Genomic DNA, 49060 nt, shown 5'->3' with positions numbered 1-49060 from the left:
TGCTCGCCGAACTCGGCATCCTGTCGAAGGGGCACATGATCGAGGTGGCCCGCCAGGACCTGGTCGGCCAGTACATCGGGTCCACCGCGATCAAGACCACCGAGGTCGTGGAAAAGGCCGTCGGCGGGGTGCTGTTCATCGACGAGGCGTACACGCTGAGCGCGCCGACCGGCGGCTCCGGTCCGGACTTCGGGCAGGAAGCGATCGACGCGCTGATGAAGATCATGGAGGACCAGCGCGATTCGCTGGTGGTGATCGTCGCGGGCTATTCCGAGCAGATGGAACAGTTCCTGCAGTCGAACCCCGGCCTCGCCTCGCGGTTCACCCGCACCATCGAATTCCCGAACTACAGCGTCGACGAACTGGTCACCATCACGACCGGCCTGACCCGCAAGCACTACTACGAGATGACCGACGACGCGCTCGCCGCGCTGCGCGAGTATTTCGAACGGGTGCCGAAGACCTCGACGTTCGGCAACGGCCGGGTCGCGCGCAAGCTGTTCGAGGCGATGGTGAACAACCAGGCGTCGCGGCTGGCGCTTTATCCGCCGTCCAAAGACATCGAACTGAACCGCCTCACCGCCGATGACCTTCAGGCCGAGCTCGCGCAACTGCCGTCCGCCGCGAAGTCAACGGTCTCGGTCGCCGCCGATCCCGCCGCCGCTGTCAAGACCAGTGCGGGCTGGAAGCGTCTCAGCGGCCTGGCCGGCCAGAAATCGGTGCGAGAGAACGCCGAACGGCTGCTGCTCAAACTCGGCAGGCTCGCCCACGAACGCCAGCCGCTCGGCCACCAGGCCAATCTGGTGATCAGCGGCAAACGCGGCACCGGACGGTCGGAGTACGCGAAACTGTACGCGCAAATCCTCTCCGAATTCGGCATGGCCCCGATGGGACAGCTGGTGCGCCGCAACCTCGCCGAAGAGCTTTCCCCGCAATGGCCGGGCCAAGCCGAACACCTGGTCCGGGCCGCGGTGGAGGACGCTTCCGGCGGCACCCTGGTCGTCGACCTGGACGGCGACTGGGACACCTCGCCGCACACCCCCGGCATCGAAGCCCTGGAAGCACTGTCGGAAATGATCGCCCGCCGTCCCGCCGATCCGGTCGTGGTGTTCACCGGCGAAAGCGACCGCGTCGGCGAACTGCTCGCCCAACTGCCCACCCTGCGCGACGCCTTCCCCTACGGCTGGCAGCTCGGCGAGTACACAGTGGACGAACTCGCCGAGATCGCCGTACGCCTGCTGGTGCGGCGTGGTCACGAGGTTCCCGACGACGTCCGCGACGCCCTCGCCCATGAACTGTCCGCCGCGTCCGACCACACCGCGTACGCCGCGCACGAACTCGCCCGCACGCTCTCGGCCGCCGCCGCGTCCCGCACGCTCGCCGCCGCCGATCTGCGCGGCATCCGCCCGCCCGACACCGGCGCCATGGCCCTCGGGCCCGGACTGGCCTCGGTCGGCTGACCCTCGGGAGGAGATTGATGAGCACGCACTACGAAAAGATGCTTGAGGACGCGATGGCGGCTTACCAGCACCAACGCGACCATTTCGACCAAGCCCGCCAGGACGTCGAAACCGCCACCAGCACCGCCACTTCGGCTCGCCGCGAGGTCACGGCGACCGTAGGCCGTACCGGCGACCTGACCGAACTTTCCTTCCCCACCAGCGCGTACAAACGCATGGCCCCTGCCGAGCTGGCCTCGGTGATCGTGCAGACCGTGGCCGCCGCCCGGCAGAAATCCGTCGCCGCGGCCGCGGAAATGATGGCCCCCATGCTGCCGCCGGGCATCTCAGCGGAGGATTTGATGAGCGGAAAAGTGGACGTCAACGCCCTGTTCTCGGCGCGGGTGCCGGGATTCGACGAAGGGAACCTGCCGTGACCGACCAGTTTTTCGTCGACGCCGACGGTCTGGACGGCGGCCGCGACGGCTTCGACGGCAAGAGCGCCGAACTGCGCACGCTGGCCCAGCGGGTGCAGAGCCTGGCGAACCCCGGCCGGATCCAGGACGCGGCCGGGAACGACAAGAACGGCAACGAATTCTCGAAAACGCACATCCAGTCGGCGGCCGAGATCTACAACGGCATCAACGCCTGGGCACTGGCGGTGGAAGCGACGCGCGACGCGATCGGCGACATGGCGACGTCGTTCCGCGAGGCCGACCAGGGTGCTTACGACGGGTCGAACGCCCTGTTCAAGAACTTCACCGACCTGAACCACAAGGTCCGCAAGGCCGACCCCGGCGGCGGTTCGGACAACCCTCCGACCGAGTACCAGCGCGGCGTGCGGATCCAGGGCAAGCTGCTGCGCACCGAACCGGAAGCCGAAGACGGCGGCGGCTGGACCCCGGCCAAGAGCCTCCGGGCGCAGGTCCCGGATCGCGGCAAGGAACCCGTGACCGGCGACGCACCGCGCTTGAAGCGCCTCTCGGCCGAGCGCCCGGCCCAGCACAAGGTCGAGACCCCGCTGCAACCGACCGAATCGACGGTCTTCGTCCGCTCGGAGAAACCGGTGCACGCGGTCGAGGACCGGATGGAGACCCCCGAAGGCGAGGTCACCCTGCCGGAGCGGACCCCGGCCCGCCTGGAGCCGACGGAGTCCTGGGTGCCCGCGGTGAAGGGAGAACCCGCACCACGCGGCTGGGAACCGGCGAAGTCGATCCCCGCCCAGCCCGCGATCACCCCGGAAGACCCCGTTTCCTGACTGCTGTGCGCTAAGGAGGTGCCCCCGCGATGAGTCTCATGGTGGACCCCAGCCTGAACTGGGTGTTCTACATCATCGCGGGTGACGCCTGGCCGCAGGGCGACGAGGACAAAGCACGCGAACTGGCCGCCGAATGGGATCAGGTCGCACAGGAAATCTCCGCCGCCGGAACCGGTTTCAGCCAGCTGGCGGACCAGGTGATCTCCAACGTGGGCGGCGAGGTAGCGACCAACTTCGCCGACTACGCCAACAAACTCAGCACCATGGGCGCGGGTTTCTCCTACCGGGCCCAGCAGCAGGCCGCCGCGCTGCGCGAATACGCGCTGAATGTCGAGAACGCCAAATACGGCATTCTCATTTCCATCGCGGTCACCGCCGCGGACCTGATCTGGGCGATGACGAACCCGTTCACCGCCCCGTTGATCCCGGGAATCTGGGCGGCCGGGCGAACCGCGGTGATGCAGATCGAACGCTCGCTGATGTCGCGCCTGATGAGCCTGCTGTCGAGGGTCGCGCGCGAGGCCGCGCAGGAAGCCGCGGAAGAGGCGGCCGAGGAGATGCTGGCCGAGTTCATCCAGATCGCGCAGGGAAACCGGGACGGCTTCGACTGGAAACAGATCGGCCAGAACGCGGCCTTGGGCGCGATCGGCGGGGCATTCGCCGCGGGCGCGCACAGCGGCCTCGGCAAGTGGGGCCACAACGTCTTCGGCGCGGCCGGGGTGGAAGCGGCCACCGAGGTGGTCGTCGGCCTGTCCGGGGCCGGCCTGTTCGGCGGAGACCTCGACAGCCTGGGCTGGGGAGCCCTCAACGGCGGCCTCAGCGGCGCCGCCACCCACGGCGCCCACCACGCCGGGCAGAGCCTGCACGACAAACTCACCGGCGGCGGCAATGACGGCGGTGGTCAGGGGAAGGGCCCGAACGACCCCGGCGGGGAGAACGGTCCCGGGAACATCAAGGTGAACCCGATCAACGGCCCCACGGCGCCCGGCGGGTCCGGCGGCTCTGGCGGGTCCGGCGGGTCCGGCGGCTCCGGCGGCTCCGGCGGGTCCGGCGGCTCCGGCGGCTCCGGCGGCTCCGGCGGCTCTGGCGGCGTTGGTCCTGGCGGCGTTGGTCCTGGCGGCTCCGGCGATTCCCACCGCGCAGGTGGCTCCGGCGGAGTCGGCCCCGGCAGCTCCGGCAATTCCCACCGCGCAGGTGGCTCCGGCGAAGTCGGCCCCGGCAGCTCCGGCAACAACGCTCCGCACAACGACGGCCAGAACACCTCCTCCGCGCACGGCAACAACTCCACCGGCAATTCGACTTCCGGCGACCCCCGCTCGACGGGCGGCTCGAACTCCCCCGGCAGCACCTCACACTCCGGCACCGGACCGAACTCGGCCGGCAACCCCAATTCCGCAACCGGCTCGCACTCGGCGAACGGCAGCACGCCGAGCGGAGGCCCGAACTCCGCTGCCAACTCAAGTTCGGCGAACGGTTCCCACTCCGCGAACAACTCGCCCTCACCCGACGACGCCACTTCACCGGGCGGCCCCCGCTCCACGGGCAACTCGGACACGGCGAACAACCCCAACTCCCCAGGCAGCAACTCCACTTCACCGAGCGGCCCCGCCACCGCGGGCAACCCGGGCACGCCGAACAACCCCAACTCCACAAGCAACTCGACTACACCGAGCGGCCCCGGCTCAGCAGGCAACTCAGGCTCCGCGAACAACTCGAACGCGCCCACCGGCAACACCCCCGCGAACGGTCCGGCCGGCAATTCCGCGCCAGGCCCCCACTCGCCCGGCAGCAACCCCGCCGGAGGCACCGACTCGTCCGGCAGCGCGAACACTCCCGCCACCGGCTCGAATCCGCCCGGTGCCAACCCCGCCCCCGTAAACCCCGGCGGGCCCGCCACCACCGGCCCGAACCCCGCTCCCGGCACGAACGGCGACCAGAGCACCGGCCCCGGCACGACCGCCGGAAACCAGAGCACAAACCCCAGCCCGAGCCCGAATCCGGGCACGAACGCCAACCCCAGCCCCAACCCGTCCCCCGGCACAAACCCCAGCCCCAACCCGTCTCCCGGCACGAACCCCAACCCCAGCCCGTCCCCCGGCACAAACCCCAGCCCCAACCCGTCTCCCGGCACGAACCCCAACCCGTCCCCCGGCACGAACCCCAACCCGGACTCCGCCAACCACGGCACGAACGGCTCCGACCACCACACCGCCCCGCCCCCGTCGACGCCGGACTCGGTGCGGACCGGCAACCCGGCTCCGCCACCGTCCGCACCTGGCCACGCCGGGTCCCCAGAGGCAACTCCGTCAACGTCCACGCCGAACCCCAGCACGAACGGCACCCCCGCTCCGCCGTCGTCCGCGCCCCACACCACCGGGCCCCAAGACGCCACCCCACCAGCTTCCGCGCCTAACTCCGGCACGACGGGACACCCGCCCGCCGGCTCCACCAGCACGAACGGTCACCCCGCAGCGGGCAACCACCCCGTCTCACCGCCCGCGACCAGCGGCAACCACTCGCCCGCCGCGCCGCACGACGCCGGCCTACCCGGCTTCAGCGGTCACCCGAACGCGGCTCCGCATTCCGCGGGCGAGCCCAACGGCTCCCCGAACCCGACGACTCACCCCGGCCAGGAGACTGCCCCGAGCCCGTCCGGCCACGCCAACCCGGGTCCCGCGGCCAACGCTTCTCCGGGCTCGTCGCCCAGCCCGAACGGCACGGCCTCGCCACATCACCCCGCCGGGGCGAACCCGTCCCCCGACGCCGTCCGCACCCCGAACACCAGCCAGGGTTCGAGCGCCAGCACCAGCCCGAACTCCCCCGACCCGGCCGCCAGCCCGCAGCCCAAGCCGGTACCACCGCCGACTTCGAGCAGCGTCAAGGGCATCGACTCGACCCCCGGCCCCGCCCCCAAGACGACCGTCGACGGCTCGAACCCGCACGCCTCCCCCGCCCCGGATCCGAGCCCCGTACGGACCTCGGTCGCCAATCCCGGCCCGACGAGCGCCGATCCGGTCCCGAGCGCCCGTCCGAACCCCGTCGCCAACCTCACCTCGAACCCGGCTGCTTCTCCGGGCCCGGCCACCACGCCGAACCCCAACACCCATCCCAGCCCGAACCCGCCGACCACACCAGACCCAGCCGCCAAGCCGACCTCGAACACCCACCCCAGCCCAAACCCACCGACCACACCAGACTCAGCCGCGAAACCGACCTCGAACACCCACCCCAGCCCGGCCGCGGACCCTCACCCCACCTCGAACCCGGCCGCCGAGCCCGCCTCGACGCCGGCTCCCTCCGCCCAGCGCGGGCCAGCCGCCACCTCGGTCGTCACCCCGGGCACCGCCTCCTCGCCGACGCCGAATCCCGACCGGAACCCCGACAGTTCGACGAATCCGGCGACCAACGCGAAGCCCGCGGCCGAGCCGGCCCCGCGCGACCCCGCTCCCCAGCCAAAGGCCAGCCCAGCGCCGTCCCCGGCGAGGCCGATCAGCACCAAGCCCACCCCTGCGCCGAGCGAAAACACCGCTTCGCGCCAAGACACCCCGGGGAAACCAGCCCCAGCGACACCCCGCCAGGACACGCCGGCCGGGCCGGCCAAGAAGGCGACCACCGCGGCGAATCCGCCGCGCCGGGACCTCGACACCCCACCCTCGCCGCCCACGAAGCCGGCCCCCAACCTCCACACCCCGGTCGCCGCACCCAAAAAACCGGCCCCCAACCTCCACACCCCGGTCGCCGCGCCGAAAAAGCCGGCCCCCGCCACCAGCACCGGCCCTGGGCCGAATGTCGGCAAGCAGCCCCCGGTCACCGGCGGCAAGGCCGATTTCGCTCAGCACCTCAGGAACTTCAAGTTCACCGTCGTGCACGAAACCGGCATCATCGGCGACCTCGGCGCCCGCAACAGCCAGGAAGGCGTCGGCGTAGTGGCCACCGTCGCCGCCACTCCGGACGACAATCTCCAGGACCTCGCGGAAAAGTACTCCGCCGGGTTCACCGGGAATTCTTCGGACGGACGGTTCGGCCTGGTCATCGGACTCAACGGGACACCGGGCTCAGAACAAGCCATCAACCAGAAAATCCAGCAGTTCCAGAATACCTGGGACAACCGTTTCCCGGTGGCGATCGTCGGATTCACCTGGAAACACCCGAGCAACCCGGTCATCGACCAGAAAACCATCCCCTACGGCGGCATCCGCGAAACGATCGTCCGGAACCCGGTCACCGAGAAGCTCGCCCAGCAGATCCGCGAGGCGGGCGGCGACAACGAGGTCTACCTGCACACCGGCGACGCCGACATCCATTCCCTCGCCACCCGCGACGGGCCGCTGTTCGACGCGGTCAACACCGCCGTCCAGCAGAACCCCGAAGGCCCGCCAGAGGTGATCAGCGGCGGTTACCACGTCCGGCCCGAGGACGGGGACCTCGCCAACCGTGCCGCGCAGCTGGATCTCGACGTCCGGCAGGCGCTGGCCGGAGTCGACTCCCGGTCGGTTTATTTTCCGGAGCCGAACACTTTCGTCCGGATGCCGGGAAACAAGCTGGAGAACGACGCGACCTTCGGCACCAAAAACCCCAACACCGGCAATTTCGACTACGGGGCCAAAGAAGGCCAGGGCCTGGTGGATTCAGTCCTGTCCCAGCGCAACCCGAGCTGGCAATACAGCGACCATCCGAGCGCGATNGAGCGCGATCGCGAAATTCTCGTCCGATCTCGCCGTCCAGACCGACGGATCGCGGATCGCGGGCAAGGTCGGCACCGATCCGAATGGCATCACCGCGCTGACCCAAAGCCACGCCAACGAAACCACCTGGTCCGACCAGATCGGCCACTATCTCGGCAATCACACGACTCTCGATCCCAATCTGGCGAAGATCGCCGCGAAAGCCGCGTTCCACGAGATCACTCCGAGCGGGCCGACGCCGAACCGGCCGGAGGTGTTTTCCGAGGTTGTCGCGAATCTGCCCAAGAACGAGCGCACGTCGCTGGTCAAGGGCATGAAGGAGAACGTCGACGACGGCAAGAAGCTCGCCGAGCTGACCCTCGCCACCCGGCAGGCGCTGGTCGACAACCTCAGCGGCAACCGTCCGGCGACCACGCAGACTCCCGCTGCCGCGCCGAAGAACAACGGGCAGGCAACGGCGGCGCCGAAACCGAACCCGAAAACCCTGCCGGGGCCGAAGGACTGGAACGGCCGTCGCGACACCGCACCGGTCACCCGGTTTTCCGCGGAGCGGTTCGACCCGGTCAAGAAGATCGCCGGGCAGTTCACCGGCAACCGCGCGGGGCTCAAGGGCGGGCAGCTCGCCGGAGCGATGGCGCACATCCGGTTCGACGTGCGCCGGTTCGAGATCGCGCCGGGCCAGTGGGTGCGCGAGCACACCATCCCGATCGACCTGACCTCGCATTCCGGCTCGGTGTCGCCTGCGCAGCGGGAGCAGTTCATCCAGGAAATGCGGGCCCACCTCGACGACTGGGTCAACCAGTCCTCCCGGCTGCCCGGCGGCGACCAGCTGCACGTCCGCCTGGACGTCCGCGTCGCCGACGACATCCACCCGGAGGACACCGGCTGGCAGGCCGATCCCGGCCGCCGGATCCCGGTGAACCTGCACGATTCCACTGTGGACTCCGGCACCCCGGACACGAACCAGCTCAACTGGGACGTGCACGACTCGCCCTTCGGCGTCACCCACGAGCTGATGCACTTCCTCGGCCTCGGCGACGGCTACAAGAACGACGAAATGCTGTTCAACCGCCAGGACCAGCCGGGCGTGATGGGCCCGGACGCCTGGCACGATTCGCGGCTCAACCAGGGCAACCTGGCCCAGCTCGAGCAGGTGTCGAACACCGCGAACATCCGTGACCACCACCTCGGCGACTCCCCCGCGACGAACCCGCCACCGCGGCAGGACGACCTCCGTTCGCAGCCCGATCCGGACGGCAAGCCGAACCTGCACACGCCCATCAAGGCCCCGCCGGACCCGCACCCGTCGAGCGAACCCGCCCCGGGAACGCACGACCAGCAGACCGGTGTCCAGTTCGACTCCGAGCGCGGCGTCCAGGCGGTCCGGGAAAGCAATCCGAAAGCCAGCGAGACCGTCGCGAACCGCGTGAAACCCCGCGCGTTCACCCCGGACGAAAAGGCCGCCGTCGCCGACGCGCTCAAGCACTACGCCCCGATCATCGGCGACCAGCGGCAGAATTCCTCCCGCGCCGGGATCGAGCAGGAAGTCCAGCACGTCGGCGCGGCGAACTTCGGCATCGAGAACGGGCAGCTTTCCCCTGGCATGGCGGGCGAGTACATCGGCTCGCACCGGACGGTCAACGTCTACGCGATGGCCGGCTTCGACCGGGACTTCGGCGGCGGGCGCCGCGAGGTCGAGGGCATGCTCACCCACGAACTGTCCCACGGCCTGCTCAAATACGCCCTCGGCGACTACACCAAGCACGTCGGCGTCTGGAACGAGGACAACACGCCGAAGCGGGCGCCCGGCGCCGAACCGCCGACGGACCCGAAGTTCCGCAGCGATTTCGAGGACTTCGCCGGGTCGATCCGGACTCATCTGGCCGCGCCGGGCAAACTGGCCGCCGACGCGCCGCGGCGCTCGGAGTTCGTCAAACAGCTCGAACAGTCCCATCCCGAGGTGTTCGCGAAACGCGGCGAAACCGACCTGATCCGCGTGCGCGCCGCCCGGATCGCCAAGGAACTCCGCGAGGAGAACCTCTCGGCGTTCAACGAGCACACCGGATACTGGACCGCCGACGGCTTCCCGTCCTTCGACGGCGAACGCCCGATCACCCGCTACGGCGCGACGAACCCGAACGAGGACATGGCCGAAGCGGCCAAGTTCTATTTCCTCGACCCGGACCGGTTGCGGGCCGAAGCCCCCCAGCGCGCCGCGTTCTTCGACCAGCTGGTCGCGGACTGGACGCCGCGTCAGGACGAAGCCGTGCTCGTCGCCGACGAGCACACCGAAGAGGAGCCCGACACCCGTCCCCTCGCCGACCGGCTGCCCGAGTTCGCCCGCGACGGCACAGCGCTCGGCTCCGTGGTCCCGGTCGACGTCCGCGGCGCCGAGGAGGTCGGCACGAGCATCGAAAACCTGATCCACCGCCTCAACCCGAAACCGCGGAACCCGCCGCACATCCACGGCATCGAAGCGATTACCGATTCCCTGTCCGGCCCTGAGTTCGAGTCCTTCATGGGCGAGGGCCGCAAGCAGATGGTGCGGGCGGGCGAGAAGTGGTACGAGGTGCACGTCACCGCGGAGCCGGACTTCGGCTCCGTCAACGCCGGCCAGATCACGAAACTCCCGCAGCCGACCATCGGCGACGTCAAGAACGAGGTCAAGACCACCCACGCGAGCCCGAACACCGACACCACCGCGAAGGTCGTCGGCTCCTCGTACTTCGCGATGTTCCCGGCCGGTCCGTACGCCTCCGTCGGCGGCACCGCGCAGCTCGCCAGCCCGTCCGCGGAGCACACCGGCACCACGACCGGAACCGAGCAACGGGTGATCCGCACCGCGGGCGATATGCAGCGGGCCGACGCTCCGGTCACCTATCGGATCACGGTGCGCAACGAAACCGGCGGACTGGTCGGATCCACAGTGGAGGGCCAAGTCGGAGTGGTCCTCTCCACGGACTTGGCCAATCTGAAGCAGGAACAGCCTGCCGGGCCCGCGGAGCCGAAGCCGGACTGGGCCAGGAAGATCGAATTCCTTTCGCCGGAAGCGGTCGACTTCGACGAGAACGCGCTCTTCGATCAGGTGAGCAAAAACCTGCATCCGTCGGTGACGAAATTCGGCGCCCCGGGCCGTACCTCGCTGCGGGAATTCCTCAGCCGCGGCGGGGTGCGCAGTATGCTCGGCACCGCGATGCAGGGCAGTCCGGTGGTGTCGAACGACCTGCTCAGTCCGCACGGTGCCCACCGCGACGCCGTGCAGTTGGCGGCGCGGCCGACGAACGTCGAATACCTCGGCACCATCCCGGGCGACAGCGAACTGCGGTTCAACGATTCCTCGGTAAACGGCGGAAGCACCACCGTCTCGTCGAAATACGGCGGGGAGGTCAATGCGATCTTCGGCGGCGGTTCCTATGTGCCCGGGGCGGTCGGCGGCGTCGGCGGGGTCAGCGGCAGCTATTCCCGGAAGGTCAACCAGCAGTCCACAAGCGGCACCAGCTTCACCACCAAGTCCACAGTGAACGCGAAGGGCGACATCGGCCTGTACAAGGTCACCGTCGACCTCGACGTCACCACTTCCGCCGGGGAAAAGACCACCGTCCAGGCCACTTCGTACACGCGGATGGGCTTGCCCGAGGCGAAAGCACAGGGACTTCCGGTACCGAAGAACACCGCGGCGAAGTTCAAAGACGTCGGTGCGCGCTACGAACCGCCCTATCTCGCGGCGGCCATGGCGGCGGGCACCGCGCGGCCCGGGTCGTTCGAACCGGCGACGCGTGTCCAGCCGCAGATCGAAAACGCGCTGCGGAACCTGCCGGGGGCGGACAAGTTCCTGCCCCGCTGGGACAAGTTCCAAGGCGACGACCAAGGCTCCGGCCGGGACGTCTCCGAGCGGTTCGCGAACCTGCGGAAAATCACGTCCACGTTCTCCCTCGCCTCGCTCCGGGGCAAAATGGACAGTCTGTTCACGCAAGGCGTTTCAGCCCAGTTGAAGCGGCGCGGGCTGTTCACCGACGAGTACATCAACGTCACCGTGAAGGCGAAGCCCGGGCCTGGCCGTCACCTCGGTCAGGCGGACGGCCGTGCGGTCAAGAACAGCAACGAAACGAGCCCCTCGCTGACCAGCGCGACCACCACCGAACGAGGCTGGACGGTCGGCCTCGAAGGCCGCGTGATCATTCCGGGCGCCACGACGGTGGCGAGCCTCGGCGTCAGCCCGACCGTCAGCCCGCTGCAGTACTCGGACAACCGGACGTGGAAGAACTCCGGCGGCCCGACGGTGACCACCACGACCGGCAAGGGCGGCAGCCCGGATTCGCAGGTCTTCGAGCACGACATCGAGTTCGAGGTCGAGATCACCAGTTACACGCGCCACCGGCCGTGGGTGCGGCGGCTGACGCCCGGATCGCCCTTCCGGGTCACGCCGAAGGTGGCCACAGTGGCCAAAACCGGCGATCCCGGCCTGCCGAAGATCGACGGCAAGGTCGATTTGTGGATCAACGACGGGGCCGCGCTCACGAAGGACCCGGCTGCATTCAAGCCGGGCAAACCGGGCGTGGTCTCGATGACGCCGAACGAAACCCCGAGCATCGACGACTTGCTGACCCAGCAGCAGAACCACACGACGCCGAAATTCCTGCACGTGGAGGCGTTTGCGAACACCGAGGCGCTGCGGGACGAGGCGCTGCGCCAGCTCCAGCGCGCGGCCGGCGGCGACGCGGTCCTCGGCCTGCCGGGCAGCGAAGCGCGGGCCCGCGTGGACCGGATGTTCTCCCCGGAAAACTTCCGCGGCCTCACGCCGAAGCTGCTCAAACAGGGCGGTACCGCGAACGGATTCCGCTACGACCGCCGCGTCGCGGACCGAGTCGGCGGTCTCGGCATGGGCATTTCGCTGAGCAATCCGAAGCTCGTCGCGGTCTCGGAAACCGGCGGCGGCGACCGGACGTATTCCGGCGGTTCGAAGGCCGGCTACGAAGGCACGCACAAGCAATCCGTCGAAGCCAACGTGCAACTCGGCCTCACCGTCCGGCCGCCTGGCAGCGACACCCACGGCCAGGGCCAGTTCTTCGGTACCGCGAAGTGGAGCCCGTGGCAGCGCAGCTCCGGTTCGTCCCACGAGATCACCGCGAGCATCGACCACACCAACCGGTCCTCTTCGGACAGTCGCACGGTGCTGGTGCAGTACGACACGAACGTCCGGCTGATCGCGGAAAGCCGCCAGGAAGGCTTGGTCAACGGGTCGATTTCGCGAGCAGGCGCGGACGTCCAGCTGCCGGGTTCGGTCTTCGTGGCGATGGCCGAGGACGAGGCACGCGCGGAAGGATTGCTGCCGCCGGTCGAGCCGCGCACCCCGGCGCCGGGCAAGCTTTCCGCTCCGCCGCTGGTGGGCGGCAAGTCCAGCTCGCTCGGCTCGGCGGTGCTGGAAGACGCTCCCAACCTGACGAAGCTGGTGCAGGACGCCCGGCAGCAGCTCGGCGGACTCGGCGACAGACTGCTGCCGAAATCAGTGCTGAACGATTCGATGAACAACCTCCAGCGCACCCTCGACACGGCTTCTCCGGAAGCAGTTACGTCCCTTGTGGACGGTGCACTGGACGGCGGCGTGTCCTTGCTGGCGCACGACGCGGGCGTGCTCTGGACCGACAACTACCAGCTGCTGCTCAAAGCGAAGATCCTCGACACCCAGTTCCTCGACGTGAAGCACGACGGCAGCGAGGTCGACCACGTCGTCAACTCGACCCGGACAGGCAAAAAGAATTCCGGCCACGGCTCGTCCTACGGCGGCCAGGTCCGCGGTGCCGGCCGCGGTCTGTTCGAGGACAGCCAGCCCAAGGTCAGCGGCTACGACGGCGCGTACCTGGGCGCTTCCGGGACCCGCGCGAAGACCGACCAGACCGTCGAGAACACGACCACGACCACGGCGTTGACCTCGTCCTCCAGCGGACCGTCGGCGCGGTATCGGCACCAGTTCCAGTTCGAGCTGGTCGTCGCCCGGGACGGGCGCACCTACCCGGTCGCTTCGCAGGAGGCGACCGTGACCTCGCGGTCGTCCGCGGACGACCACCGGATCTCCGGCGACGAGCAGTACCACACCAAACTGCACGGCTCGCGGACGACCGAACTCAGCGCCGCGGAGTCCGCTCCGGACCGGCTCGACGCGTGGCAGCGGGAAGGTTTCGGCCCGCTGCCGAAATCTTCGACCGTCGAAGGGATCCGCGGCGCCGCGGACGTGCGGGCCGCCGCTGTCCGCGCGTTGCGGCTGGCCGGCGCGGGCAACGGGCTCACCGGGCCAGGGACCGGCGCGCACAACACGCTCTCGTCCTCGATCACCAACGAGACGCTGCAAGCGCATCTCCCGAACATGGTCGGCACACCGTTCGCGACCCCGGATCTGCATTCCACCGCGGTGACCGGCAGCAGCCACGCCTCGGTGAAGGTGTACACCCGCGTCGTGAAACCGGAGCTGACCGGGCTGAGCGATTCGGTCAAACTGGAGCGTTCGGACCAATCCGGGTCCACGTTCACCGGCGAGGCCAAGGAAACGGTCACCGGCGAGCAGCAGGGCAACATCGGCACCGGCGGCATCACCGATCCGGGCCAGAACACGCATTCGTGGGGCGGGCTCGACGCCCGCAACCCGATCGGCCGGACCGATCCGACGTCCAGCACCGCCGGAGCGCAGCGGTCCGTCGTCGGCAAGGACAAGGGCCGGACCGGGCTGGTCGGATTCGACGTCGAGTACCGGATCGTCGCGACGGTCGACGGCAAGACCGCGGCGGTCGAGGTGCGGGTGCCGCAGTCCTCGCGGACGCGGATGAGCGAAACGGACCTCGAAACCTCGCTCGGCCAGCCCTTGCCGGAGACGCTCGCTTCGGCGCAGGACACAGTGAAGAAGGCCGCCGAGGACTGGCGCACGGCCGAAGAAGAACTCGAAAAGGCACAGCGTGACTTCGATGATGCGTGGCTGTCCGAGAACGACAACGTCCGCACCACGACCGACGGCGCACGCGGGCTGAACCTCCCGGTCGACGGCAATCCCGTGCAGCAAATGCGGCAAGCGGTGCAGACGGCGCAGAACGAAGCTCGCGACGTGGGCCAAGCGCTGCGCGCGGGCAATGACGAGATCGCCCGGCTCAACGAACTCGACGAGCAGTTGCTTTCGCTGGCTCTCGGCGAGGAGCCGGGTTCCGTCGCGCAAAGCGATCTGGTCGCGCGGGCCTGGGACGCGCAACGGCAGGTCGAGCAGATCCGGAACGAGCAGGCCCGCCTGGTCCAGCAGCGGCAGGCCGCGCAGGATCGCGCCGCGGAAATCCTGGCCGTGCTGGACGAGTACCGCAACAACCACACCGATCACTCCGCGCGGCAGGACGACGCCGCCAACCGGATCCAGGAAGCCCGCGAGAAGGCCGACGAGGCGCTGCGGAAATGGTGGCAGGCCAAGTCCGAAGCGGACAGCCAGATCCACGCGCACACTTGGCCGCGTCCGCCGGAGAACGCCTCGGAACAACATCGCGAAGGCACTGTCGAAGCGAACGACACCGTGTCCGGCTGGGACACTGACACCGACCGGCCCTACAGCTTCGACCCGCACGAGATCCAGGTCCGCCAGATCACCGACGGCTCCGGCCGGGTTCGGGCCGTCTCGTTCCTCCCGGCGAACGAGCACACCGAAAGCGTCGAACGGGACTGGGTCGACAACAACTCCGGCACGGTCAGCACCCTGCCGGAAGGCGCGACCCCGGAACAGTTCGACCCGCTGCTGAAGCAGGCCAACGCCACCGGGGCCACGCCGGAGCTGTCCGGCCGCCGATTCGGCGAATGGGCCGGCCACACCGCGGCACCGTGGGACGACGACTCCCTTTTCGTCTTCGCCCACGGACGCGAACAGTCGGTCAAGGTGACTCTGCTCGGCGGCAAGACTGTGCGGGTCGACGGGAACACGTTCGCCCGGATCGTGGCCAGGGCCGCTCCGCTGGCCCAGTCCCAGTCGGTCACGCTGATCGCGTGCGGCACCGGCCAGACCGACGGACCAGGCGGCCTCGCCCACGACTTCCAGCGAGCGCTCGGCGAACTCGGCGGACCGTCCACAGTGCACGCACCGACGAAACCCGCGTTGTTCGGCCGGGATTCGGCGACGCTCGGCAAGGCCATCGGGGCGAGGGGCGGGTTCACCGCGGTCACCGACGGCGGCCATTTCCGCACCTTCGGCGATCCGTCAGTCCAGTCCACGACAGACACCGCGCCGCCCGTCGAGGAAACCCGCTACTCCTCGCCCGCGGAGCTCGTGGCAGACCTGCGGCGGACCGCAGTCGACGGCCCGCCGCCGTCGCCGTTGCTGGGACCGGATCTGTTCGGCCTGTACCGTGCCCCGGAACCGCCGGAATTCCTGCGCGGGCACGACTTCCGCACCCTCACCGCCGGACAGGGCATCAGCTTCCTGGACCTGCTGGACCTCACCAAGGGCTACCAGCTGAGCAGCGAACACCTCGATCCCGCGAACCTGGACGACAACCGGGACTGGACGCTGGAGAAGCAACGACCGGACGAGAAACTGTCCGCGTGGGCGCCCGGCGACGTCGAGCCCCTCGCCAAGACGACGTCAACGCCCTTGCTGATGCACTCGATCTGGCTGGGCGGACCGCTCAAGGACACCGGCACCATGCACACCTTCCGCCGCAACTTCGGCGACGCGGCGGACCGGCTCGGCGACGGCATCGTCCCCGTACTGTGGACGGACGTGCCGCGCTGGCAAACCGAACTGGCGCTGACCACCACGGCCCCGCAGGAGGGTCCGGATCCGCTGCGCGACGTCCGCGATCTGCTGCGGTGGGCCGGCGAGCACCGCGTCCAGCTGGTCAATGTGGACGAAGTGTTCACCAGCGAACATCCAATGCGGACACAGGAGTTCTACCTGTCCGAATCGGCCAAGCAGACCGGCCCGGGATTCGCGGCGGCGAGCGACATTCTCCGGCTGGAGCTGATGCACCGGTTCGGCGGCCTCTACACCGACGGCGACAATGTCGTGCACGGCCTCGACGACGTGGTCCGCGCCGCCCAGTCGGACGCCGGATACGCAGTGCACCGGGTCGGCGGGAACATCGCGAACTCGGCGTTCACCATGGCGAAAGGACACCCGTTCGCCGCGTCCTATTTGGACCAGCTGCGGGACAACTACGGGCAGACGCAGGCGAATCTGATGCCGCGCGAGGTGGACTCGCTCGGCCAGGGCTTCTTCGCCACGCCGATGGGCCGGGTGCACCGGCAGTCGGTGATGTACCGTTCCGGCCCGGTCGCGCTGACCGAAACGGCCCGGCGGATCGGCCTGAACTCCGCGCTCGAACTGCCGGGCATGACGGAGATCCGGATGAACAGCGACCACAGCTGGCTCCTGCCGCCGCAGGGCGATCCGGCTCCGCTGACGGACCGGTTCGAGACGCTGGAGCTGACCCAGCGCGTGATCCAAACGCTGGTGCGCGGCCTGCACAACCGCGACGGCGACCTGCATCTGACCGCCGTCGAGCCCGCGGTGCGCCGGCACGCCGACCCGGATCTGGTGTGGCAGGCGGCGTTGTCCTACATCGCGGCCGATCCGAAGCTGTCGTCTCTGGTCCGCACCGTGACCGACCGCAGCAGTTACACCGGCGAGGTGCACGACGTCCCGCTGCCGCCCGCTGCCCGCGCGCTGCTGACCATCGACGACAGCCGCGTGCATTACCACCTCGGCGAGGTCCAGCGCGCCGCCACCATGCAGGCCGACGACGCCGTCCTGGTGGCGGATACCCCGCTGGACACCCTGATCTCCCGGCTGCGTTCGACGGACGGCCCGGTCCCGCCGATCGAGGTCACCGGAACCGGGCCGGACGGCCGGGCGCACGCCACCGCCGCGGCGCGCGAACTGGCCGGGAACCTCGCCGGAGCCTTGGGCGCCGACGTGCTGGACCGCGTCCCCGTGAAGATCCGGGTGTCCGAAGGGGACGGTCGGGTCAGGATCGCTTTCGGCCCGGGTGTCGAGATGCCGGCCGGCACGCCCGCGCCAAGGGTTTTCCGCGGCCTGGACGACGGCCCCGCACCCGCGACACCTCGGCCCTGGACACAGCACGGCCGTACCGTGGGGGTGCACTACTCACCGTCCGATGTGTCCGTCCCTCATGGATCGTCCTTCCTGACCACCGACGCGACAGCTGTCCGAAACTTCACCAGGCAACTGCGCACCGACGGCACAGACCGTCCAGCCGACGCGGTCGCCGTCCGGCTGTCGGCGGCCGGACACCCGACTGCGAAATACTTGCTCGGCAGCAGCACCGAAACGGACCTGATGGTCGAAGAACTGGTGCGAACCGCCACGCACCGCTGGTGGTTCCGCCCGGCCCCGCCTGCCGGGCCGATCGCGCTGAGCGACCGGGACGGCACCGCCAAACTGCTCGGCTGGGTCCTCGCGGAACTCGGCCGCGGCGAGTCGGCCGCTTCTCTCGCCGAGGACGTCGCGCGGCACGAACGACCGGACCTGATCTGGACCGCCGCCGGCGAACTCGCCGCGCTCCGTAACGAGTTGACCGAGCAGCACGCCTTCCTCCAGCTGCACGGCGTGACCGACACCTTGCTGGGCAAACCGGACGCCGCCGCAGTGCTCTCCGACCTTGCCGAAGCGACCCGGGACGGCGCTGACGTCACCCGGATCGCCGAGACAGTCGAGGTCCTGCAGCGGCACGGCGCCCTGGACGCCGTCCTGAGCGCACCCGGCGGCCGGGCTTTGCTGCTCGAAGAGATCACCCGGCTCGCCGACCACCCGAACCCCGACGGTTACGCCCGTGGCCTGGCCGCCGCCATCCAGAAGCTGGCCAAGAAGAACCTGTCCGCGGACGCCTTCCGCACTGCACTGCGGAATGCCCTCGACGGGCCTCGAACGCGACCGGCCCTGCACCGGCTGAGCGTCGCCGGGCTGGGCTGGCTGGACCGGTGGCACACCGCCGCGGCCATCCGCCGCTACCAGGCGGAGGAACGCGCCGCGTCCGCCCGCCAGGCCGCTGAACTGGCCGCACTGGCGGAAGGGAGTCCAAGCCATGAGTGAGTTCCGCCCGGTAGATTCACCGGAGGCGAAGGAGGTGCCAGCGATGGCCGAGGACCAGTGGATGCTGCTGGTCGACCCGGCGTGGCGCCCGGCGTCGACGACCGACGGCGCCGAAGTCCCGAGCCCGCCGCCCCAGGCAGTAGTCGGCGGCTGGCTCGCGCGCGAGGACGGGTCCCTCAGCCGCTTCGAGCCCAATCCGTCCTACGAACCGGCCGCGGAAGACTCCCCGACCGACCCGCTGGACGCCGTGCTCCGCCTGTCCGCCCGCGGCGAGGCAGACTTCGACCAGCTGGCCGCGGTCTTTCGCGAATCAGCCTTCGCGGTGGCCGTGGACACCGACGAATCCCCGCTCGTCGCGCCGTCACCGGACAACATCCCGTGCCTGCTCGTCACGACGGCCCCGGCGCACCGCCGCCGAGTGCGTGCTGCCGGGTGGCGTCCGGCCGCGCCCGTCGACCTGCTCCGCCTGCTGAACGACTACGACGGCGTCGACCTGCTCCTCAATCCTGGCGCGCCGGGGTGCCTCCGGCTGCTGGCCGACAGCGTCCGGGAGATCACGACCTGACCGGTGCCGTTTTTGTCGGTGCCCCGCGCCATGATGTCCCCCGGCAGCAGCCGAAGGGGAGGAACGGCGATGCGAGTGCTGATGAGCGGCGAAGCACCGGTGAGTTACGCGCAGATCCACGTCCAGAGCTGGCCGGGCATGCCGAAGGAATCCGAGTATTTCGGCGGGCAGCGAAACGGGCTGTGCGGTGCTGCCGTGCCCGGTTGCCTGTCCCTGGTCACCGGCTTGAACAGCGGGCGGGTCGGCTTCCGGGCGGAATTGCACGACGAGGCGCCGCCCCTGGACGAGACCTGGGAGGACATAGTCGAGGTTTCGTTCCGCCCCACCGGTGCGGTCTCCCTGGTCGCCTGGGGCGGTTACGGCTCGTGGCCGCTGGATCTGGACGCGATCGGCTACCGGGTCCGCTACAGCGGGAGCCGGATGGACGAGGCCCATCGGCTGGGCATTCCGGAGGGCGAGGAGTTCGAGCCTGACCGCTATCTGCTGCAGTTCTGGCCGGGTCCGCCGGAACCGGACCGGGTGGTCAAGCAGACCAGCGCGACCGCTGCCTACTGGCACGCGGCGGCCAGGGAACGGCCGGCTCCGCCGTCCCCGGAGGAGAAAGCCGAGGCAGAACGCCTCGCGCGGCGGCAACGAGAACAGGCCGCCGCGCAAGCGCGCTTGCGGGCCGAGGCGCGCGAGTGGGGCGGACGCTTGCCCAGCGAACGGCTGCGGCAGTTGCGGGGCCACGCGCTGAGCGTGGCGAAGCTGGACCGGCCGCTGGCCGACGCGCTCGCCGAGGCGGATCCGGCGACCCAGCGCCAGATCGCCCGCTGGGTGGTCCGGCGCGCGTTCGCCGAGGCCCAGCTGACCGAGGTCGAGTGGATAGCCCCCGCGCTGGCCGCGATGGACCGGGGCGAAGCTTTGCCCGCGCCGTTCGACGACGACCGGCGGGCGTGGGACCTCCTGCTCACTGACGAACGGGTTCCGCACACGCTGGCTACCTCGCCGGACGGACAGCACGACAACTGCCTGCAGCAAGCGATGGCGTTCCCGGCGGTGTTCTCCGCTCGCGAACCGGACCCGCTGAGCGCGGCGTTCAGAGCGCTCTGGTCAGCCGCGGTCGCGTTCGGCTACGGACGGCACGGAGTGCTGTTCGCCGAGGTCCGGCAAGCGTTTCCGGCGCTCGCCGAAGGAGGCGGGTGAGTCGTGACGACAGCTGAGCTCTGCGCACGTTCTCCACCGCGCCGGTCGGCAGGCGGGCTCCGGATGACGGTCGCCACAGCGGAAACCTCTGAGGCGCAGCTGTTTTGGGTGGGCCGCGGCCGTCCGGGGATCACGGTGAGCCGCAGCGGTCCGGTGGCCACGGTGGGCCGCAGCCATCCGGTGATCACGGTGAGCCGCAGCCATCCGGTGGCCACCGTGAGCCGCAGCCATCCGGTGGCCACCGTGAGCCGCGGCCATCCGGTGGCCACGGTGAGCCGCGGCCATCCGGTGATCACGGTGAGCCGCAGCCATCCGGTGGCCACCGTGAGNCGCAGCCATCCGGTGATCACGGTGAGCCGCAGCCATCCGGTGGCCACCGTGAGCCGCAGCGGTCCGGTGGCCACAGTGGGCCGCAGCCATCCGGTGATCACGGTGAGCCGCAGCCATCCGGTGGCCACGGTGAGCCGCGGCCATCCGGTGGCCACGGTGAGCCGCAGCCATCCGGTGGCCACGGTGAGCCGCCACCATCCGGTGATCACAGTGGACCACCACCCTCCGGTGGCCACAATGAGCCGCAGCCATCCGGTGATCACAACGGCACCGACCGCACCGGCGAGGCACCCGGCTGGCTGTCCATCGAAAGCCAGTCATTGCGAGTCGCGTGCAAGGCGAGCTGAAACCGGTTCGCCGCACCAGTGCGGGCCATCAGGTTCTCCAGATACCGGAACATCGTCCGCCTGCTCACGCCGAGCACCCGGGCGACCTGGTCGTCGGTGAGGCCCGCGGCGAGCAATGCGAGCAGACGTCGTTCGCTGGGCCGGATCTCGGGGCCGGAGGCGTCGTCGGCGAGGCCGAGCGGCAGCGCGACCTGCCAGCACATGTCGAACAGCCCGGCCAGCGCGTCGAACAGGCCGCACGAGCGGATGAGCAGCACGGTGCGGTCCGCGCCGGACAGCGCCGCGCAGTCGTCGACGATCAGGAGCTTCACCGGGACCTCGGGCAGCACCCGGGCCTCCTCCCCGCGTTTGCCGCAGGGCAGGATGTTTTCCTCGACGTACTCGGGGCGTTCCAGCGCGAGCCGCCCGTAAACGGCGCGGTAGCGGACGCCGCGCGCCAGGTTCTCCAGTTCGATCTCGTTGGCGTCCGCGTCGGCGTAGTACGGCGGCGAGTCCAGTCCGCGCACCTCCGTCCGCGCCGCTCGCTCCAATTGCCGCACCCGTTCGGCGGCAGTGGTTCCGCTGACCACCTCGATCATCGGGTCGGCGTCATGGCGGGCCGAGTGCCTGCGGTATTCCTCGTACAGGCGCGTCATCGCCGCGCGGGCTCCGGCCAGTTCGGCCTCGCGTTGCCTGCTCAGCACTTCCAGCACCGGTTCCGGGCGCAGCGCGGACATCGGCGAACCGGGTCCGTCGACGCGGCCGGCCAGTCCGATCCCGGCCAGCACGGTCAGCACGCGGCGCACCTCCGCGGGGTCGCGGCCGGTCTCGCGCGCCAGCCGATCAGGCGGAACCGGTCCCGACGAAAGTAGGTCGAGATAGATTTCTGCTTCGTCCGCTTTGAGCCCGAGCGTCAGGAGATGGCCGATTGCTTCGGGAACCATTCGGAGGCACCTCCACCGGGCTGGCCGACACCATTGCGCCACTGGCACCAGCGTGTCACCGCCAGGGCTGAACGAACTGTAGACAACTGGGCACCGAATGGCCCGACGCCGTTCGCAGGAAATTCCCTGGGAGGGATCGTGTCCCGTTCAGCCCGAAGAATCCTTGCCATGGCCGGTTTCGCGGCCTTGGCCTTGACCGCCCCGGCCCTGCCCGCCGCGGCCGCGCCCGCCGCGGCGCATCCGACCGCCCGCGTCTGCGCCGAGAAGGCGAAGCCCGGCATGGTCACGTGTTTCGCCGAACGCCAGACCGACACCATGCGCGCGCTGCTCTCCCCCGGCGCGCTGCCCAGCGGGTTCGGCCCCGCGGACCTGCGCTCCGCCTACAACCTCACCGCCGCCGGCAGCGCCTCGGCCACGGTGGCCATCGTCGACTCCAACGATGACCCGAACGCTGAATCGGACCTCGCGAGCTACCGCTCCGCCTACGGGCTCCCGGCCTGCACCACCGCGAACGGCTGTTTCAAGAAGGTGAACGAAAACGGGCAGACCAGTCCGCTTCCGTCCGCCGATTCCGGCTGGGCGGGCGAAATCTCGCTCGACGTCGACATGGTTTCGGCGATCTGCCCGAATTGCCATATCCTGCTCGTCGAAGCGAACCAGCCGAGCATGGCCGATCTCGGCACCGCGGTGAACACCGCCGTGTCGATGGGCGCGAAGTACGTCTCCAACAGCTACGGCGGCGGCGAGGACGGTTCCGAACCTTCCTCCGACTCAAGCTACTTCCATCACCCCGGCGTCGCGATCACCGCGAGCACCGGCGACAGCGGCTACGGCATCAGCTACCCGGCCTCGTCGCAGTACGTGACCGCGGTCGGCGGCACCTCGCTGTCCCGCAACAGCAGTGCACGCGGCTGGGGCGAAACCGCGTGGAGCGGCGCGGGCAGCGGCTGCTCGGGCTACGTGGCCAAGCCCGCGTTCCAGAACGTGACGACCGCCTGCGGCAAGCGCGCGGTCGCCGACGTGTCGGCCGTCGCGGACCCGCAGACCGGCGTCGCGGTGTACCAGACCTACGGCGGAAGCGGCTGGGCTGTGTACGGCGGCACCAGCGCGTCCGCCCCGATCATCGCGTCGGTCTACGCCCTCGCCGGCACTCCCGGCACGTCCGACACCCCCGCCGCCTACCCGTACTCGCACACCGGCAACCTCAACGACGTGACCTCCGGCAGCAACGGCAGCTGCTCGTCCTCGGTGCAGTGCAACGCCGGCCCGGGCTGGGACGGTCCGACCGGTCTCGGCACTCCCAACGGCACCGCGGCGTTCACCGCGGGCGCGCCGAGCGGCGGCGTCACGGCGAACAACCCGGGCAGCCAGAACGGCGTCGTCGGCACCGCGGCGAACCTGCGGCTCTCCGCGTCCGGCGGCAGCGGCGGCTACACCTGGACGGCCACCGGCCTGCCCGCCGGACTGTCGATCAGCTCCGGCGGCCTGATCTCCGGGACGCCGACCACCGCGGGCACGTACTCGGTGACCGCGACCGCCAAGGACTCCTCGGGCGCCACCGGCTCCGCCACGTTCAGCTGGACCATCGCCCCGACCGGCGGCGGCACCTGCTCCGGGCAGAAGCTGGGCAACCCCGGCTTCGAGAACGGCACCAGCCCGTGGACCGCGTCCAGCGGAGTGATCAGCACGTCGTCCAACGGCGAACCCCCGCACAGCGGCACCTACCTCGCCTACCTCGACGGCTACGGCAGCGCGCACACCGACACGGTCTCGCAGTCGGTGACCATCCCCTCCGGCTGCCACGCCACGCTGAGCTACTACCTGCACGTCGACACCGCCGAGACGACTGCTTCGACGGCGTACGACAAGCTGACCGTCAAGGCTGGGTCGACCACGCTCGCCACGTACTCGAACCTGAACCAGGCGAACGGATACCAGCTGCGCACCGTTGACATGTCGGCCTACGCCGGCCAGACGGTGACGCTCACCTTCACCGGCACCGAAGACTCAAGCCTGCAGACCTCCTTCTGCCTCGACGACACGGCGCTGACCGTGAGCTGAATTCGAACCTGAGGAGGGGCCGCCCCGTCCGCGGGCGGCCTTTCCTTGCTGTGCAAGGAACTTTCACCTCGCGCGTGTACGGAATGCCCAGCTCGCGCAAAGTCTTGGTGGGCAAGGACGCGGCGGCGACCGGCACGGACAGTTCGCGGGCGAGGCCGGTGCGTCCGCGGAGCAAGGACCGGAGCGCGCCCGCGCGGGTGCTTCCGAGCAGGGCGGCCGCGGGTCCGGCGGACCGGCCGGGCAGCGGCATCGGGGTGAGCACGGGGGAGATGAGCATGGCGGGGCGGTCGGCGAAGTTCCCGACCAGCGGGCATCCGGACCGCAGCAGCGTCGGCCGCAGGACCGGGCCGTGGCCGTGCCGGGCCCTTCCAGCGGAGCATCGGCCGGAGACTGGCGAACAGTGCTCCGATGCTTGGCGTGGAAGGATTTTCGCCCACCAAACAGCTACGGCGACGCAACCAGCACCAATGCTTGGCGAGGACGCTCCGGTAGCCGGCACGGAGGGCCTGGTCCAGCATCTGCCACGCGTCGCGGTCCTGTCCGGTCAGCCTTGTCGTCCAGGAGGTCAGCGGCCGGTCGATCGCGCGGACCCGCCGCAGTTCGGCGTGCTGGGCGGATCGGGGAACATCGGGCCCGTGCCGGAGGGCGAGACGAGCCGTAGCTCTCGACCGGTAGCTCTCGCGCGCCCTGGTGGCGGCACTGCGGCATCTGCATCGTGAGGGTCAGCTCGGCGAGCGGGGCCGGATGTTCGGCGATCGACACGTGCAGAAGATCCTCGGGTGTGCAGCGCAGCCGAAGCACGGAAACCCCTTGTTTGAGTTCCAGCTCACACCATCGCGATCTCGGCTCTCGGTGCGCGAACATTGACCTCTCGGCAGGGGCCGGAAAATCGCCTGGCGGCATTCGGGCTGCCGGAATACGCCGTTCGCGGCCTCCTGGACATTTCCGCCGGAAGAGGGGTTTCCGTGCGAGGGAAATCAGCGCGGCGTTGGGTCTCGCTCGCCGCCGTCGCGACGCAGGCGGACGCGTCGGCGGGCTTTGCCGCGCAGCCGCGTTCCTCGCGGTTCACTGCCCAGCAGAGCGCCGCGCTGCACCGCCCACGTCATCCGAACTCTGTTCCTACGGCGCGTTCTGCGGATGAACAACCAAACACACCGCTACACGACGTCGTTCTGAAGCAAGGACAAGCCTCGCCGAGGGCGTACTACGTCCAGCCGCACGGGAACTGCCATCCCGTCTGGTACACCTCCAATGACTGCCGCCGCCCGGTCATGCGTCGAGCACCGCGCAGCCCCCGGCACCCGGCGGCGAACGGTTCAGCACTGTCACGCCGCACACCGTCGCCGTCGAGCGGATCCTGGTCCACACCACCGCGTCACGCCCCGAGGACTTCGGCCAGAGTCGGCAGCGAGGGATGCGCCCCGTGCCGCGTCACCACGACCGCGGCCACTTTCGCTGCGAAACCGCAGGCCGCCACGACGTCCTCGGTCGTCGGCTCAGCGGGAATCTCCGCGAGCCGGGCAGCGAGCGCACCGACAAATGAATCTCCCGCGGCAGTGGTGTCCACGGCCCGGACTGCGACGGCCGGGACGTGTACGGACGACAACGGGTCGAGGACCGCGCACCCCTCGGCCCCCAGCGTCACGATCACCCACCGGCAGCCCGCGGCGAACAGTTCAGCACCGCCGCGACGCAACCCGTTGCCGTCGAAGGGATCCTGGCCGGTGAGCTGCCGGAACTCGATTTCGTTCGACACCACCACATCGCTGAACGGCAGCAGCTTCCCGGCCACGTCGGCGGCGGGCGCGGTGTTGAGCACCGTCAGCACCCCGCGTTCACGAGCAGCCGCGAACGCGCGTTCCGTCGCGTCGGCCGCCGCCTCCAACTGGCCCGCGACTACCTGAAGGCCCGGCAATGCGCCGATCGCCGCTTCGGCCGCCGCTGCCGGGATGTCGGCGTTCGCGCCGGCCACGACGACGATCGAGTTGACGCCCTCCTCGTCGACGGTGATCGCGGCCCGCCCGGTGGGCAGCGGCGATCGCCGCACGTGAGTCACGTCCGCGCCCTCGGCGGCGAGGGCTTTCAGGTACTCGTCACCGTCCTCGTCCTGGCCGACGCATCCGATCACGGCCACGTCCGCGCCGAGCCGGGCGGCGGCGACCGCTTGGTTGCCGCCTTTTCCGCCCAGTTCCCGGCTCGCCGAGAATCCCATGAGGGTCTCCCCTGGCGCGGGAATCCGCGGCGCTTGGACGATGTGGTCGACGTTGAGCGACGCGACGACAGCTACGGCTGGGCTCATGCGGTCAGCCATCGCGCCGGGACGTCCCGCATCAGCCGGGCCACGGCGCCGGCCGGGACGCCTTCGGCTTCGAGCAGATCGGCGAAAACGGTCGGCACGAATACCAGCCCGTTCCCGCCGTTGCGGGTCCACATCTGCTTCAGGAACAGGTCGTGCGACAACATGATCTGCTCCCCGAAGCCCTCGCGCACCCATCGGGCCACGGCGTGCGCGGTCTGGGACACCGTCGGGGCCACGCCTTCGCCGGGGAACGAAATGTCGAGGCCGATCATGTCGAACTCCAGCAGCACGCCGCGTTCGAGAAGCTCGCGCTGGTAGCCCGGATCGTCGCCGGACGGATCGCTGTGCGCCAGCGCGACTTTGCCCGGAAGCGCACCGCATTCGTCCAGCACCAGGTCGAGCACTTCGTGTCCGCGCCGTTGCCAGCCCGGCATGTGGATGTTGAGCCCGACGTCCGGCCGGGCCGCCTGCGCGAGTGCCGCGGCGCGCAACGAAGCCCGCTCCCCGTCGGTGAACAACGGCGAGACGCCGACCTCGCCGATGACGCCGGCCCGGATGCCCGTTCCGCCGACGCCCTCGTCCAGTTCCGAGAGAATGCGCGAGGTTTGCGCTTCGACGGCGACCGCGGTAATGCGCTCGCCCTCGAACTTCTCCAGGTACGCACCGGTGCCCATGATGACGTTCACCCCGGTCGCCTCGGCCACCGCCGCCAGCGCTCGCGGATTCCGGCCGATCGCCGCGCTGCCGGTCGCGTCGACCACCGTGCCGCCGCCGGCCACGGCGAACGCGGCCACCTCGCGCACGACGCTCGCGTGGTCCTTCACCGCCACGTTGTCGGCGCAGCAGTAGGGATCCTGGCGAAGCAGGAACTGCCAGCCGGGCCCCACTTCCGCTTCGACGAGCCGCCGGGTGGAGGCATAGGAAGGTTCGGCGACGGCGGAGGACAGGTCGTTGAAGAGGTGCTCGTGCGGCAGCACCAGCCCGAGGTCCGCGGCGTCGACCGCACCGAGGACGCCGCGCACCTCAGCCACGATGCACCTCGGCGGGCTGGGCGAGGGCCGCCGGTTCGGCCGTATGGCGGGACGGAATCATCGCGATCGCCGCGGCCGCCAGCGCCACGAGCGCGCCGAGGACGGTGACCAGGTGCAGGCTGGAACCCGCCGCGGGAGCGACGACTTCGAGCAGCAGCGATCCGATGAGCTGACCGGCCGTGGAGGCCAGCCCCAGCAGCAGCAGGCCCAACCCGCGCACCAGCAAGGCCATCAGCGCGATCGACAAGAGCCCGAGGGGCCCGCCGAAGTACATCCACCAGGTGCCCGGCAACGCGAAGTGGGCGCCCGAAGCCGCCATCCGCACGACGTACACCAGGCCGAGCGCCACGAAGCCGATGAGGAAGTTCCACGTGATGGAGATGAACATCGAGCCGGACAGCAAACCGATCTCGGAGTTGCCCGCGGGCTGCCAGCCGGCGAGCAGGCCGCCGACGAACGGCATGATCGCCAGCGCGATCATGTGCGGGGCCGACCAGTTCGGGGAAACGACCAGCACCGTGGCGCAGATGGCCAGGATCGCCCCGGCGACGCGCGGCGCGCTCATCGCCTGTTTGAACGGGACGCCGATGCCGAGGCGGTCGCACACCACGCCGGAGATGACCATGCCGGAGATCAGCGAGGTCTGGAAGATCGCCACCCCGAGGAAGCCCACCGTCACGCCTTCGGAGAGCACGATCACCGCGCCGCACAGGCCTGCGAAGAAGTTCCACCGCGGGATCTCGCCGCGCACCAGCTGACCCGGCAGCCGGAAGAACGCGGTGCGCGTGCGGGCCCGCGCCAGCACGATGACCAGCATCAGCACCAGGCCGGTGCCGAAGGACACCAGCGCGGCGGCGTGCCCGTCGCCGAGTTCGGTGCCGAGATGCCCGTTGACCAGCGACTGCAACGGGCCGAGCATTCCGGCGAAGACGGTCGCGATCGTCAGCACGACGACCGAGGTCGCGCGGCGGGTGGGTGACGTACTCATCGAATCCTCCTTGATCCCGAGTGCGCGCGGCTCAGATTTCGCGTCCGGCGAGCCAGGTCAGCGCCTGCGCGAAGAGCTTGCGGTAGCCGTCCCAGCTCATGAACTCCTCCGGAGCCCAGTGCGGGGAGATGTCCGAGGTGAACGCGAGGGTGCGGCCCTCGCCGAACCGGCGCGCGGCCAGCATGACGTCGCCCTCGACGGTGGCGAGCAGTTCGGCGTCCGGCTTCAGCGTGGTGTGCTGGTAGCCCAGCAGGATCGGCCATTCCCGGTCGAGGCCCGCGACCACCGGGTGGCCGGACCGCACGACCTGGGCGCGAACGCCTTCCGGGGCCTCGACGCGGTCGTCGAACGGGTCGATGTCGACCGGGAGGATCTCCTCGATCGGCGTCCGGTGGTAGTTGGCCTTGCCCTCGAAGCCCTGGAAGCTCAGGTACCCGCCCGCCATCATCAGGCCGCCGCCGCCCCGGACCCACTCGCGCAGCAGCTTGAGCCGGTTGGGCGCCGGGCGGCCGCGGGTGAACGTGTCCGGGTGCAGCAGCAAGGTGTTGGAGCCGACGTCGGAGAGCAGGACGACGTCGTAGGCCCCGAGTTCCTCCAGCGTCTGCGGGAACTTCTCGGCCACGTCGTGCGAACGCAGGTGAGTCACCTCGACCCCTTCCGCCGCCAGCACCGCCAGCAGCCGCTCGCACCCGATCTCCACCTGTGTGTGCGCGAACGGGTCGTATCCCTTGTGGTCGATGGTCGCACTGACCCACGACTCCCCGGCTAGCAGGACCTTGACCATCGACGACTCCTTCGGGCGAAAGCTTTAGCGCATGTTGCGCAACATAGCGCAACACCGCCAATATAGGATGCGGTTGCAGTCGCCGTCAACGCTCGAACGGGGAGGAGCCGGATGTCGCTGGCGAAGGTGGCCCGAGAGGCCGGAGTGGCGGTGTCGACCGTGTCGCGGTACGTCCGGGGGGAGCTCAACGTCGCCTCCGAGACGGCCCGGCGCATCGACGCCGCACTGTCGGCCGAAGGGCATCCGCCCGTGCCGAAACAGGTGACCGGGCTCAGCCTCGGCCTGGTGGTCCCGTCGCTGGACAACCCGTATTTCTCGGCGCTGGCGGACGCGGTGGCCGACGCCGCCGCGACGGACGGCATCGACGTGTTCACCGCCCTCACCGGCTCGTCGCCGTCGCGGGAGCGCGCCAGCGTCGAACGCCTGATGCGGGTGCCGGACGTGGGCGGGCTGATCTATCTGGGGATGAACAGCACCAACGAGGCTTTCGCGGGCAGGCTGGCGGGCGAGTTCCCGGTGGTCTTCCTCGACGAGTACGTCGAAGCCGCCGGGCCGCGGATCGCGCACGTCACCGCGAACAGCTTCGGCGGCGCCTACCAGGCGACCGCCCACCTGATCTCCCAGGGCCACCGGCGCATCGCCCACGTCGGCGGCCCGGCCGGGCTGCGGACGGCCGACCAGCGCGAGGCCGGGTACCGGGCGGCGCTGAAGGCGCACGGGGTCGAGGCGGACGAAGCGATGATCGTGCGCGGCGCCTTCAGTTCGGCGTTCGGCATGAACTTCTTCGCGCACATGGCGCGAGCCGGAGCCGAGCCGACCGCCGTGTTCACCGCCAGCGACATCGCCGCGGTCGGCCTGCTCGAAGCGGCCCGCCGCGCCGGGGTCTCGGTGCCGGGAGACCTGTCGGTGATCGGCTGCGACGGAATCACCCTCGGCGAATGGACCTCGCCGCGCTTGACCACTGTTGCGCAACCGACCGAGCAGATGGCCCGCAAAGCGGTCGACGAGATCACCCGCCTCGCGGCCGGGGACAGCCCCGCGGACCACGTGCTCTCGATGCAGCTCGTCGTCCGCGAATCGACCCGGGAGCACTCCGCATGACCAAGGAAGCCCTTGAGCTGCTGCGCGACCTGGTGCGCCAGGACACCACCTCCGGCGACCGCGCCGCGCAGGCCGCCGCCCAGGAACTGGCTGTCTCCTATGCCACCGCCACCGCGGGTGTACGCGTGCTGCGCCGTTCCGCCAGCGGGCGTCCGTGGGTGCTGCTGGGCACCGGGTCGGGCAGTGGGGCGCTGTTCGTGTGCCACATCGACACCGTTCCGGCCGGCTCCCCTGACCGGTGGGAACACGCCCCGTTCTCCGCGGCCGCCGACGAGAAGTTCCTGCACGGCCGGGGCACCGTCGACATGAAGGGCGGACTGGTCGCCGCCTTGGCGGCGTTGCGCAACGCGGCGGCAGCCGGTGCCGACGCGCAGGTCCTCATCACCAGCGACGAGGAGATCGGCTGCCGCGGCGCGGCGGAGGCCGCGGGCTCGCTGGAGCTGACGCCCCGGATCGTCGTGGTGCCGGAGGCGACGCAGAACCGCGTCTCGCTCGGGCATCGCGGAGCCACGTGGCTGCGCCTCGCCGCGGAAGGCAAGGCGGCCCACGGGTCCACGCCGCACCTCGGGCGCAACGCGATCCAGTTGCTCGCCGAGCGGGTTCTCGGCGCGCTCGGCTCCTTTCCGTTGTCCGCTGAGGACTATCTGGGCGAGGAGACGGTCAACGTCGGCACGTTCGAGGGCGGGACCGCGACGAATATCGTTCCCGCTTCGGCGGTTCTGACGCTGGATGTGCGCACTGTGGACGGTGGAGCGCCCGCGATCGCCTGGGCTTCGTCGCTCGATCCGGCCATCAGCGCGGAGGTGGATCTCGATCTGCCTGCCGTTCGGACGCCGCACTTGCCGGATGCGCTGGCTGAGCAAACCACCGCACCAGCCGCTGCCTATTTCACCGACGCCTCGGCGCTGGCCGGGTCGGTGGCCGGAGCTCCGATCGTGATCTGGGGCCCGGGAGATCCGCGCGAGATGCACGCGGCGAACGAGAAACTGGAACTGGAGTCCTGGCGGGAGGCGTTGCGCAACTATCGCGAGCTGGTGCTGTCCGCCGCGCGTTGAAGTCCGATGTGGACTGACGGCCGCGGCCCGGTCCTTGTTCCCAGCCCGCCCATGACCGCGGGGCGGTTCCGGCAGGGCGGCGACGAGAAGCAGTTCGCGCCGGCCGCCGAGACGCGATCGCGCGGAGAGAAGCGGGCGAGCTAACGGAACTGCGGGGCGGTTCCCGGATCGGAAGCTGCGGCGGAGATGCCGGAAACTGGCCGGGGACCTGGACCTGCCCGAGCCGTTCGGCCCGGATCGAGTTCGTGCGCGCGGTCGCCCGGGACCGGCCGATCGAACTGCTGCCGGCGCGGGCACTCGGCGGCGGCCCGTGCGCGCTGGTGACGCCCGCCGACCGCGCTGACTACATCCTGTTGCCCGCCAGCACTTCCGCGCCGCACCGTCAGCACATCCTGCTGCACGAAATCGGGCACCCGCACTGCGGACACAGCAAAGGCAGCACCGTCAACGTCGACACACTGCTGCACGAAATCGGGCACCCACTCCACGGACACGCCGAAGGCAGCACCGTCAACGTCGCCGCACTGCGCCCCGCCATCTCCCCCCCGACTGGTCCAGCGGGTGCTCGGCCGCCCGGTGTACACCGAGGCGCAGGATCAGGAGGCGGAACGGCTGGCCACGCAGGTAGCTCACCGCGCCGCCCAGCGGGCAGGCATCACGCGCTCGTGTCGCGCGGGCTGTCCCTGGTGGAGCAGTGGTTCGGATGATCGAGGCGATCGGTTACTCCGGTTGTCGGTGCGCGCTGCTCGCCGTCGCAGCGAAGGTGGAATCCCGCCGCCCGGCTCCACAGCCCGGAGTCAGGTACCTGTGCATGTTCATCGGATGCTTGACCGCCGGGATGACGCTGCTCGCCGTCTCGGGCGGCAATGCGGCGAGCTTGCTCGGCGACGAACTGAAGCTCGCCTCGCTCGCTTTCCTCGTCTTGTTCGCGCGATCGCTGTCACCGGGACAACCGACTCGGCGGCAGGCCCGCCGTGCCCTGTTCGCGACCGGCGAGGCGCTCGCGGTCAACCGCGTTCTCCTCGTCGTCGCCGACGCCCGCGAGGTCGGCGGAAACACCGTGGTGAGCGGGACCGGCGTTCTGGTGCCGCTGATCTACTACGTCATCTGCACCGCCGCTGCCGCGTCGGCGTTGTCGCTGTTCATCGTCCTTATCTGGCGCTATTCCAGGCTCGGGCTCGCCGCGGCGCGGACTGTTGCGGACAGCGTGGGCTGTCGCGCCTGCTGGCGGCAGGCCGCGTCAGTTCCGACGAGGACACCCCATCGGTGCTGCTCGGCGCGGTGGCTGCGAGCTGATCCGGACTGCCGACGACTTTGTCCACTGTGGACTGTGAGGCGAAAGGCAGTGCCCGGCATCGTCCTCGACCCGGCGGCGGGGCGCACCTGGCCTGCTACCGCCGCGCGAACACTTCGATCCCGCAGTGGCCGAACGGGCGGCGTCCGTCTCCCGGCGCGCCAGGATCGCCCCGGAGCGGGTACCCGCCACCGTCGAAGCAGCCTCGATCGTGGCCGCGTTGGCCGCCCACCGCGAGGGCCGCCGCTTCCGCACCGCGGCGGACTGCCGGCCGCCCTCCTCGCCCCGACCATCGCCGCCGAAACCGTCTGGCTCACTGCGGTCTCGCGCGAACTCCGCCGGCCTCAGCGCTTTACGACCGCCCGGCGGTAGTCGCGAATTCCGACGACGGTCAATGCCCCGACGATCGCCCCGGCACAGCAGACCTGCGCGAGCACTATCTCGTCGAACGGGATGACTCCGTTTTTCAGCACCAGGTTCTGGACCACCGCCAGAGCGATGCACAGGGCCAGCGCGAGCGTCCGTGCCGCGCGTGGTTCGGAGCGGAGCCGGAGCAGCAGACATCCGGCTCCGGCGATCGCGCACAACCAGACCAGCGGGGACAATCCGGCGATCCGGTCGAGCTCGCCGGGAAGCCCGGACCTGAGTGCGAGGACGGGAGCGAGGAGCATACTTCCGCCGATGCCCCACCACCACGGCCGCGCCGGCGGCAACGGGGCGTCGGTGTGGAACGCCGCCAGCAACAGCACCAGCGGAACCCACTGCGGAGCGAAGTACCCGAGCGCTTCGGGGCTGGAATGCTTGACCAGAAACCAGATCGCGCCGATCGACAGGATCGCCCCGGCAGCGATCCGCGCCAGGCGGCGCCACCCGTCGACCAGCAGCACGAGCGGGATCAGTGCGGCCGCCAGCGGGATGAGCTCCGTGATCAGATCGGCCGTCAGCGCCGTGCGGAAGGTCCCCGGGCGAGGGCCGGAGAAGGTGAGCAGCAGCCAGAGCGTGTTGCTCGCGGCGCAGGCCGATTTGAGCACGTCCCAGAGCAGGCCGAGGAGCGCGACCTGCCGCACGAGATCGCCGAGAGCAATCGTGCGCGCGGGTGCCGCCCTGGCCGCCAGCCGGGTGCGCACGCCCAGCGCCAGCACCGCCCACAGTTCGCTCCACAGCGCCTTGTGGTTCTGCTCGCCGCGCAGGTCAAGCAGGGTGCCGACCATCTCGTCGCCCCGTTCGGCGCGATACCAGGCCGGGAGCACACGCACGACGGCGCGGTAGTGCGTCTCGGTGCCGATCATGCCCGGACTTCCGCTGCGTGGGGCCGTGACACCGGGCTGGCTTCCATGTTCGCGGTCAGCTGCCGGGTCCGCTCGGAGATGCTTCGCTCCATGGTCCACATACAGTCAAAGACGACAGATAGCGGCGTCCGTTGCTTCGTTGTCCGCGAAACTTCGCCGAAGCGGCGTTGAGCAGGCCGGACCCCGCGAACCCTGGTCGCAGCGGCCGGCATCGTGCCGAGCGCTCCGGTCTCCGGGTCCGCGGGATGATCTCGGCCGCTCGACGTCGCGCAGGGGACGGCCGAGCAGGCATTGCTCCAGCGGATCGCCGCCAGCTCCGCGTCACCGGGTGGAAACCCGGCCTGGCCCGGAAACGCCGCGGCCCGCCCTTTCCCCGGCATCGCGAGACCTCCGGATCCAGTTGCTTTCGCCGTTCGGGAAACGTGAAGCCCGCCGGGCCGCCGTGAAGCGCGGCGACTATCGCGTGGCTGACCGCGCCACAACGTCCGTCACGACCAGTACTGCTCTCCACGGGCGCAGAAGACGGCGATCGGATTGACCACGAGCCCGGGCGGCACCAAGACCAGCATGAAGCTCCAGCGACTCGACGCTTCGCAGACCCCGGCGAGTGCTTCGAGGCCGGCGGGAGGCCGAGTCGGGCGAGGGCGACCTGGTGCAGGGGCATCGGGAATCGCGAGGGCCGGGCGTCGCCGACGGAGACACTCGCGCCGCGCTCGCTCAACCACCGCACAGCGCTGAGGTCCAGTTCACGCACTGGCTGGCCGAGTGGCTGGTTGATGTCCCATCCGCCGCGAACCGCGACGGCGTCGCCCGCGGACAGGGTGGCACCCGCCCGTTCCAGGGCAGCATCGAGGTCGGTGCCGCCCCCAGGCGCCAGGTCAAGGAGGACACCGCGGGTCACAATCGCTTCGCCGAAGCGATCGGCCGAGCCATGCGTCACGCCGGGCAGACGCGCTCTTCGACCGGCAGGTGGGCGACAGAGCCGGGATGCGTCAGGGCGGCGTTGTGCGTATTGACGACGAGCGTGTCGGTCATCGCCCGAGGCCGCACACCGGTGAAGTCCGGCTCGATCGCGGCGGAGTGCTTGTGCGCGATCGCCCGGGCCAGATCGGCCTTGGCGCCGAAGCGGTCCGGGCGATCGCCGCGTTGGCGCCGGAGGAAGCCGGTCAGGTCAGGTGGTCGAATTCGCCGCTGACCCAACGGATGTGCGCCTCGGCGGAGCGGTGCACGACGGCCTTGGCGTCCGCGTCGACGGTGTCGCCGCCGAGCGTGTACAACCGGTCGTAGGACCAGCCGTCCAGCCGGTCCGCGATCCGCCGGACCACTGCGGCCGACAGCGGGATGTGCTTCGGGAAACTGCGCTGGAACGACACCCAGTTCGGCGCCAGGCCGCCGCTGATCGTGTCGCCGGACAGGATCGTGCCGTCCGGGGTGCGCAGCACCGCACTGCCCGGCATATGGCCGCCGACCTGGATCAGTTCGACCCCGGGCACCGGCTCGGCGCGCTCCGTCCAGAACTCGAGCACGGGGTCGGTGCGGCCCAGCCACTCCCGGCCCGCATCGTTCACCAGCACCGGGACCCGCCCGAACGCGTGGCTCCAGCTGATCTGGGCGGCGAACATGTGCGGGTGGCTGGTCGCCACCGCGGCGACCTCGCCCAGCGCCCGGACCGCGGCGAGCGTGTCCGGCTCGATGGAGGTCGGCGGATCCCACAGCACGGTCCCCCGCGCGGTCCGCACGACGAACGACCACTGCCCGATGCCCACCACCGGTTCCCGGCGCAGGCTGTGCACCCCGCGGCCGTGGTCCCGCTGCCGCACCGTGTGCGGTTCGGCGGCAAGCTGTTCGTGAGTCCGCCAGCTCCCGGAATGCGGGCCCAGGTCCCCGCGCTCCTCGATGCCGGCCTCGCCGCGGTCCATCACGCAATGCGGGGGTTCCGGGGAACCGGGTTGCTCGATGCCGCATCGGTCGCAGATCCACAATGTCATGGTCGCGATTCTCGAACCTCGACATTGGTAGAGGTCAACCGGCCGGGCCACGTGCGCGGCCCTCTTCCCCCGGACGCCGACGGCATCGGAGCTGACGCACTCACCAGCCGCGTCGGCGAGCCGTTCCGCCGGTGCGCCCGGCTCGACGACCTTGCGCGACGCCGGTTCCGGCGTCGCGCCGCGAAATCAGTGCCGACGTGCCGCGACCACCGCCTCGCACCCGATGAGGCCCGGTCTGGCAAAACCCGCCTGACCCCGCGAATTCCGGCTGACGATCCGGCGGAGAGTCACTCCCCCTCGGGCAGAATCACCGTCGGGACGGTGCGGTGCAACGCAGCGACCGCTGCCGGAGCGTCGCGCCGTTCCAACGCGTCCACCAGCTCTTCCATCGCCTCGGCAAGCGGATCCAGGCGCACTGCCGCCAGGTCGGCGTCTGCGAGCTTGGCGCGCAGATAGCCGGTGCCGAGATCCATAATGCTCAGGTACAGCGTGTTCAGCAGGACGCCTTTGCCCAGCTCGGCGAAGTACGCGTGCAGTTCCCAGCACGCCGACACGAACTCCGCGACCTCGTGCTCGTCCCGGGTACGGCGGACGCGCCCGAGCCGCTCGGCCAAGGCCTCCTGGTCGGCCGGCGTGATGTGCCGCAGCGCCTCGCCGACGAGCAGCGGGGCGATCGCGTCGCGGATCTGCACGGTCTCGTCGAACGCCGAGGCGTCCTCGGCAGCGGAGCGGAACCAGCCGTTCATCCGGGACAGCGGCGACGGATCGCAGGCGAACAACCCGCCGCCCGGGCCCGGCCTCGAGGTGACGACCCCTCGGGTCTGCGCCAGTTTGATCGCCTCGTTGATCGCACCGACCGACACCCCGCACAGCTTGCGGAGGTCTTCTTTGCTGCCGAGGCGCTGACCGGCGGGCACCGAGGCGGCGAGCCGGGCGATCCGGCCCGCCGCCTGTTCCGCGCGCGAGCGGCCGACCGCCACGGTGCTGCCCGGATCCGCCACCCGCGCCCACAGCTCGCGCGAGTAGGCGGGACCCTCCAGGTCCTCGACCGGTGTCGATCCGCCGTCCATCAGCTCTCCTCCCCGGCTCACCTTAACAACCGCCGTGCCGCCCTGGCCGAAAAAACCATGATTAATTATCCGCCCCCTCTTGACGCATGCCCGGACCCACGCCGACACTGAGCCTCAGTCAATTAATCATTACTAATTAGCGAAGGGTGGCCGGTCATGCTGGACCAGCACTTTCGTGACTTGATGGCCGGGGTGTGCGCCCCGGTCGCGGTGGTGACCACGGCCGACGGGGACGGGCCGCACGGCGCCACGGTCAGCTCGCTGGCCTCGCTTTCCCTCCGGCCGGCGCTGATCTCGATCGCGCTCGACCGCCGGTCCCGGCTGCTGTCGCGGATCCAGGCGGCCGGCCGGTTCGGCGTCAACGTCCTCAGCGCCGGCCAGGACGACCTGGCGACCGTATTCGCCAAGCCGGGCGCCGACCGGTTCTCCGCCGCGCGCTGGTCCCCCTCCTCCGGGCTGCCGCGGCTCGACGACGTGGCCGGCTGGGCCGTGTGCGAACTGGCTCAAGCGGTGCCCGCCGGGGACCACCTGCTGTTGGTCGGCCAGGTCGTTCTCGCCGTCTCCGCACCGCGGCCGCCGCTCGTGTACAGCCATCGCACCTTCGGCACGCACTCCCGCTTCGCCGCGCGGCCGCGCACCCCGCTCGCCGACCACATCGCTGCCTGTTCCCGCTGAACCGCAACCGAACCAGGAGAATCCATGACCGCCACGCACACCGTCGTGCCCACCGCAGAGGAACTGATCGCCCGGGTCGAGGACCTCGCGCCGCTGCTGAAGAACAACGCGGCCGAAGGCGAGCGGAACCGGCGCGTCGCCGAGGAAAGCATCAAGGCACTGACCGACGCCGGGCTGTTCCGGATCGCGACGCCGAAACGGTACGGCGGCTACGAAACCTCGCTGCGCACGATGCTCGACGTCTCCGCCGCGGTCGCCGAAGCCGACGGCGGCACGTCCTGGGTGGTGACCCTGACGAACGTGATGTCGTGGGTGGTCGGGCTCTTCCCGGAACGCGCGCAGGACGAGGTGTTCGGCGCCGACCCGGACGCCAAGGTCTCCGGCGTGCTGACGCCCACCGCCGAGACCCGCAAGGTCGAGGGCGGCTGGCGGGTCACCGGCAAGTGGTTCTACAACTCCGGCTCCTGGCACGCGACCTGGGCCGGACTCGGCATCCCGATCACCGACGAGACCGGAGCCACGATCGACCAGGGCATGGCGCTGATCCCGCGCGCCGATCTCACGCTCGAAGACACCTGGTTCGTGGCCGGGATGCGCTCGTCGGGCAGCAACTGCATGGTCGCCGAGGACGTGTTCGTGCCCGAGCACCGCGTCCTGCGGATCCCGCCCGCCATCGGCGGCGACTATCCCACCGAGCACAAGGACGAGGTCCTGTACCGCTCCGCGCTGGTCCCGGTGCTCGCGCTGGTGCTGGTCGGCCCGCAGCTGGGCATGGGCAAGGCCGCTTTGGACCTCGTGGTCGGCAAAGCCGCGAAGAAGCCCATCTCCTATACCTTCTTCGCCGCGCAACAGGATTCGGTCGGCTTCCAGCTCCAGATCGCCGAGGCGTCCCGGTTGCTCGACACTGCCCGGCTCGTCGCGTACCGCGCGGCGGACGACGTCGACGGCGCGGCCGCCCGCGGCGAATACCCCGGCTACCTCACCCGCGCCCGCGTGCGGTCCGACACCGGTTACGTCGCCGAATGCGTCACCCGCGCCCTCGAAATCCTGCTGTCGGCGCACGGGGCCGGTTCCTTCGCCGAGGTCAACCCCTTGCAGCGGATCTGGCGCGATTCGGCGACCGCCGCCCGGCACGCCATCGTGTCGCCCGCGGTCGGCTACGAGATCTACGGCAAGGCGCTGCTCGGCGTCGCCGACCCCGTCACCCCGCTGGTCTGAGGAGCACGCATGACCGAACCCCGGTGGGTCCCGGACCCCGGCGCGGACACCCGGATCGCCCGGTTCGCGGCGTTCGCCGGAGAGCGCCGCGGCCTCCGGTTCCCCGGCTACGCGGAACTGCACCGCTGGTCGGTCGAGCAGCTCGGCGATTTCTGGCAGGCGGTGTGGGACTTCTTCGACGTCCGCTCCGCCACGCCGCCGGGTCCCGCGCTCGCCGAACCGGAAATGCCGCACGCGAAATGGTTTCCCGGCGCGCAGCTCAACTACACCGAGCACGCGCTGCGGGACCGGCGGCCAGAGAGCGTCGCGATTCTCGACGTCCGCGAGGCGGCTGAACCTGTGGAGTACACCTGGGGCGATCTTCGCCGTCAGGTCGCTGCACTGGCGGACACGTTGCGCCGCAACGGAGTCGGCCGCGATGATCGCGTGGTCGGGTACCTGCCGAACATCGCCGAAGCGGTCGTGGCGTTCCTCGCGACGGCCTCGCTCGGCGCCGTGTGGTCGTCGTGCGGCCAGGACTACGCGGTGCCCGCCGCAGTCGCCCGGTTCGGCCAGCTCGAACCCGTCGCGCTGATCACCGCCGACGGCTACCGCTTCGCCGGTGCGGACCGCAGCCGCGCAGCGGAAGCACAACGACTGCGCGAGCAGTTGCCGACCGTGCGGCTGGCGATTTCGGTGCCACGGCTCGGTTCCGGCGTGCCCGGGATGCTGCCGTGGGCCGACGCTGTCGCCGGAGAACCCGAGTTCGCGGCGGAACCGGTGGCGTTCGACCATCCGCTGTGGGTGGTGTTCTCCTCCGGCACCACCGGCGTGCCGAAGGGCATCGTGCACGGCCACGGCGGCGTGCTGCTGGAACAGCTGAAGACGAGCGGCTTGCATTTCGGCCTCGGCGAAGGCGACACGTTCTTCTGGTTCACCACACCGAGCTGGATGATGTGGAACAGCCAGGCGGGCGGACTGCTGACCGGCGCGCGAATCGTCTGCTACGACGGCAGTCCCACGTCGTTGTGGGAACTCGCCGCCCGGTGCGAGGTCACCGTGCTCGGCACCAGCCCCGGCTTTCTGCTCAGCTGCGTGAAGGAGGGGGCGAAGCTGCCTGCCCTGCCGTCGTTGCGATGTGTCGGCGTGACTGGTTCGGCCTTGCCCGCCAGCACCGCCGAATGGCTGGCCGACCGGCTCGGGCCGCGCGTGCAGATCGCCTCGACCAGCGGCGGCACGGACGTCGTCACCGGATTCGTCGGCGCCGCCCCGACACTGCCGGTGTACGCGGGCGAGATTTCCGGGCCCTGTCTCGGCGTGGCCGCCGACGCCTACGATCCGGCGGGGCGCTCGCTGGTCGGCGAAGTCGGCGAACTGGTGATCACCGAGCCGATGCCGTCGATGCCGCTGCGCTTCTGGCACGATCCCGGAGACGTCCGCTTCCGCGAGGCGTACTTCTCGACCTATCCAGGGGTGTGGCGGCAAGGCGACTGGGCCACGCACACCGAGCGCGGCACTTTCGTGCTCCACGGCCGTTCCGATTCGACGCTGAACCGGCACGGCGTGCGCATGGGCAGCGCCGACATTTACGACGCCGTCGAACCGCTGCCGGAAATCGCCGAAGCCCTCGTCCTCGGTGTCGAAGAGCCTGACGGCGGGTACTGGATGCCGCTGTTCGTCACGCTCTCCCCCGGCACTGAACTCGACGACGGCCTCCGCTCCCGGCTCGTCGCCGCCATCCGCGCGCATGCCTCGCCGCGGCACGTGCCGGACGAGATCGTCGCCGCGCCCGGCATCCCGCACACCCGCACCGGGAAAAAGCTCGAAGTCCCGCTGAAACGGATCATGCAGGGCGCCGAACCGTCCGCTGTGGCCGATCCCGCGGCGGTGGACGACCCCGCCCTGATCGACTGGTACGCCGGCGTCGCCGCCGCGCGTGCCGCCGCCCTCGCCAAGGAGACCGCATGAGCCTGCACCGGTTGACCTCGCTCGCCATCGGCGTGCCCGACGTCGACGCCACCGCCGCCTACTACCGCGATTTCGGGCTGGCCGACCTCGGCGGCCACCGTTACGGCACCGTCGACGGCGGCGAACAGCTCCGCCTCGCCCCGGCCGAACGGCGGCGGCTGCTGGAACTCGGCGTCGGCGTGCACGACCAGGACGACCTCGGCCGCATCGGCGCCCAGCTCGACAAGCTCGGCGTCGCCTACCGCACCGACGCGACGTCGCTGACCGTCGAGGACCCCCACTCCGCGCTGACCGTCGTCGTCGCGATCGCCCCGGAAGTACGGCAGGAACCGGCACCGGTCGCCGCCACGAACGGGCCGGGCCGCGTGGGCCGTCCCGACGCGCGTGCCGACGGCATCGGCCGCACCGGCCCCGTCCGGCCGCGCAAACTCGGCCACGTCGTGCTCGGTTCGCTCGACCAGGAAGCCACCCAGCGGTTCTTCACCGAAGGGCTCGGGTTCAAGGTCAGCGACCGCGTGCCCGGGCTGGCGAGCTTCCTGCGCTGCTCGACCGACCACCACAACGTGCTCGTCCAGCAGGCTCCGCTGAACTTCCTGCACCACACCGCGTGGGAAGTCGAGGACGTGGACGAGGTCGGCCGCGGCGCGACCGCGATGCTGGAGGCCGACCCGGAGCGGCACGTGTGGGGGCTCGGCCGTCATCACATCGGGTCGAACTTCTTCTGGTATCTCAAGGACCCGGCGGGCAATTTCTCCGAGTATTACAGCGATCTCGACTGCGTCGTCGAGGACGCGCTGTGGCGGCCGGAGGTCGTGGAAGGCGCGAAAGGCTTGTACAACTGGGGTCCGCCGCCGCCTCCGTCGTTCCTCGCGCCGGAAGACCTCGCCGCGCTGATGACCGGTTCCCACTCCGCCGACTGACCACAAAGGACACTCAATGCGCATCAGCAGGATCGACGGCCGCTACCGCCTCGTCTCCGGGGACACCGCAGCCGACATCGCCGAAGCCAGCGGCGGCGCGTTCGCCCCCGACGGGTTCGACGTCTACGAACGCTGGGCCGAACTCGCCGCCTGGGCCCCCAGCGTGCCCGCGTCCGCATACCGGCCGTTCGACCCGGCCCGGCTCGACGCCCCGGTGGCGCTCCCCAGGCAGGTGTTCGCGATCGGGCTCAACTACCGCGACCACGCCGCCGAGGCGAACCTGGCCGAGCCGGAAGAGCCGCTCGTGTTCACCAAGTTCCCGACCTGCGTCACCGGCCCGGTCGCGGCGATCGACCTGCCCAGCGACCACGTCGACTGGGAGGTGGAGCTGGTCGTGGTGATCGGGGCGCGCGCCCACCGGGTCGCCGCCGCGGACGCCTGGGCGCACGTGGCCGGGCTGACCGTGGGCCAGGACCTGTCCGAACGCGTCGTGCAGCTGGCCGGCCCGGCCCCGCAGTTCGGATTCGGCAAATCGTTCCCCGGGTTCGGCCCCATCGGCCCGGCGGTGGTGACCCCCGACGAACTCGGCGACCCGGCGAACCTCGCGATCGAATGCGCGCTCGGCGACGAGGTGCTGCAGAAGGGCACGACGGCCGACCTGATCTTCCCGGTGCCGGAACTGATCGCGCGGCTGTCGGCGGTGTGCCCGCTGCTGCCCGGCGACCTGGTCTTCACCGGCACGCCCGCCGGGGTGGGCGGCAGCCGCAAACCGCCGCGCTTCCTGCCGCGCGGCGCCACGCTGGTCAGCCGGATCGAAGGAATCGGCGAATTGCGCAATGCTCTTCGCTAGCCAGTCATCCGCCGACGAAAGGACCGCTGTGCGCATCGCGCTGACCGGGGTACGGGTGTTCGAGGGCGAAACGCTGTCGCCGCCGCGGACCGTCGTGTTCGACGGCGGGGTCATCGGAACCGAGGAAGCGGGCGCGGAACGCGTCGACGCGGCGGGCGCGGTGCTCTTGCCCGGCCTCATCGACGCGCACCTGCACCTCCACGAGGTGGACACGCTGCGCCAGCTCGGCCGGTGGGGCGTGACGACCGCGCTCGACATGGCCACTTGGCCCGCCGAGCGGGTGGCGGCTCAGCGCGGCCTGCCCGGGCTCCCGGACATCCGCAGCGCGGGCACCCCCGCGATCGGCCCCGGCGGACCGCACGCGCAGTTCCCGGACCTGCCCGCGGACGCGATCCTGCGCGACGGCGCGCAGTTCGTCGCCGACCGGGTCCGCGAAGGCGTGGACTACGTGAAGATCGTGCTGGAAGCGCCCGGCGCGGGCGGACCCGATCCCGCCGCGGCCGCGGCTTTGGTCGAAGCTTCTCACCAGCACGGGAAATCTGTTGTCGCGCATGCGGCTTCTCGCGGCGCGTACGTGCTCGCGCTCGATCTCGGCGTCGACATCGTCACGCACGTCCCGATGGACGCCCCGCTCGGCGACGACGAGATCGCCCGCATGGCCGGGCGGGTCTCGGTGCCCACGCTGACCATGGAACGGGCCCTGGGCACGATGCGCGGGCTGCCAGAAGCCCTCGACGTGGCAATGGGGAACGTCACCGCGCTGCACCAGGCCGGGGTGCCAGTGCTGGCCGGGACGGACGCGGCCGTCGTGCGCGGGCTGCCGCCGCTCGTCGCGCACGGCGAAAGCCTGCACGACGAGCTGGAACTCCTGGTCCGGGCCGGGCTCTCCCCCGCCGCGGCCCTGCGCGCCGCGACCAGCGGACCGGCCCGGCATTTCGGGCTCGCCGACCGCGGCGCGATCGCCCCGGGCCTGCGCGCGGACGCGGTGCTGATCGACGGCGACCCGCTCGAAGACATCAGCGCCACCCGCCGAATCCAGCGCGTCTGGTGCGCGGGCGTCGAGCAGGAAGGAATCCGGTCGTGACCGCCGAACCGCTGGTCGACGTCCACTCTCACTTCGTCACGCCCCGCTACGTCGAAGCCGCGATCGCCGCCGGACACCGCGATCCCGACGGCATGCCCGCGTGGCCGTCGTGGAACGTGCGCGAACACCTCGGCTTGATGGACCGGGCCGGAATCGGCACCGCGCTGCTGTCGGTCTCCTCCCCCGGCACCCACTTCGGCGACGACGCCGCCGCACGCGCCCTCACCCGCGAGGTCAACGAATTCGCCGCCGGACACGTCCGCGACCACCCCGGCCGGTTCGGGCACTTCGCCAACCTTCCGCTGCCCGACGTCGACGGCGCACTGGCCGAACTCGCCTACGCACTCGACACCCTCGGCAGCGACGGAGTCGCCGTCGAAACGAACGCACACGGCCGTTACCTCGCCGACCCCGCGTTCGAGCCGGTGTGGGCTGAACTCGACCGCCGCCGCGCAGTGGTGTTCGTGCACCCCACCTCGCCGCCCGCCCACGAGGCCGTGAGCCTCGGCCTGCCGCGGCCGCTGCTGGAGTTCATCTTCGATTCCGCCCGCGCCGCAACGGATCTGCTGCTCACCGGAACAGCCGCGCGCTACCCGGGCATCGCATGGATCTTCCCGCACGGCGGCGGCGCGCTGCCCCTGCTCGCGGACCGGCTCGAACTGTTCCGCACCGCGTTCGGCCCGGACGCCCCGCCAGTGCGCGAGCGACTCGCCGAATTCTGGTTCGACCTCGCCGGCACGCCCTTCCCCCGCCAGGTCCCGGCGCTCACCGCCGCCGTCGGCACCGCGCGGCTGCTCTACGGCAGCGATTCCTGCTGGACACCGGCGCCGGCAGTGCTGCGACAGGTCGCGTCGATCGACGCCGCCGGACCGCAGTGGCGCACGCTCACCACCGCCAACGCCCGCCGGCTGTTCCCCCGGCTGGCGAGGTAGCGCCGTGTCCGAAATCTCCGAGGTCGTCCTGCTCGAACGCACCGCCCGCGACACCGCCCGGTGGGACCTGATGGCGTCCGCGTTCGCCCCTGGCGCCAAGGTCGAACTGAGCTGGTTCTCCGGCACCGGCGAGGAATTCGCCGCCGCGTCCCGCCGCATGCACGAACGCGGCAGCCGCAGCTTCCACACCCTCGGCGCGGTCAGCTCGCAGGTCGTCGGCGACCGCGCCCTCGCCAGCGAGAACTGCACCGTGCACACCACCGCGACCCTCGCCGGCGTCGAACTCAACCTCGCCTCGCACGGCCGCCTCTTCCAACGGCTCGTACGCACCGGCGGCGAGTGGCGCATCAGCGAACTGACCATGCTCTACTGCCAGGACGTCGTGACGCTCGCGAATCCCGCCGACGACCCCTCGCCGCTGGCGGGCTACTCGTTCCCTTTCGACCGGCCGTACCGCTACCTCGCCGCCGTCCTCGCCGAAGCCGGGTACGCGATCAGCCCCGACCTGCCCGGCCCCGATCGGCCGGACCTCGCCGAACCGTATCTGGCCGCCCACGAAACCTGGCTGCACGCCGGCCGGCCAAGCTGTCATCCGGGTCAGGTGCGGGCGGCGGCTCGCGACGGCCGCCGCGCTGATCCGGCGTCACGGCCGTCCGTTCGGATCTGGTCGGCCTCGCGAGCGCAGCCATCCCCGGCCGCGGTCTCCGGGCGTTGGCGTCGGCGGGATCCACCGTTGCGACGCGACGTTCGGTATTCCTCGATGCCCGGTGTGTGCGTCCCGTTTCCGGGCGGAGGCACGAGGACGAGCGGTTCCGTGCCCATGCTGTCGCTACCGGACGCCGGTCCGCGACGGATCCTGCAGTGCGGCAATGGTTCCGGTCAGCGCGCCGAGACTGATATCACGGACCTGGTCGCGGGTGAGGCGGTCGTGTTCGAGCCATTCCAGGCACAGGGTGTGCACGAACATCAGCCATGAGGTGAGCGCCGCGGACATGGTGGCGCGCTGCGCGCCGCTGAGACCGGTGGCGGCGAGCATGACGTCGTGCATGGCCCGGTGGTCGCCCAGCACGATGGCCTGCACGACGGGGTCGCCGGCGAGATCGCGGTTGGCGGCCAGCACGGTGTGGCGGTTGGCCGCGAAGTAGTCCATGTGCGCGTCGAGGCCGGCGGCCACCTGGTCGGTCAGCGGCCGGCCGGACTCGAACCGGATCCGGGCCTGCAGCCGGTCGGCGGCCCGTTGGTAGATCGCCGCGAACAGGACGCTCTTCTTCGGGAAGTGCCGGTACAGCAGGGCACGGGAGACTCCGGCGCGTTCGGCGATCCGGTCCATCTGCACCTGTTCGTAGGGCAGTGCGGCGAACATCTGTGCGCCGATGTCGAGAAGTTCGGCGCGGCGCTGGTCCGGGGAGAGGCGGCGGCGGGGCGGCATCACCCCACCCTAGTTGACGCGCGTCCACTAGCGCGGTTACGCTTCGGCAGCCTAGTAGACGCATGTGTACTAACGCCGGGGATCCGGATCGGGAGGCGATCATGAAGGCCGTATTGCGCTGGTACCTCGTCGTTTTCGGCATCGCCTGCGCACTGATCGCGCTGGCGCACATCCTGATCGGGCCGAGCACGATCATCGGAGCGAACACGCCGAACGCCACCCTCGACGGGGATCTGCGGTTCTCGATGCTGTTGTTCCTCGGGTACGGGATCGCCTGCGTGTGGGCCGCCCGGGATCTGGACCGGCACGCCGGCCTGATCCACCTCCTCATGCTGGTGTTCTTCGCCGGCGGCCTGGTGCGCTTGCTGACCGTGGCCTATGTCGGCTGGCCGCACTGGTTCTACGTCGCGATGCTGGTCGTGGAACTCGTTACCCCGCTGGTTTATTCGCCCCTGCTGCAGAAAGCCACCGGACGCTCGGCAACCGCGGACCTGGCGGCGTTGACGCGATAGCCACGGGGAATCCCCGGTGCGGGCAAAGGAAAACATCATGCCGGCCGGCGTGCGTCGCCAAGGCCGAATCTCGCGAGTCGCTCGAAGCCGCCATGGTCCTGCGCCATTCGCCGCAGACCCGCCGGGCGTCGTCGACGGCACGAACCCCGGCCTGTTCGCACGCCTGCGCCCTCAAGGAACTGGGCGACACCGAGGAACTCGCGGCGCGCGGCATCCTCGTCTCGAAATTCACTGTGCGCGAGCATGATCGCGTGCCGCCGCACATCGACCTCGGCGAACTGCCCCGGGCCCATCCCTATGCCCTGCTGGTGCCGCAGGACATTACCGAGCAGATGTTGATGAAGCGAAAGGACTCCGAGGGCGTCACCGTGCTCGCGTCGCTGCCCGGCACCGGATCGTGGCGAAGGTGACCGGACAGGGACGGAGTTCGCGGTTCCACGTGCACCACCGCCTGGCTGAGGCTACCGCGCCGGCGACGCCGCGCGGGTGCACAGCCCAGTCGGCCGCCAGGGCACGAACACTGGCATCCAAGACGCGCTGGATCTGGCCCGCCGGCCGGGTGCTGCGCGGCGAGCCGTGCGCAATACCGCGATGCGCACTCTGGACTGGCTTGCCCGCGGTCCATCGCAAGCTGGCGCTGAACCTGTCCGAACTCGAAACCGGACGCTGACCCCTGCTCCGGCGGGCAACGTCGCTCGACTGAATTCTTCACCAGCTCATCCGCTCCCCGCCGCGCCGGTGTGCCCAGGCGCGGCGGAAACCCCGGCTTGCTCCGCTCGACGGCCGAGCATCGACTTGATGCCCCGCGTGGTCGTCGGGCGGTAACGACCGAGCCACAACGCAGTCGGGCAGCACCGCCGTCATCGCCCGGTCCCAGTACGCGCGATCGCCAAGCCGGCACTGTTCTTGCCTCGGATGCGTTCTCCAGCCCGAGACAGGCTCCCTGCTACGGCAGGCAGGAAACCGGCCAGCTCGAACAATCCCCTGGCCGGTCGCGCCGCGCTCGCCTCCGGCGCGGCCGCGAGACCTCGCCGCACGATCCCGTTTTCGCAGTCCAGACCCTATGCGAAGGGGTGGGCCGGATCGGGCCCGAACCGACGGCCAAGGGTTTATGCGCCCTCCTGGACCGAACGGTGTGCCGCACTGCGAAAACGCGGGTCATCGGGGAGCGCGGCCAGCACCCACCGTACGCCCGTCGGCAGGCGAACCGTCCCAGGCATCCGATCGAGCCGCACCGCCGACTCGCCCCGCTCGCCGGGACTTGGCCCTCCCGCAGCCAAGAAGTTTCGAATTGGTCCACCGCGGCGAAAAACCGCCCATAATCAGACCGGGGTCAGCCGGCCGCGCCTGGTCTCGCCGCCAGCCACCTCGCCAAAGCCAAAGAGGAAAAGGACTGCGTCCGAGCCGAACGGGAAGGCCAGCGCGACGAACAGGTCTCGATCTCGGCGCTCCGGGACGGCGATCGCGCCGCAGGCGGCGGTGCTCGTGGTCGCGAGCGCCGGATGTCCCGCGCCTGGCTGGACCGCCACGTGCTCGGCACGAGCCCGGTTCCAGCAGTCCATAAAGGACGAACCCCAGCTCGCGCTTCCCGATCCCCGCCGCCTCGTGCGCACCGGATTCCGCGCGCCCCGGCCGCACCTCCGCGAAACTCCCGCCGCCGCGGAGTTTGCCCGTCCGGGCGACGGGTACCCGGGCCCTCAGCACCTCAGCGTTCGAATCCCATGCTCGCCACGAGGAAAGACAGGGACCGGTGATCGTTCTGGAGAGCATTCTGCTCATGCTCGCCGGAACGGCGGAGACACCAGCCGGCCGGGCCTCCGGAACGGCACCGCGCTCATGGCCGACCGGGCCGCGAAGTCGCTCGCGATGCTCCAGCCAGGTCGTCGTGACCCAGCTTGGCCCGCCGCGGACCAGAGACCCAGAGGCTGGAGAAGCTCAGGAAAGAGGTGACCAGGTGGCCGTTCAGGACGGACACGTTCCCGCTCGCCGGATCGCGGGCGGGAACCGGCAGCACCGACGCGACGCCGCGGGCGCGGTGCCGTGGCCGCTGCGCGTCGCGGCCGCGACCGGCTGGCGGTTCCTGGTCGTCCTGGTCATGGTCGGGGCCATCGCCTGGGTGCTCGGCCACCTCGCGACCGTCACCGTCCCGATCGGGATCGCCCTGCTCCTGTCGGCGTTGTTCGCGCCGCTGGTCGACCGGCTGGTGCGCTGGCACGTGCCCCGCGCGCTGGCCACGATCCTCGCGATCATTGTCGGGTTCGCCGTACTCGGCGGGGTCCTCACCCTGGTGATCACCACGGTCGCCGCAAGCCTGCCGCAACTGCAGAACCAGCTCGCGGCCAGTCTGGCGAACATCAACGACTGGCTGCGGAACGGACCGCTGCACCTGTCGCACGCCCAGCTGCAGCAACTGCTCGACAACGCGGTCAAAGCCGTCCAGGGCAACACCTCCGAGCTGACCGGCCGGGTGCTCTCGACCGCCGCGACCGTCGGCGGGGTGCTGACCGAAATCCTGCTGACACTGTTCGTGCTCATCTTCTTCCTCTACAGCGGCAGCCAGGTGTGGAGCTTCCTCCTGCGGATCGTGCCCGCCGCGTCCCGCGAGAGCGTCGACGTCGCGGGCCGTCGCGGTTTCGCCTCGCTGGTCAGCTACGTGCGTGCCACCGTGGCCGTCGCCTGCGTGGACGCGATCTGCATCGGAATCGGCATCTGGCTGGTCGGAGTCCCCCTCGC

At 70.3% G+C, this 49060-nt stretch carries 37 protein-coding genes and 2 pseudogenes; 23 read left to right on the top strand and 16 right to left on the bottom strand.

Translation table 11 applies throughout. The features are described 5' to 3' along the window. The 3 genes from A4R44_RS51125 to A4R44_RS35305 all read left to right on the top strand — a co-directional run. A partial coding sequence (locus A4R44_RS51125) for an AAA family ATPase (protein WP_232791916.1) occupies positions 1–1460 on the top strand: 1460 nt, incomplete at its 5' end. A 17-nt stretch (positions 1461–1477) separates the two neighbouring features. After that, on the top strand, positions 1478–1876 hold the full coding sequence (locus A4R44_RS35310) for a YbaB/EbfC family nucleoid-associated protein (protein WP_067590595.1): 399 nt from the start codon (positions 1478–1480) through the stop codon (positions 1874–1876). Then, complete coding sequence (locus A4R44_RS35305) at positions 1873–2697, top strand: hypothetical protein (protein ID WP_093573594.1); 825 nt, start codon at positions 1873–1875, stop codon at positions 2695–2697. The genes A4R44_RS35310 and A4R44_RS35305 overlap by 4 nt, the downstream gene beginning before the upstream one ends. A gap of 280 nt (positions 2698–2977) precedes the next feature. On the opposite strand, the gene A4R44_RS35300 is transcribed toward A4R44_RS35305, so the two are convergent. The 5 genes from A4R44_RS35300 to A4R44_RS48485 form a co-directional block, all read right to left on the bottom strand. Next, positions 2978–3430, bottom strand: coding sequence for a hypothetical protein (locus A4R44_RS35300; RefSeq protein WP_067590592.1), 453 nt, complete (start codon positions 3428–3430; stop codon positions 2978–2980). Positions 3431–3598: 168 nt separating this feature from the next. After that, positions 3599–5089: a hypothetical protein gene (locus tag A4R44_RS52095; protein ID WP_157905076.1), complete on the bottom strand. Its 1491-nt coding sequence runs from the start codon at positions 5087–5089 to the stop codon at positions 3599–3601. 339 nt (positions 5090–5428) lie between these two features. Further along, positions 5429–5860, bottom strand: a complete 432-nt coding sequence (locus A4R44_RS35290; protein WP_157905075.1) for a hypothetical protein — start codon at positions 5858–5860, stop codon at positions 5429–5431. Between the two features lie 84 nt (positions 5861–5944). Then, entirely contained in the window at positions 5945–6343 is a 399-nt protein-coding gene (locus tag A4R44_RS35285; protein ID WP_157905074.1) for a hypothetical protein, read from the bottom strand. A gap of 409 nt (positions 6344–6752) precedes the next feature. Then, positions 6753–7100: a hypothetical protein gene (locus tag A4R44_RS48485; RefSeq protein ID WP_157905073.1), complete on the bottom strand. Its 348-nt coding sequence runs from the start codon at positions 7098–7100 to the stop codon at positions 6753–6755. Between the two features lie 535 nt (positions 7101–7635). Here A4R44_RS48485 and A4R44_RS35270 point away from each other — a divergent pair. From A4R44_RS35270 to A4R44_RS52760, 4 genes and pseudogenes are all read left to right on the top strand, one after another. Next, the gene (locus A4R44_RS35270; RefSeq protein WP_067590577.1) at positions 7636–18450 is read left to right on the top strand and encodes a hypothetical protein; all 10815 of its coding nucleotides are present in this window, start codon (positions 7636–7638) and stop codon (positions 18448–18450) included. Further along, positions 18443–19015, top strand: a complete 573-nt coding sequence (locus tag A4R44_RS35265; protein WP_067590574.1) for a type VII secretion system-associated protein — start codon at positions 18443–18445, stop codon at positions 19013–19015. Before A4R44_RS35270 ends, A4R44_RS35265 begins: the two co-directional genes overlap by 8 nt. Before the next feature lie 69 nt (positions 19016–19084). After that, positions 19085–20200, top strand: coding sequence for a hypothetical protein (locus tag A4R44_RS35260; protein WP_067590572.1), 1116 nt, complete (start codon positions 19085–19087; stop codon positions 20198–20200). A 63-nt stretch (positions 20201–20263) separates the two neighbouring features. Next, positions 20264–20602, top strand: a pseudogene (locus A4R44_RS52760) (DUF4573 domain-containing protein); the annotation flags it as partial. Between the two features lie 187 nt (positions 20603–20789). On the opposite strand, the gene A4R44_RS35250 reads toward A4R44_RS52760, so the two are convergent. After that, complete coding sequence (locus A4R44_RS35250) at positions 20790–21800, bottom strand: helix-turn-helix domain-containing protein (RefSeq protein WP_067590563.1); 1011 nt, start codon at positions 21798–21800, stop codon at positions 20790–20792. A 168-nt stretch (positions 21801–21968) separates the two neighbouring features. Between A4R44_RS35250 and A4R44_RS35245 the strand changes: the two genes are divergently transcribed. After that, a complete protein-coding gene (locus tag A4R44_RS35245; RefSeq protein ID WP_067590560.1) occupies positions 21969–23861 on the top strand; it encodes a putative Ig domain-containing protein in 1893 nt (630 codons plus the stop codon). Between the two features lie 1375 nt (positions 23862–25236). Here the strand turns inward: A4R44_RS35245 and A4R44_RS35240 are convergent. The 4 genes from A4R44_RS35240 to A4R44_RS35225 are packed head-to-tail and all read right to left on the bottom strand — an operon-like array spanning position 25237 to position 28963. Next, a complete protein-coding gene (locus tag A4R44_RS35240; protein ID WP_198545557.1) occupies positions 25237–26160 on the bottom strand; it encodes a ribokinase in 924 nt (307 codons plus the stop codon). Then, complete coding sequence (locus tag A4R44_RS35235) at positions 26157–27191, bottom strand: phosphotriesterase (RefSeq protein ID WP_067590552.1); 1035 nt, start codon at positions 27189–27191, stop codon at positions 26157–26159. Before A4R44_RS35235 ends, A4R44_RS35240 begins: the two co-directional genes overlap by 4 nt. Next, positions 27184–28179 (bottom strand): DMT family transporter, encoded by a 996-nt coding sequence (locus A4R44_RS35230; protein WP_067590550.1) that lies wholly within the window; start codon positions 28177–28179, stop codon positions 27184–27186. Before A4R44_RS35230 ends, A4R44_RS35235 begins: the two co-directional genes overlap by 8 nt. Positions 28180–28210: 31 nt before the next feature. Then, positions 28211–28963: a glutamine amidotransferase gene (locus tag A4R44_RS35225; protein WP_067590546.1), complete on the bottom strand. Its 753-nt coding sequence runs from the start codon at positions 28961–28963 to the stop codon at positions 28211–28213. Positions 28964–29074: 111 nt separating this feature from the next. Here A4R44_RS35225 and A4R44_RS35220 point away from each other — a divergent pair, with 111 nt between their 5' ends. The 3 genes from A4R44_RS35220 to A4R44_RS52755 all read left to right on the top strand — a co-directional run bounded on the left by A4R44_RS35220 (position 29075) and on the right by A4R44_RS52755 (position 32870). Beyond that, the gene (locus A4R44_RS35220; RefSeq protein WP_067590543.1) at positions 29075–30064 is read left to right on the top strand and encodes a LacI family DNA-binding transcriptional regulator; all 990 of its coding nucleotides are present in this window, start codon (positions 29075–29077) and stop codon (positions 30062–30064) included. Then, positions 30061–31119 carry a M20 family metallopeptidase gene (locus tag A4R44_RS35215; protein ID WP_067590541.1) on the top strand — a complete coding sequence of 353 codons (1059 nt, stop codon included), beginning with the start codon at positions 30061–30063 and terminating at the stop codon, positions 31117–31119. The genes A4R44_RS35220 and A4R44_RS35215 overlap by 4 nt, the downstream gene beginning before the upstream one ends. A 1421-nt stretch (positions 31120–32540) precedes the next feature. Beyond that, entirely contained in the window at positions 32541–32870 is a 330-nt protein-coding gene (locus tag A4R44_RS52755; RefSeq protein ID WP_369806004.1) for a hypothetical protein, read from the top strand. On the opposite strand, the gene A4R44_RS35200 is transcribed toward A4R44_RS52755, so the two are convergent. From A4R44_RS35200 to A4R44_RS35190, 4 genes are all read right to left on the bottom strand, one after another. Then, on the bottom strand, positions 32758–33702 hold the full coding sequence (locus A4R44_RS35200; protein ID WP_232791915.1) for a hypothetical protein: 945 nt from the start codon (positions 33700–33702) through the stop codon (positions 32758–32760). The two genes, A4R44_RS52755 and A4R44_RS35200, sit on opposite strands and share 113 nt — an antisense overlap. Before the next feature lie 936 nt (positions 33703–34638). After that, positions 34639–34902 (bottom strand): hypothetical protein, encoded by a 264-nt coding sequence (locus A4R44_RS49490; protein WP_198545555.1) that lies wholly within the window; start codon positions 34900–34902, stop codon positions 34639–34641. After that, complete coding sequence (locus A4R44_RS35195; RefSeq protein ID WP_067590524.1) at positions 34869–35690, bottom strand: hydrolase; 822 nt, start codon at positions 35688–35690, stop codon at positions 34869–34871. Before A4R44_RS35195 ends, A4R44_RS49490 begins: the two co-directional genes overlap by 34 nt. Before the next feature lie 287 nt (positions 35691–35977). Continuing rightward, the gene (locus tag A4R44_RS35190) at positions 35978–36760 is read right to left on the bottom strand and encodes a FadR/GntR family transcriptional regulator (protein ID WP_093573581.1); all 783 of its coding nucleotides are present in this window, start codon (positions 36758–36760) and stop codon (positions 35978–35980) included. 156 nt (positions 36761–36916) lie between these two features. On the opposite strand from A4R44_RS35190, the gene A4R44_RS35185 reads away from it, so the two are divergent. The 8 genes and pseudogenes from A4R44_RS35185 to A4R44_RS51115 form a co-directional block, all read left to right on the top strand. Further along, complete coding sequence (locus A4R44_RS35185; RefSeq protein WP_067590521.1) at positions 36917–37435, top strand: flavin reductase family protein; 519 nt, start codon at positions 36917–36919, stop codon at positions 37433–37435. 24 nt (positions 37436–37459) lie between these two features. Beyond that, a complete protein-coding gene (locus A4R44_RS35180) occupies positions 37460–38653 on the top strand; it encodes an acyl-CoA dehydrogenase family protein (RefSeq protein WP_067590518.1) in 1194 nt (397 codons plus the stop codon). A gap of 9 nt (positions 38654–38662) precedes the next feature. Then, positions 38663–40600 carry an acetoacetate--CoA ligase gene (locus A4R44_RS35175; RefSeq protein WP_067590515.1) on the top strand — a complete coding sequence of 646 codons (1938 nt, stop codon included), beginning with the start codon at positions 38663–38665 and terminating at the stop codon, positions 40598–40600. Further along, complete coding sequence (locus tag A4R44_RS35170) at positions 40597–41520, top strand: VOC family protein (protein WP_067590512.1); 924 nt, start codon at positions 40597–40599, stop codon at positions 41518–41520. The genes A4R44_RS35175 and A4R44_RS35170 overlap by 4 nt, the downstream gene beginning before the upstream one ends. A gap of 16 nt (positions 41521–41536) precedes the next feature. Then, complete coding sequence (locus A4R44_RS35165; RefSeq protein WP_067590507.1) at positions 41537–42370, top strand: fumarylacetoacetate hydrolase family protein; 834 nt, start codon at positions 41537–41539, stop codon at positions 42368–42370. 28 nt (positions 42371–42398) lie between these two features. Beyond that, positions 42399–43454: an amidohydrolase family protein gene (locus A4R44_RS35160; protein ID WP_232791914.1), complete on the top strand. Its 1056-nt coding sequence runs from the start codon at positions 42399–42401 to the stop codon at positions 43452–43454. Next, positions 43451–44386, top strand: coding sequence for an amidohydrolase family protein (locus tag A4R44_RS35155; RefSeq protein WP_067590502.1), 936 nt, complete (start codon positions 43451–43453; stop codon positions 44384–44386). Before A4R44_RS35160 ends, A4R44_RS35155 begins: the two co-directional genes overlap by 4 nt. A gap of 4 nt (positions 44387–44390) precedes the next feature. After that, positions 44391–44735, top strand: a pseudogene (locus A4R44_RS51115) (nuclear transport factor 2 family protein); the annotation flags it as partial. Positions 44736–45215: 480 nt separating this feature from the next. Here the strand turns inward: A4R44_RS51115 and A4R44_RS35145 are convergent. Continuing rightward, complete coding sequence (locus A4R44_RS35145; protein WP_067590498.1) at positions 45216–45815, bottom strand: TetR/AcrR family transcriptional regulator; 600 nt, start codon at positions 45813–45815, stop codon at positions 45216–45218. 101 nt (positions 45816–45916) lie between these two features. On the opposite strand from A4R44_RS35145, the gene A4R44_RS35140 reads away from it, so the two are divergent. The 3 genes from A4R44_RS35140 (at position 45917) to A4R44_RS47535 (ending at position 47152) form a co-directional block, all read left to right on the top strand. Further along, positions 45917–46327: a DUF4345 domain-containing protein gene (locus A4R44_RS35140; RefSeq protein WP_067590493.1), complete on the top strand. Its 411-nt coding sequence runs from the start codon at positions 45917–45919 to the stop codon at positions 46325–46327. A gap of 92 nt (positions 46328–46419) precedes the next feature. Further along, entirely contained in the window at positions 46420–46737 is a 318-nt protein-coding gene (locus A4R44_RS35135; protein ID WP_067590490.1) for a hypothetical protein, read from the top strand. Between the two features lie 76 nt (positions 46738–46813). Continuing rightward, a complete protein-coding gene (locus tag A4R44_RS47535) occupies positions 46814–47152 on the top strand; it encodes a hypothetical protein (protein WP_107648932.1) in 339 nt (112 codons plus the stop codon). A 497-nt stretch (positions 47153–47649) separates the two neighbouring features. On the opposite strand, the gene A4R44_RS35130 is transcribed toward A4R44_RS47535, so the two are convergent. Beyond that, entirely contained in the window at positions 47650–47889 is a 240-nt protein-coding gene (locus tag A4R44_RS35130; protein ID WP_067590487.1) for a hypothetical protein, read from the bottom strand. Positions 47890–48281: 392 nt separating this feature from the next. Between A4R44_RS35130 and A4R44_RS35125 the strand changes: the two genes are divergently transcribed. Further along, positions 48282–49060: AI-2E family transporter (locus A4R44_RS35125; protein ID WP_232791925.1), on the top strand; the 779-nt coding region annotated here is incomplete at its 3' end.

This window comes from Amycolatopsis sp. M39, assembly GCF_001651785.1.
Classification (GTDB): domain Bacteria; phylum Actinomycetota; class Actinomycetes; order Mycobacteriales; family Pseudonocardiaceae; genus Amycolatopsis; species Amycolatopsis rubida.
This window is presented reverse-complemented; position numbering and strand designations above follow the sequence as displayed.

Bases quoted from the DNA above. Each gene is read 5' to 3' on its own strand.
- A4R44_RS35310 (WP_067590595.1), top strand. From the start codon at position 1,478: ATGAGCACGCACTACGAAAAGATGCTTGAGGACGCGATGGCGGCTTAC.
- A4R44_RS35265 (WP_067590574.1), top strand. From the start codon at position 18,443: ATGAGTGAGTTCCGCCCGGTAGATTCACCGGAGGCGAAGGAGGTGCCA.
- A4R44_RS35260 (WP_067590572.1), top strand. From the start codon at position 19,085: ATGCGAGTGCTGATGAGCGGCGAAGCACCGGTGAGTTACGCGCAGATC.
- A4R44_RS35250 (WP_067590563.1), bottom strand. From the start codon at position 21,800: ATGGTTCCCGAAGCAATCGGCCATCTCCTGACGCTCGGGCTCAAAGCG.
- A4R44_RS35245 (WP_067590560.1), top strand. From the start codon at position 21,969: ATGGCCGGTTTCGCGGCCTTGGCCTTGACCGCCCCGGCCCTGCCCGCC.
- A4R44_RS35240 (WP_198545557.1), bottom strand. From the start codon at position 26,160: ATGAGCCCAGCCGTAGCTGTCGTCGCGTCGCTCAACGTCGACCACATC.
- A4R44_RS35230 (WP_067590550.1), bottom strand. From the start codon at position 28,179: ATGAGTACGTCACCCACCCGCCGCGCGACCTCGGTCGTCGTGCTGACG.
- A4R44_RS35225 (WP_067590546.1), bottom strand. From the start codon at position 28,963: ATGGTCAAGGTCCTGCTAGCCGGGGAGTCGTGGGTCAGTGCGACCATC.
- A4R44_RS35220 (WP_067590543.1), top strand. From the start codon at position 29,075: ATGTCGCTGGCGAAGGTGGCCCGAGAGGCCGGAGTGGCGGTGTCGACC.
- A4R44_RS35215 (WP_067590541.1), top strand. From the start codon at position 30,061: ATGACCAAGGAAGCCCTTGAGCTGCTGCGCGACCTGGTGCGCCAGGAC.
- A4R44_RS35200 (WP_232791915.1), bottom strand. From the start codon at position 33,702: ATGATCGGCACCGAGACGCACTACCGCGCCGTCGTGCGTGTGCTCCCG.
- A4R44_RS35195 (WP_067590524.1), bottom strand. From the start codon at position 35,690: ATGACATTGTGGATCTGCGACCGATGCGGCATCGAGCAACCCGGTTCC.
- A4R44_RS35190 (WP_093573581.1), bottom strand. From the start codon at position 36,760: ATGGACGGCGGATCGACACCGGTCGAGGACCTGGAGGGTCCCGCCTAC.
- A4R44_RS35185 (WP_067590521.1), top strand. From the start codon at position 36,917: ATGCTGGACCAGCACTTTCGTGACTTGATGGCCGGGGTGTGCGCCCCG.
- A4R44_RS35180 (WP_067590518.1), top strand. From the start codon at position 37,460: ATGACCGCCACGCACACCGTCGTGCCCACCGCAGAGGAACTGATCGCC.
- A4R44_RS35175 (WP_067590515.1), top strand. From the start codon at position 38,663: ATGACCGAACCCCGGTGGGTCCCGGACCCCGGCGCGGACACCCGGATC.
- A4R44_RS35170 (WP_067590512.1), top strand. From the start codon at position 40,597: ATGAGCCTGCACCGGTTGACCTCGCTCGCCATCGGCGTGCCCGACGTC.
- A4R44_RS35165 (WP_067590507.1), top strand. From the start codon at position 41,537: ATGCGCATCAGCAGGATCGACGGCCGCTACCGCCTCGTCTCCGGGGAC.
- A4R44_RS35145 (WP_067590498.1), bottom strand. From the start codon at position 45,815: ATGCCGCCCCGCCGCCGCCTCTCCCCGGACCAGCGCCGCGCCGAACTT.
- A4R44_RS35140 (WP_067590493.1), top strand. From the start codon at position 45,917: ATGAAGGCCGTATTGCGCTGGTACCTCGTCGTTTTCGGCATCGCCTGC.
- A4R44_RS35135 (WP_067590490.1), top strand. From the start codon at position 46,420: ATGGTCCTGCGCCATTCGCCGCAGACCCGCCGGGCGTCGTCGACGGCA.
- A4R44_RS35130 (WP_067590487.1), bottom strand. From the start codon at position 47,889: ATGGACTGCTGGAACCGGGCTCGTGCCGAGCACGTGGCGGTCCAGCCA.